The 57,671-nt window shown below is 58.7% G+C and carries 45 protein-coding genes (1 of these 45 running past the window's edge); 27 read left to right on the forward strand and 18 right to left on the reverse strand.

Annotation, left to right across the window (positions count from 1 at the left end):
- Positions 1-56 precede the first annotated feature (56 nt).
- Complete coding sequence (locus G6035_RS06890) at positions 57-1,289, reverse strand: MFS transporter (RefSeq protein ID WP_176616347.1); 1,233 nt, start codon at positions 1,287-1,289, stop codon at positions 57-59.
- A gap of 38 nt (positions 1,290-1,327) precedes the next feature.
- Positions 1,328-1,930, reverse strand: coding sequence for a Chromate resistance protein ChrB (locus G6035_RS06895; RefSeq protein ID WP_371130895.1), 603 nt, complete (start codon positions 1,928-1,930; stop codon positions 1,328-1,330).
- 35 nt (positions 1,931-1,965) lie between these two features.
- On the opposite strand from G6035_RS06895, the gene G6035_RS06900 reads away from it, so the two are divergent.
- Both G6035_RS06900 and G6035_RS06905 read left to right on the forward strand, forming a co-directional pair.
- Positions 1,966-2,598, forward strand: a complete 633-nt coding sequence (locus tag G6035_RS06900; RefSeq protein WP_176616348.1) for a DUF2127 domain-containing protein — start codon at positions 1,966-1,968, stop codon at positions 2,596-2,598.
- Positions 2,599-3,017: 419 nt separating this feature from the next.
- Positions 3,018-3,596 carry a DUF6431 domain-containing protein gene (locus G6035_RS06905; RefSeq protein WP_176616349.1) on the forward strand — a complete coding sequence of 193 codons (579 nt, stop codon included), beginning with the start codon at positions 3,018-3,020 and terminating at the stop codon, positions 3,594-3,596.
- Between the two features lie 66 nt (positions 3,597-3,662).
- Here G6035_RS06905 and G6035_RS06910 read toward each other — a convergent pair whose 3' ends face one another.
- A complete protein-coding gene (locus tag G6035_RS06910) occupies positions 3,663-4,070 on the reverse strand; it encodes a hypothetical protein (RefSeq protein WP_176616350.1) in 408 nt (135 codons plus the stop codon).
- A 426-nt stretch (positions 4,071-4,496) separates the two neighbouring features.
- Here G6035_RS06910 and G6035_RS06915 point away from each other — a divergent pair, with 426 nt between their 5' ends.
- From G6035_RS06915 to G6035_RS06925, 3 genes are all read left to right on the forward strand, one after another.
- Positions 4,497-4,754 (forward strand): hypothetical protein, encoded by a 258-nt coding sequence (locus G6035_RS06915; RefSeq protein ID WP_176616351.1) that lies wholly within the window; start codon positions 4,497-4,499, stop codon positions 4,752-4,754.
- 1,327 nt (positions 4,755-6,081) lie between these two features.
- Positions 6,082-6,597: a DUF1643 domain-containing protein gene (locus tag G6035_RS06920; RefSeq protein WP_176616352.1), complete on the forward strand. Its 516-nt coding sequence runs from the start codon at positions 6,082-6,084 to the stop codon at positions 6,595-6,597.
- 190 nt (positions 6,598-6,787) lie between these two features.
- Positions 6,788-7,318, forward strand: a complete 531-nt coding sequence (locus tag G6035_RS06925) for a hypothetical protein (RefSeq protein ID WP_176616353.1) — start codon at positions 6,788-6,790, stop codon at positions 7,316-7,318.
- A 580-nt stretch (positions 7,319-7,898) separates the two neighbouring features.
- On the opposite strand, the gene G6035_RS06930 is transcribed toward G6035_RS06925, so the two are convergent.
- Positions 7,899-9,326: a hypothetical protein gene (locus G6035_RS06930; RefSeq protein WP_176616354.1), complete on the reverse strand. Its 1,428-nt coding sequence runs from the start codon at positions 9,324-9,326 to the stop codon at positions 7,899-7,901.
- Positions 9,327-9,902: 576 nt separating this feature from the next.
- Between G6035_RS06930 and G6035_RS06935 the strand changes: the two genes are divergently transcribed.
- A complete protein-coding gene (locus tag G6035_RS06935; protein ID WP_176616355.1) occupies positions 9,903-11,699 on the forward strand; it encodes a hypothetical protein in 1,797 nt (598 codons plus the stop codon).
- A 1,453-nt stretch (positions 11,700-13,152) separates the two neighbouring features.
- On the opposite strand, the gene G6035_RS06940 is transcribed toward G6035_RS06935, so the two are convergent.
- Positions 13,153-14,229 (reverse strand): LacI family DNA-binding transcriptional regulator, encoded by a 1,077-nt coding sequence (locus tag G6035_RS06940; protein WP_176616356.1) that lies wholly within the window; start codon positions 14,227-14,229, stop codon positions 13,153-13,155.
- A 204-nt stretch (positions 14,230-14,433) separates the two neighbouring features.
- On the opposite strand from G6035_RS06940, the gene G6035_RS06945 reads away from it, so the two are divergent.
- From G6035_RS06945 to G6035_RS06975, 7 genes are all read left to right on the forward strand, one after another.
- Complete coding sequence (locus G6035_RS06945) at positions 14,434-15,333, forward strand: sugar phosphate isomerase/epimerase (RefSeq protein ID WP_256127805.1); 900 nt, start codon at positions 14,434-14,436, stop codon at positions 15,331-15,333.
- Between the two features lie 130 nt (positions 15,334-15,463).
- Positions 15,464-16,432, forward strand: coding sequence for an autoinducer 2 ABC transporter substrate-binding protein (locus G6035_RS06950; RefSeq protein ID WP_256127807.1), 969 nt, complete (start codon positions 15,464-15,466; stop codon positions 16,430-16,432).
- 78 nt (positions 16,433-16,510) lie between these two features.
- Positions 16,511-18,031, forward strand: coding sequence for a sugar ABC transporter ATP-binding protein (locus G6035_RS06955; protein ID WP_218063023.1), 1,521 nt, complete (start codon positions 16,511-16,513; stop codon positions 18,029-18,031).
- A complete protein-coding gene (locus tag G6035_RS06960; RefSeq protein ID WP_176616359.1) occupies positions 18,028-19,047 on the forward strand; it encodes an ABC transporter permease in 1,020 nt (339 codons plus the stop codon). The genes G6035_RS06955 and G6035_RS06960 overlap by 4 nt, the downstream gene beginning before the upstream one ends.
- On the forward strand, positions 19,044-20,126 hold the full coding sequence (locus G6035_RS06965) for an ABC transporter permease (RefSeq protein WP_176616360.1): 1,083 nt from the start codon (positions 19,044-19,046) through the stop codon (positions 20,124-20,126). The genes G6035_RS06960 and G6035_RS06965 overlap by 4 nt, the downstream gene beginning before the upstream one ends.
- A 163-nt stretch (positions 20,127-20,289) precedes the next feature.
- On the forward strand, positions 20,290-21,222 hold the full coding sequence (locus tag G6035_RS06970; RefSeq protein WP_176616361.1) for a carbohydrate kinase: 933 nt from the start codon (positions 20,290-20,292) through the stop codon (positions 21,220-21,222).
- Between the two features lie 1,517 nt (positions 21,223-22,739).
- Entirely contained in the window at positions 22,740-23,411 is a 672-nt protein-coding gene (locus G6035_RS06975; protein WP_176616362.1) for a hypothetical protein, read from the forward strand.
- Positions 23,412-23,595: 184 nt separating this feature from the next.
- Here the strand turns inward: G6035_RS06975 and G6035_RS06980 are convergent, their stop codons facing one another.
- Entirely contained in the window at positions 23,596-24,639 is a 1,044-nt protein-coding gene (locus G6035_RS06980) for a DUF4238 domain-containing protein (protein ID WP_176616363.1), read from the reverse strand.
- A gap of 276 nt (positions 24,640-24,915) precedes the next feature.
- Between G6035_RS06980 and G6035_RS06985 the strand changes: the two genes are divergently transcribed.
- A complete protein-coding gene (locus G6035_RS06985; protein WP_371130896.1) occupies positions 24,916-25,422 on the forward strand; it encodes a GNAT family N-acetyltransferase in 507 nt (168 codons plus the stop codon).
- Between the two features lie 916 nt (positions 25,423-26,338).
- On the opposite strand, the gene G6035_RS06990 is transcribed toward G6035_RS06985, so the two are convergent.
- From G6035_RS06990 to G6035_RS07005, 4 genes are all read right to left on the reverse strand, one after another.
- Positions 26,339-30,454, reverse strand: coding sequence for an NACHT domain-containing NTPase (locus G6035_RS06990; protein WP_176616364.1), 4,116 nt, complete (start codon positions 30,452-30,454; stop codon positions 26,339-26,341).
- 130 nt (positions 30,455-30,584) lie between these two features.
- Positions 30,585-31,676, reverse strand: coding sequence for a site-specific integrase (locus G6035_RS06995; RefSeq protein WP_176616365.1), 1,092 nt, complete (start codon positions 31,674-31,676; stop codon positions 30,585-30,587).
- A 106-nt stretch (positions 31,677-31,782) separates the two neighbouring features.
- A complete protein-coding gene (locus G6035_RS07000) occupies positions 31,783-32,004 on the reverse strand; it encodes a helix-turn-helix domain-containing protein (protein WP_176616366.1) in 222 nt (73 codons plus the stop codon).
- An 813-nt stretch (positions 32,005-32,817) separates the two neighbouring features.
- Positions 32,818-33,192 carry a helix-turn-helix transcriptional regulator gene (locus G6035_RS07005; protein ID WP_176616367.1) on the reverse strand — a complete coding sequence of 125 codons (375 nt, stop codon included), beginning with the start codon at positions 33,190-33,192 and terminating at the stop codon, positions 32,818-32,820.
- Positions 33,193-33,503: 311 nt separating this feature from the next.
- Between G6035_RS07005 and G6035_RS07010 the strand changes: the two genes are divergently transcribed.
- From G6035_RS07010 to G6035_RS07065, 12 genes are all read left to right on the forward strand, one after another.
- On the forward strand, positions 33,504-34,304 hold the full coding sequence (locus G6035_RS07010; RefSeq protein WP_176616368.1) for a sigma factor: 801 nt from the start codon (positions 33,504-33,506) through the stop codon (positions 34,302-34,304).
- Positions 34,305-34,504: 200 nt separating this feature from the next.
- Positions 34,505-35,218 carry a hypothetical protein gene (locus G6035_RS07015; protein ID WP_176616369.1) on the forward strand — a complete coding sequence of 238 codons (714 nt, stop codon included), beginning with the start codon at positions 34,505-34,507 and terminating at the stop codon, positions 35,216-35,218.
- Positions 35,218-36,378 carry a C40 family peptidase gene (locus G6035_RS20020; RefSeq protein ID WP_176616370.1) on the forward strand — a complete coding sequence of 387 codons (1,161 nt, stop codon included), beginning with the start codon at positions 35,218-35,220 and terminating at the stop codon, positions 36,376-36,378. Before G6035_RS07015 ends, G6035_RS20020 begins: the two co-directional genes overlap by 1 nt.
- A gap of 103 nt (positions 36,379-36,481) precedes the next feature.
- Complete coding sequence (locus tag G6035_RS07025; RefSeq protein ID WP_062004628.1) at positions 36,482-36,769, forward strand: hypothetical protein; 288 nt, start codon at positions 36,482-36,484, stop codon at positions 36,767-36,769.
- A gap of 63 nt (positions 36,770-36,832) precedes the next feature.
- Positions 36,833-38,242, forward strand: a complete 1,410-nt coding sequence (locus tag G6035_RS07030; RefSeq protein WP_176616371.1) for a type IV secretion system protein — start codon at positions 36,833-36,835, stop codon at positions 38,240-38,242.
- Entirely contained in the window at positions 38,235-39,707 is a 1,473-nt protein-coding gene (locus G6035_RS07035; protein WP_176616372.1) for an SCO6880 family protein, read from the forward strand. Before G6035_RS07030 ends, G6035_RS07035 begins: the two co-directional genes overlap by 8 nt.
- Entirely contained in the window at positions 39,704-41,164 is a 1,461-nt protein-coding gene (locus G6035_RS07040; RefSeq protein ID WP_176616373.1) for an ATP-binding protein, read from the forward strand. Before G6035_RS07035 ends, G6035_RS07040 begins: the two co-directional genes overlap by 4 nt.
- Positions 41,161-42,972, forward strand: coding sequence for a type IV secretory system conjugative DNA transfer family protein (locus tag G6035_RS07045; protein WP_176616374.1), 1,812 nt, complete (start codon positions 41,161-41,163; stop codon positions 42,970-42,972). Before G6035_RS07040 ends, G6035_RS07045 begins: the two co-directional genes overlap by 4 nt.
- The gene (locus G6035_RS07050; protein ID WP_176616375.1) at positions 42,956-43,441 is read left to right on the forward strand and encodes a hypothetical protein; all 486 of its coding nucleotides are present in this window, start codon (positions 42,956-42,958) and stop codon (positions 43,439-43,441) included. The genes G6035_RS07045 and G6035_RS07050 overlap by 17 nt, the downstream gene beginning before the upstream one ends.
- Before the next feature lie 98 nt (positions 43,442-43,539).
- On the forward strand, positions 43,540-44,688 hold the full coding sequence (locus G6035_RS07055) for an ArdC-like ssDNA-binding domain-containing protein (protein WP_176616376.1): 1,149 nt from the start codon (positions 43,540-43,542) through the stop codon (positions 44,686-44,688).
- A gap of 59 nt (positions 44,689-44,747) precedes the next feature.
- The gene (locus G6035_RS07060; protein WP_176616377.1) at positions 44,748-45,248 is read left to right on the forward strand and encodes a single-stranded DNA-binding protein; all 501 of its coding nucleotides are present in this window, start codon (positions 44,748-44,750) and stop codon (positions 45,246-45,248) included.
- Between the two features lie 218 nt (positions 45,249-45,466).
- Complete coding sequence (locus tag G6035_RS07065; protein ID WP_176616378.1) at positions 45,467-46,873, forward strand: hypothetical protein; 1,407 nt, start codon at positions 45,467-45,469, stop codon at positions 46,871-46,873.
- A gap of 147 nt (positions 46,874-47,020) precedes the next feature.
- Here G6035_RS07065 and G6035_RS07070 read toward each other — a convergent pair whose 3' ends face one another.
- The 5 genes from G6035_RS07070 to G6035_RS07090 all read right to left on the reverse strand — a co-directional run bounded on the left by G6035_RS07070 (position 47,021) and on the right by G6035_RS07090 (position 53,322).
- Entirely contained in the window at positions 47,021-47,590 is a 570-nt protein-coding gene (locus G6035_RS07070; RefSeq protein WP_176616379.1) for a hypothetical protein, read from the reverse strand.
- A 27-nt stretch (positions 47,591-47,617) separates the two neighbouring features.
- Positions 47,618-51,196, reverse strand: coding sequence for a MobF family relaxase (gene mobF / locus G6035_RS07075; RefSeq protein ID WP_176616380.1), 3,579 nt, complete (start codon positions 51,194-51,196; stop codon positions 47,618-47,620).
- Positions 51,193-51,603, reverse strand: a complete 411-nt coding sequence (locus tag G6035_RS07080) for a hypothetical protein (protein ID WP_176616381.1) — start codon at positions 51,601-51,603, stop codon at positions 51,193-51,195. Before G6035_RS07080 ends, mobF begins: the two co-directional genes overlap by 4 nt.
- A 412-nt stretch (positions 51,604-52,015) precedes the next feature.
- Complete coding sequence (locus tag G6035_RS07085) at positions 52,016-52,252, reverse strand: glutaredoxin family protein (RefSeq protein ID WP_176616421.1); 237 nt, start codon at positions 52,250-52,252, stop codon at positions 52,016-52,018.
- Positions 52,253-52,296: 44 nt separating this feature from the next.
- A complete protein-coding gene (locus tag G6035_RS07090; protein WP_176616382.1) occupies positions 52,297-53,322 on the reverse strand; it encodes a DUF4192 domain-containing protein in 1,026 nt (341 codons plus the stop codon).
- A gap of 549 nt (positions 53,323-53,871) precedes the next feature.
- Between G6035_RS07090 and G6035_RS07095 the strand changes: the two genes are divergently transcribed.
- Positions 53,872-55,497: a DNA cytosine methyltransferase gene (locus G6035_RS07095; protein ID WP_176616383.1), complete on the forward strand. Its 1,626-nt coding sequence runs from the start codon at positions 53,872-53,874 to the stop codon at positions 55,495-55,497.
- A 122-nt stretch (positions 55,498-55,619) separates the two neighbouring features.
- Here the strand turns inward: G6035_RS07095 and G6035_RS07100 are convergent, their stop codons facing one another.
- The 3 genes from G6035_RS07100 to G6035_RS07110 form a co-directional block, all read right to left on the reverse strand.
- The gene (locus tag G6035_RS07100) at positions 55,620-56,189 is read right to left on the reverse strand and encodes a DUF4357 domain-containing protein (RefSeq protein ID WP_176616384.1); all 570 of its coding nucleotides are present in this window, start codon (positions 56,187-56,189) and stop codon (positions 55,620-55,622) included.
- A 115-nt stretch (positions 56,190-56,304) separates the two neighbouring features.
- Entirely contained in the window at positions 56,305-57,303 is a 999-nt protein-coding gene (locus G6035_RS07105) for a PD-(D/E)XK motif protein (RefSeq protein ID WP_176616385.1), read from the reverse strand.
- A protein-coding gene (locus G6035_RS07110; protein WP_176616386.1) for a Z1 domain-containing protein crosses the window boundary here: on the reverse strand, positions 57,296-57,671 show its 3' portion. It continues 2,375 nt past the right edge of the window; only the last 376 of its 2,751 coding nucleotides appear in the window; the start codon falls outside the window, past its right edge — the gene reads right to left on this strand; the stop codon is at positions 57,296-57,298. The genes G6035_RS07105 and G6035_RS07110 overlap by 8 nt, the downstream gene beginning before the upstream one ends.

Raw genomic sequence — 57,671 nt, forward strand, 5'->3', positions numbered from 1 at the left:
GTTTATCTGTAGTTGGGGTCCAGCACCGGCTGTTTGTGCGGGTCAATGATGAGGCGTCATTGGTCATTCGTTTTTTGAGATGCGGGATTCTCAGCGTCTTGATGTGTTGAAGGAGCGTCGCTGATGCCCGGCAACAAAAGTGCTGAAAGTATTGATGCAATTGCTGTGAGCAGTGCGAGGGTTCCGAGGCCGGCAGCGATGCTGACGGTTGTTGCGATGGCCCCGACGATGAGCGGGCCGGCGGCGTCACCAACCTCCCTGCCGATTTCTGCCGATCCCATGGTTCGACCCATGCGTTCCGGCGGGGTGGTTGATGCGAGATGCGCGAATCCCAGGGGTGTGGCGATCCCGATGCCGCACCCTATGACAAGCGCAGCCAGGTAGAGCGTTATTGGTTGAGGGACGACAGCGAGCAGGACGATACCTGCCGCGATGAGGGCCAGTCCCAGGCTCATTCCGACCCTGGAGGAGACGCGTCCTTGGTCCCTCCAGCGGCCAACCAGGGGTTGGGTGATTGTGGAGGATAGCGCCAGGACCGCAACCACGGCCATGCTCGCAATCAAGGGCAGGTGGAGCGTGGTGCCCAGTAGTGGCAGGAATCCGACGGCTACACCGAGGGCGCCGGTTGCGCCGGCCAACACCATGGTGGGAATGAGGAAGGTGCGTTGGGTGCTTTGGCGCACCAGGTCGTTGATGGTGTAACGGGGACGCGGGAGGATCGGGAGAGTGGGCATGGAGATGCTGACCCAGAGGGCGGCCGCAGCGGAAATGACTGCCATGGTCAGAAAGAGGGCGGGGAATCCGCCGATCCAGATCAGGCCGGCTCCCAGCAGCGGGCCGAGTACGTACCCCAGTCCCTTCCAGGAGCCGTATTTGCCGAAGTACCTGCCTGCGGCATCTGGCCCGGACAGCCTTGCCACGGCTGCGGAGGATGCGGGAGAAAAAGCTGAAGCGGCAGCTCCCTGGCCAAGGCGTGCAATACCGATGATGAGCGGGGTGGTTCCCAGGGTGCCGATGAGGGATGCCAGGGCGAATGCGACTAGGCCTGCAATGATGACGGGCTTGGCCCCGATCCGGTCACTGAGTGAGCCAAAGATGGGTTTGAGAATGACTTCGGCCACGTCATAGAGGGCCAGCAGCACACCGAAGGTGAACAGCCCGAGCCCTATTCCTCCGCTCTCCGCGCCCAGGCCGGCGGCGATGCTGTGGGCGCCAAACGCGGTGGTGAATCCCGCAGCATAGAGCGGGGCCAGGCCCCGGATAGGTGGCCTGGTTGCGTCTGTCTGCATCTTGGGTGGACCAAGCGGATTGGGGTGGATTGGCATTTTCATGAGGTCCGCTCGTCCGGAATAACTGTTTTGCCGCCAGGTGCAGTGCCGGTGTCCTCGGATACTCCGTGGACGGCCTGGTAGACCTGCTCGGCGTACCCCTCCAGGAGAGTTGAGCAGGCACGCAATCTTGATTCGGCGGACTTGGCCTCGGGCAGTTCCAGGACGTCGCGTTTTTTCAGGTCGCGGTACCAGCGCCGCAACCGGTCCAGGCTTTGTTCTTCTTCCTCCAGCTCGGCGAAGGTGAATTTCTTCTTCTGGATTTCCCTGGCAATTTCTGCCTCGAACTTGCCACAGTCCGCCGTGAACTCGGTCCATTCATCAACGCGAACGGCCATGAACGCGTCTCGAATCATGGAGGCTGAGGCATCGTCGCGCGGGGATGCGTCGATGATGACAAGGCTGCCGCCGCCGTTGCGGCAGAGCTCCCCGGCCCGGTCAAGATCGGCTTGGAAGGTCGGCCCCGCAGGTAGTGCCCACACGCCGGTGGAGACGGGGACGGCGCCTGACTTGCGCAGCTGACGCCACACGGCCACTCGGTGGCGGGATGGGTCGGACGGAACTTGGGGAAGAATCAGCACCCACTCAATTTTTTGTGTCACACTGGGAATTGTAACATTTGTTACTTTGTGGAGGAATGATGGTTGAGTCAACTATTCGCAGCACATTGCTGGACAAGACATTCAAGGTCAGCCTGGTCCTCAAGGGGCTGGACGGGGTATTGGAACTGGTCGGTGGAATCCTCCTTCTGCTGGTTTCTCCGGCGCAACTGGGCTTCTTGGTTCAGATCCTGACCCAACATGAACTCTCCGAGGACCCCCATGACCTCATCGCCACAGCTCTCGTGCATCTGGCAGGGACCATGACCGTCTCCGCAACCCTGTTTGGGGCCATCTACCTGTTGCTGCACGGGATGGTAAAGATCGTCCTGGTCTGGGCGGTGCTGAAGGACAAGCTCTGGGCGTATCCGTGGATGATTGCCTTCCTTGGCGTCTTCATCCTTTACCAAAGCTACGAGCTGGTGGTTTCCTTTACCTGGGGCATGGTCCTGCTGACCGCCTTTGATATCTTCATTGTTTGGCTCACTGTGCACGAATACCGGGCACACCGTTCAAAAACGAAACCCGCGAGACCGCGGGAACAACCAATCACAGGGGGCATGACGCAGCCCAAGGGACGATCGGAGGGCCAAAACTTGGCAGCCGCCGACCACAGCACACCTGGCCTGGAAAATCCGCAGAATCACGCGGATTCTGCGCCCGCGGATTGAATCTGTGACGATAAACGGAGTCATAATTGGACCCGAACAAGCCAAAAACGTGACCAACTTTTCGATCAAAAACGTGAGCACAACGTGATTTGGCGTCTCAGGGCAAGCGTCCGAAACAGTAAAATGTTACGCGTCGCATAGTTTGGCACGCATTGGTCATCGTGGGTGACGATGCAGCTGCTGCGGTTCGTGCATCGTTGGCGGCGTCAGCGTGACCACCAGATGAGCTATTCCCGCTGACGCCCAAAATTTTGCAGTAGCCAAATTGGCGGCATGATTCTGCCCTCCGGCCGGTGGCGGCCTGAATCATCCGTTCCGGGTGCTGCGGGTTCAACACGAACTGGCCCCTTCCGCGTTGTGGACATGGTAGGCAAGAGTCATTGACATGAGCGTTTTATGGAGGAAGAGGAGCGGGCACGATGATGGTCGTGGGCAGCCCCGAACAGAGCGAGACAGCCCTGCTGGCCGGCGAAGTTGCCTGCCCTCATTGCTCGGCGCCGCTGCGCGCTCACGGGCACGCCAGCACCCGGACCGTGCGCGGCCTGGGCCAGGAGCGGCTCACCGTACGGCCGCGACGGGCCCGGTGCGGCGGCTGTGGGCGCACCCAGGTCCTGTTGCCGGCCGCGTTGGCCCTACGCCGGGCCGACACGGTGGAGGTCATCGGGACCGCGCTGGCGGCCAAGGCGGCCGGCAACGGGTACCGCACGATCGCAGCGGGGATGGGCCGGCCAGTCTCGACGGTGCGGCGCTGGTTCCGGCGGGCACCGGAGAAGCACGTCCACTGGCTGCACGAGCAGGCGGTCAAGCATGCATTCAGCCTCAACCCAGAAATCCTGGCTGATCTCAAACAGTGGCCGAGCCTACTGGGCCGGAGCCTGAACATACTGGCCGGCGCCGCACTGGCCTTCAACCGCTTGGCACGCGCCGAGCTGCCACCGTGGACCGTGATCGGGTACTTCACACGAGGTAACCTACTCAGCCCACCCCTGCGCACCTAAACGAGCGACGAGATCGTGCTTTGCCATGCACTGGAACAAACGCCACCATGACGACGACACTGAAATTCATCCACAAACACCCGGCAGCTTTGACGGCCGCCGCGTCACCATGACGACCAGACCATCATTCCCTTCGTCATTCAAGGTGACGTCGCCATCGTCAAACAAGGCGACGGTCAACAAGTAAAACCGCAGGTCAGAGCAACATTTGGTGCCCCGGGCCGGACTCGAACCGGCGGCCAAGAGAAACTCAGGACCCTCATGCCAACAGGCTCCATTGACCGTCAAAAACCTTGTGTTTCCGGGGGAGTGTGGAACAACAGGGCCCCTTTGACATGCCAAGGATTGCCATGGGTTTTCGTTGAAAAACGTGAGTAAAACGTGACGTGCACCTGCAGCACCGGGATGGAGCTGTTGTTTGATGGCCGTTTGCAGGTTCATCAGAATGGCTGGTGACATGTCGACAGCTGTCATGGGTGGGTGTCATCTGCCAACAAATCTTGTTGTCTAGGGAGTGGTTTCATTTCCCGGGGAAGAGTCTCCGGTTTGGCAGATAATTCAGATTCTTCGTGGCGTTTTCGGGGGTGAGCTGACCATGAATATCAAGGCATCAGCAGCGGTTTTGGCCTATGGCAAGGCACCGATTTGGTTTTCCGGCCGGCCCCGATGAGTAGCATTTACGTGACCTTGCTGCGAACAGTCGGAGGTCTGATGCGAGAAACGATCTGAGACCGAATTCTTGGCGGCGGGTCCGAAAGTCCAACCCGAGGAAATCCTGCGACTTGGTTGTCTGAAGAGTGCAGATGAAGGGGTGTCCCACTTCCATGGAAGTGGGACACCATAGATTCTCAGGAGACAGGTGCGCCCCTCATTGTCTTACCCTCGATGCAGAATGATCGGGTGAACAAATTTGATCCCGATTCCGTGGCAGTGATGTTGGCCCTCGATGCTGCCATTGCCTACCACCCCGACCCCGGAGACGGACCATTGCGCCGATTCTCGGTCTGGGCACAGCCTCACGTGATCATTGGTGATCGCACGGGACGTGTTGTTGCCTACACACGCAACTGCGGCTTGATAAAGATGCCGGATGGCGAGGGAAACACCGCACTCGAATGCTACCCAGCAGTAAGCATCAAGAGAGTGAACCCCACCTAAGAAGGATTACGAGGTCACCTCCGGCAAGTCCTCGGAATCGTTGTGCAGTGTTGACCAAGGGCCAACCAGTGTCCGTTCCGCGCCTATGCCTTTTTTTATCTCGCGTCTTGTGGGGCGTGCTACAACAGTGGCGTACGGGCGACCCTGTAGACCATGCCAGATAGTCCCATGAATATTTATATGCATTTCCCAGTCTTGAGAGTCAAGGCCTTCTAGCTTCATGGGAACAGCGGGTTCCAGCGGTCCCCCCTTGACATTTATCAAACCGCCATCGGCCCTTTTGAGCTGCCAGCCAATATCTTTGACAGATGCAGTCCTATGGCCGGTGTTTGCTAGGTGAACGGTTAATGACCATTTAGGCTCCGTGGGCTGCTCACTCATCCACGTCACACCGCACTGTCCTGAGACAGAGAGGCTTGGACTATCAAGACGAGAGCGGTGATACTGCCAGTAAAGGCTCACCGTTGCCAGGAGGAACGCCAAGGTAGAAACGATGTTTGCGTATACCTTTGAATAGTCTCCGCCTGGATGGGCAGGTTGTTCCGCGGGGTTCATCGACTCAATGGGTACTACAGGTGGGGTTTGTAGCAGATCTGTCACGTCAAATATCCAAGGATTCATGCCATAACTGTCCCATGATCGGCCACCAATCTTTGCCCCTCCACAGGGTGTGCGCCTGTTGAGCGTGCGGGTTGAGCGATAAGACAAGAAGTCCGCCAGCTGCAAAGGCACAGCAAATTGGCAGCGCCCCTGTAACGTCTAAACCGAAGTGGCCAATCGTCCCCCAAGAGTGAACTGCACCCCGAAAGTTGGACTCGGTGAATAGGAGTCTACGGGGTCTGAGGATGATCCATACGGGAATTCACGCTAAGGGGATCGATCGCGCGGAGTGTGCCGTTTGGCTCCCCATCATCGGGCTTTTCTCGGGCAGGGTATACGGCAATCTGACACCTGCAGAAAGACGTAGGTTCGAAAATTCCCGAAACCGTCTGCACTTGCTCCGGTGAAGGACCCGCGTGCGGGCAAACGTTGTCCAGCTTCCGTCGTCAAACTGTGAGCCAGCGGTTACCTCCGTCAGCGAGGCCTTAGCGTACGATTCATTCCGTTTTCTGAAGCGACCCCGATCACGCCGACCACCACATGCGCGTGCTCATGTCCGGAACAGGCCCGTTCGGGGCTTCTAAAGACCGCGCCGAACGCGGCGAGGCGCTATCCCACGTCTAGCCGCCCGAAGGGCCGTTCCCCGACGAGCGCCTGCTGGCCGCCGAATGATCGTGAAGGGCGTTCGGCACCAATTGAGATGAACCCCAGAGGAGACAGACGCACCGTGACCGAGCAGTGGATCTACGAGCGTAACGCCGACAACTCCGCACGTTTCTTACTGGGCACGTTGGGCGTGAACACACTGATCTGCGTCGGCGTGAACCCCAGCACCGCGAGCCCGGGAGATCTGGATACCACCCTGCGCAGGGTCCGGGGCTACGCGGAGAGGAACAAGCACGATAGCTGGGTAATGCTGAACCTTTACCCGCAGCGGTCGACCGATCCCAAGGGCATGCACGTCACCCTCGTTCCGAAGCTGAAGGTCGAGAACGAGCGACACATCGCCGAATTCGTCAATGGTCGCAAGCTCACGCTACTGGCAGCCTGGGGCGAGCCAATCAAGACCAGGGGGTACCTTCGTCAGACGCTCGAGGGGATCGTGAGAATCACGGACGCCTCTGCCTGCGATTGGATATCGATCGGTGGGCTCACAACTAAGGGACATTCGCGCCATCCGTCGCGAGGCATTTACCTCTCATTTGAGAGCTTCGATGTCGGGGCCTATCTGCGCGGTCTGTAGCCAGAGAGATGCAGGGTGCATCGCACACGCACAGAGGTGTAATGCTTGCGCCACCCGACCGGGTCTGACCATTTCGTATGGGGATGCCCGCCGGCCGCACACTGCGTCGCAGCAGGCGGAGCATAGCCGTCGGGATAGGACGTGGAAGTCGAGTGCTACGCTGGCCGAATCAACCGGAAGGCAGTGCGACGTGACCAAGTACGAGCTGGACTACAACCTGCGGCACCACATGTCCGAGGAAACCTGGGCGGAGTACAAGCGGCTCACCGTTGTTGCCAATAAGCCGCCGTGGTCGGAGCTTCCCGCGACTCGGGTGCTCTACATCACTGGGGGCGTCCTGACGGCTTTCCTGCTCGTGCCTATCGGTATCGCCATCGGGAACAGCACGGATGGCGGTAGCAGTGCCCTGCCGTGGATGGTCGCCTTTAACGTCATGCTGTTTCTGACACTTCTCGTACCGCTATTCACGGTCTTCCGGGAGACCCGTGTGGCCCGCGAGAGGGCGCTGGCTCAAAGAGATGCTTTGGCCCGCACGGTGGAGTTGAAGAGCCCCGGAGTTCGTCGCTCATACGATTACGAAGACCCCATGCCGCATTACCCCGTCACCGACGAGTACAACCCCAGCCTCTATATGGCCCGCGGCGGGCCTGCGACGGCGCAGTGGCTTCGAGACACCGGCTACGGCGACTGGGAGACATACGAGGCGAACAAGCCGGACTGAGCGCCCGCGAATCCCCAGCCGGGCTACCGGCCGAGCTGCGCCTCTCGCCCCGGGGTCGAGGATGATCCGTACGGAAATTCACACTAAGGGGATCAAATTGCATGGAATGTACCGGTTAGCCGTTCCCGCGCGGAACACCACGAGCACCGACGACGTAGTCCTTGTTTCGGTGAGTCGTGTGCTGGCAGGCTTACTGGCAGGTGCGCCGAAGTAATGTCGGTGGGCTCGACTAGGCTGGCGGCACGACCCCTATGTCCTTTTTTACGTCGCCAGCCAGCAGGCGGAGCTGATGTCTTGGACACCCTTGCATCTGCTGAACCGAACCCAGATCATGCATGGAAAGCTCTCTCCTTGGTGAATGAGTGGATCCGCCACTCAGACGCCAAAGCCGGAGTAACCTTCGCTTTCACCGGTGTACTTGCAACCATGACGTTTAACCTAGTGAAAGACTTCACGTCTCGTTCACCACTCTTGGATGTCCTCGTGGCAGTAGTCTGCACGCTAATCATGCTGACCGGCGCACTCTGCCGTCACAGAGGACCGTTATTGTGCTAAACCAAGGGCTATTGATCGTTCCTATCTACGGCAAATCAGGGTAGAACTTGTCGTAAGCGTCGACGAGTATTTGGTTAGTTTGCGCTCCCTCTTCAGGTAGGTGCTCATTAATAGCGTTATGAACACTCCATGAAGGACCGTCGATCACCTTCGAAATCACTTGGATCATTTTTTCAGCCCCCAACGCGGTTAATCTTTCAAGCTCACCGAGACTAATCGCCAAGCAAGGAATGCCCGGATTCTGGAGATTCCCAGTGAACATGCTGTCGTTTGCGCAATGGATTGGCTCAGTGGTGACAATAAGACCGAGCTGCTTCAAATGCTTTGGAATCGCTCGGAATTTCTCGTGTTCACCGAGGATCAACTCGCTTGAATTTTTGAGCTGTCCCCGCGCCTTATCAATGGATTTTTCCAATAGTTGGTACGTCTTGTCTGGGTCACCCGAAAGTGCTGGTTGAGAGATTTTGGCGCCCTTGCATTCAATCAACAGAACCGTGTCATCGAAGATGGCAAACCAATCGACCGATAGTTTTGGTGACTTCGTACCGTAGTTAATCTCTGATAAGACCTGTCCGAATTGGGCGTATTCAAGTTGCTTCCCGACATAGGCTTCTACCCTGTGTCCCAGTTCAGAGGAGAAGTTCTTCCACGCCTCAAAACCGCGATAGTACAGATTCCCAACACTTAGCGTGTGCATGAGGTAAAAAGGCTGCGGCGCAACCAGGATGCCTTCTCCGATGTCTACTATCGGATAGCGCGTAAGCGGATTAAGGGCGAACCTCTTGAGGTGTTCCGGAAGTCCAGCAACTTGACTCGCCATCTCACGCGAGCGTTTCACCGTCGTTGTTAGATCTTCGAGGGTTTGCATTAGCTTATCTATGCGAACCTCTGAATAGGCCGGATCATCTTTCAGGATGCTTAGATCGTCTTTTCTGAGTCTTCCACCAACCGCCAGCATAATCGCTTCAATCAAGGCGACAGCCTGCAACCGGTCTTCAAGAGACATGCCAAAAATTTCAGTCCAGTCCCGCTGTGGCGCTTTAATCGGATCAATTTGAAGGTCCGGGTCACAAAACAGGAGATACGTTCGCGCAATTTCACTGGACATCGATAGTTGAAATTTGTACTGTTCGTACTGGTATGACCCGATCATCAAGTACTTTTCTTCCTGTGGCACTCCTTCAATTGAATCCGCGACACCATACAGGTAAAGCATCCGTGCCATTGCTTTGGGCGTTACCTCGTTGCTTCTAAGCTCGGTTCCGTATTGCATAGATTCTCGCGCCAGGCCAGCAAACGCCCACTGGCTATAGTGATTTTTGAGTGGATGGAATGCTTTCTCACCAAGCCTGTACGACTCTTTGGCTAGCGCAGGCAAAAGCTCGGAGGGCTTGTGTCGTCGTACCGCTTGCCTTACTGCTGACCACTTAGGCCATGATGCTTCATTCCCCAAATGCGTGGTTCCTAGTCTCTATACCCACAGGCCCGACCCCATACCAGTCGTGTCCTCTAAATACTTGTTGCCGGCACATAGGCTGTTCTGTTCTTCAGTTTTCCCCTCGCGCATTCACCCATGATTCCATCATTCACAAAGCGATGCTGCATACGTCCACGGGTACAACGATGTGTCCCACTCACGGTTCCCGATACGGACAGGCTCTGGGTAGCTTCCATTGGCAAGTTCTAGTCCCAGGGCTCTGGACATGGCGATTTAATAGATGCAAGGCCATCGTGTCGTTTTGCCGATTTTGAGGAGCGCGAACCGCGAGATGTAGAGGATCATCGCATCCTGCGGGATACATGACCTTTCATCAATTATATCGAGAATCCGCCTTGGAGCGCGGCGCTCCGGTGTCCAAGAGCCCTAGGATTCAACGAACTCAGCCTGCAGTCACCAGAGCGTGTCCAGAGTCCTGAGTCCAGTGACCACCCAGTTCAACTTGTCCGTAGCGTACGATTTGTTTCCCTTTTCTGCGGTGCCGCCATCGTGGCCCACGCTATGTCATATCCATAGTCCACAATTGATGGTATGGATATGGAGCTGCAAGGCGTGACCGCCGTCAATGAAAGAATTCTCAGGTGCCATCGGCTCAGAGCCTACGTTTTGGCAAATGACCGCACACCCCTGACCGACGGACACCTTGACGTCTACGCAGATGCTACAAAGATCTCCAACGCGAACTTCCAGCACCGCGTAAATGTCCAGGTGAAGGCCCGAGGACATAAAGCCGGGAAGAATCCGCCGAAGTCATTCACCGTTAAGTCGAACGACCTTCGAGGATTCTTAGAACTGCGCGGTGTTCTCTACTTCGTTGTATACATCAACAAAAAGACACTTCAAACCAAGTTGATGTACGCACTACTCACGCCGTTCAAAATCGAGAGTCTACTTAAGAAGATTCCGCCCAGTGGAGGAGTCAGCATCCGCCTCGAACCATTCCCTCAAGACCCCGCAGAAATCGAGAAAATCGTTCGATTTGCGGCAAAGGCACAATCAGAGGACCCGCGGGCTCGAATTGATTTCAATCTGCTTCAAGAGCCGGTAAGTATCACCCTGCATTCTGACAAGACGCTTGACCTTTCAGCTCCCCTGACCTTAACGCGAGATAAGGTCAACTACTCCGTCTCCTACCAATTCGCCGACGGCTCCAGAGTTTTCGCTGACCACGAACTAAAGATCATTCCGGAGGACTACTACGGGAGATACACCAACGTGCACGTTGAAGCCGGAGATTTTGAGTACTCGAATCCGCACCTGAGGAAAGTAGACGTCTCCACGGTTGAGCTCACCCTCTCCAAAGGAATAAGGATGACCATGTCTGTGGAAGGACCGACACTCAAATCCCCAGGCAACATCACTGTGTCCATGCGTCCCACACTCGAAGAGCGCCTCCACGACCTCGGCTTCTACTTCACACTCCTCGATGACCAGTCTCTCAAGATCAATGGCACCCTTCACACGATGCTCGTAACTCCCAGTGACGAAACCGGTGATCTTCGTGACCACTTGCACTTCCTAGAAACCATCGCCAACCTATGTGAACGCCTAGGCGTAGACACCCGACTCGTGGACCTCGATTCTCTTGAAGAGTACCGGGGCAAGCAGCTGCTGGCGCTCGAGGGCGTGTTGCTCCACGGTGAAACACTCTCCTCGGAACATCAACACGTAGGAAGAATCTCCCAACCTATCGGAGAGTGGAATGTCCAATTCATCGTGCTCAATGATCCACCCACCAATACATGGCGCTTGTACGGGACATTCGATCCAAACATGCCAGGACACATCGTTTCTCGATCGACGGACACGCACGATGCCCCCGCCATCGTCACTGTCTACGACGTGATCGAATACAAGTACCTTCCATTCACACTGAACCTGCACCTAGAGAATTTGGTCGCCGCATACCAAAAGGTCTCAAGCCATGCAGGAACAGATGATCGAGCCAACGACACGGTTCTAAGGCTCCTTCGCGCTGCCGACGACGTTCCCCGCAGACAAGGAGAATTTCTCACCGCCGCAGCCGAGCTCAACTCCTGGCTCCAAGCCAATTACGGAGAGCAACCCCACTATTTGATCAACGGTTGGCAAATCGCCGCACGCACAGGAGACCTGTCCTCACTCGACAAAGAATCCATTCGAACACTCAAACACCAAGCTGCTCGAGAAGTTGACGAACGCGCCAGAGAAACAGAACTTGCCTGCGCCATCCTGCTCCAAGATGATGAAGAGAGAGATTTCTTCTTGAATCAACTCGACACTCGTCTAGCCAAACGTTTCAAAACATGGCCCATCTGGCGCCTAACGGAAACCAACAGCACTTTCTAAACAACCGAAAACTGACCGACACAAAACAACCATGAACTCACAGTCCGCACTCCTCGCGCATGGCAACGAGCTATCTAAGAGTGCTCCGAAATGGAGAGGAGCCAAAAACCAAGGCCCGGTTTGGGGCGCTGATGACAACGCGGAAGTTTCGTTGACGTCCGTGGCGGTGGGATCCGCCGGAGGTTCCCCTTAGGGGATGAGTTGGCTGTATGGCTGAGCGGAAGAAGGGCAGTTTGGAATGGGCACGCCGTATTCGTGTCGCTGGGCCGTTGGTCCAAGGCATGATTGCAGAATTACGTGAGCTGAGGGCTTGGAGCTGACGCGCCGGCTCGTTCAGGGTGCGACGGGCTAGTTCCTTGCCAGTTGGGCTCGTTCGAATCCGTGATTACGACGAACGGAGGTCCAATACACGGCAGTCACAGTCGTAGGTCGCCCCTGCCTGGGAAAACCCCGAATTTCCGCGGATTTCCCCCGCGACGATTGAAAAACATGACGTCAAATGGAGCCGGAATCGACCCCGAAAAAGTCAAAAACGTGACCAACTTTTCGTTCAAAAACGTGAGTAGAGCGTGATTTGGCACCTCGGCGATCCCCGCTGAAACAGTAAAGCCGCAGGTCAGAGGCCCTTTTCGTGCCCCGGACTGGAATCGAACCAGCGACCAAGAGAATCTCAGGAGTCTCATGTCAACAGCCGCCGTTGACCGTCAAAAACCGCGTGTTTCCGGGGGACCGCGGGGCTACGGGCCCCTTTGATATGCCAAGGATTGGCACTGGTTTTCGTTCAAAAACGTGAGTAAAACGTGACGTGGACCTGCAGCGCAGCGCCGGACCTGCTGTTCGGAGGCTGTTTGCAGGTTCATCGACATGGTTGATGGCATGTCACTGACTGTGGAAAAAGGTCAGTCGCGTCTCAACAACCTGTGCTGTCCTGTCCGCGGTTTCAGTCCGGCCGACGGGGCTGCCGTTGGCGGCCGTGAACCTTGCTTATTTGGTGCATTTTTGTTGGACGCATGAGTGTGAATATCGACAAATCAGGCGATGGGTTGCTTTCGATTTGCCGTTCCGGTGGGTCTGAATTTGGATCATTTTCGTGATTCAAACTGCGAACCGGCAGAACACTGCTGCGCGGAACGATTCGCGATCGGTTGGTTTGCTACGGGCCCAACAAATCCGATGTCAAGCAAACCTTAGTCAGACCCAAGTCGTCCATGCCACGAGATTAATCTGACTCGCAATGGTGCCTCCGTCGCTCATACTGCGTCCGAGTCGTCGATTCTAGGATGAACATGGCGGGGAATGACTGTGTCCAGTAGCAGCATTGAGTAATGCGACTGGGTCCTTGGTTACCGCGAGTAGGCGATATACGGTGCATCTCGTAGGGCGCGGCCAAATCGCCAGTTTGGGTTCCCTAGAGGTCGAGATTGGCAGGACGGATAGAGAGTCGGCGCGGAGATCATCCGTGGGATGTTTCAGGAATGGGCGCCGGCTTGGGTGTGAGGCGTGGCGTCCGGGTGGGCGGGGTCCGCCCTATCGTGGACTCGCGCTGGACGAGCTGTGCTCCAAACATTCTTTGCTGTACTTCCCGGGTGCCTGGTCGTTCGATTTGTTCTAGGAGCAGATGACCGGCTGCCCTGCCCATCTCGTAGGCGGGTTGGCGGATTGTCGTCAGGGGCACGACGGCCTGGCGAGAGTAGGGCACGTCGTCGTAACCAACAATTGCGATGTCCTCCGGAATCCTGAGACCGGTTCGCAGGAATACTGTCTGGGCGCCGACGGCCACCATGTCGTTGGCGGCGAAGATTGCGTCGGGCCGTTCTGATTCGGGCATTGACAGGATTTGCTCGGCCGCTTCGATGCCGTCCTGGACAGTGAGGTTCGTGACGGTCACTGTCATGACTGTCGCCTCCGTGCCGGATGCTTCCACTGCCAGCATCATGCCCTTCAATCGGTCTGCCGATTGAACAACGTTATGTGGATTACCGAGGAAGGCAAGGTGGCGGCGGCCAATCTCCAGGATGTGGGATCCCGCGAGCCTGCCACCGCCGACATCATCAAACGTCACGGCAGAGATGAGGTCGGACGTCTCAGTCGGACCTACTACCACACATTCAATGCCACGGCTTTGAAGTTGCTCCAAACGGTCTTTGACCCGGCCTTGGGGGATGATCACCAGACCTTGGACCCGGTGGGCCTCAAACATGTCCAGGTTGGCCAATTCGCGCTCAGGATCTCGGTTGCTGTTGCTAAAGAATAGCGACCACCCACAGTCCCTGACAGCGTCCTCCACCCCTCGGGATAGATCGCTAAAATATGGGAGCCAGGCGTCAAGCAGGATCAGGGCCAAGGTCTTACTGGAACCTGCCCTCAACTGGCGCGCTGATTCGTTGGGGACGAATCCGAGCTCAGCTATTGCCGCCTCAACATTCTTGCGACTACGTTCACCCAGGAGTTGGGGACGATTGAGATAGTTGGACACCGTGGATGCGGAAACGCCCGCCAATGCGGCAACGTCCTTGACACTCGCGGCCATACCTCTCCTTCATGTAGCAATAGCTGTACTAGGGCCAGCATAGGCCCAGAGTTGTTACGTTGCAACAATCCGCTCATCAATCCGGGATGGAGGCGGACTTGGGGATGTGTAACGTTGCAAGTGACATTTGACACGTTGCAAGTGATCTCCTAGTCTAGTTTTCATCCACAAGTTGCAACGTTGCAGAATTCCTGTTGCACTCCAATGAATCCCAAAATTTTAGGTAGGAATCCGATGAAAATTGGTTGCCACGGTCTGGTCTGGACCGGACGTTTCGATGCTGAAGGCATCCGCCATTCTGTCCGGAAGACTCAGGAAGCAGGGTTCGACCTGATTGAGTTCCCCCTGATGGACCCTTTTTCTTTTGATGTGGCGACAGCCAAGTCGGCTCTGGCTGAGCATGGTCTGGCCGTTTCGGCGTCGTTGGGTCTCTCGGAAGCGACAGATGTCAGCAGCGACGATCCCGCGATCGTGAAGGCGGGGGAGGAGCTGTTGAACCGTGCAGTGGATATCGTTGCGGAGCTTGGCGGCACGGATTTTTGCGGTGTTATCTACAGCGCCATGAAGAAGTACATGGAGCCGGCAACGGAGCGGGGGCTGGATAACAGCAAGGCCGTCGTTGGGCGGATCGCCGACCGTGCCGCGGGTCTGGGTATCAATGTCTCGCTTGAGGTCGTGAATAGGTACGAGACGAATGTGCTCAATACCGGGCGGCAGGCACTTGGGTACCTCAACGATGTTAATCGAGGGAACCTCGGCATCCACTTGGATACGTACCACATGAACATTGAAGAGTCGGATATGTTCTCACCAGTTCTGGATACCGCTGAGGCTCTTCGCTATGTGCACATTGGCGAGAGCCACCGTGGCTACCTCGGCACCGGCAATGTTGACTTTGACAACTTCTTCAAGGCCCTGGGCCGTATCGGCTATGACGGCCCCGTCGTTTTCGAGTCCTTCTCTTCCGCCGTTGTGGCACCGGATTTGAGCCGCATGCTCGGGATCTGGCGCAACCTGTGGGCAGATAACGAGGAACTTGGCTCCCACGCGAATGCCTACATCCGCGACAAGCTGACGGCCATCAAAACCATCGAACTGCACTAAGACATCTAGATCCGGGCATTATGGGCCGCGGCGCCGCCGTTCCCACAACAAATACGTATCAAAGGAGATAACCATGCTGAAAAAGAGACTGCTTCAATCGGCTGCAGTACTGGCAATCGGAGCGTTGGCCATGACCGGCTGCACCAACAAGAACGCAACCAACAGCGGCAACGACGCCGGCAACTCAGGGACCACCACGATCGCTTTTGTGCCCAAGCTACAGGGCATTCCCTACTTTGAGGCGATGAACGCCGGCGGCAAGGAGGCGGCTGAAGACCTGGGTATTAACTGGCTCTACCAAGGCCCCACCACGGCAGATGCTGCCGCGCAGGCCGACATTGTCCGCTCCTTCATTCAGCAGAAGGTAGACACGCTGATTGTGGCCCCGAACGATCCGGACTCGATGGCCCCGCTGCTCAAGCAGGCACAGGAAGCCGGCATTAAGGTTGCCACCGCTGACACCGACGCGCCAAACTCGGTACGCCAGGTGTTCGTTAACCAGACCACTGAAGAAAACCATGGCAAGGCCCTCAGCGAGAGCCTGATGAAGGCCATGGGCGGCAGCGGCGAATTCGCCATTGTCTCCTGTTCAGAGACCGCCGCGAACCTAAACGCCTACATTGACGTGATCAAGAAGGACGTTGCGGCCAACTACCCGCAGGGCGAGCTGGTTGACCTGGTCTATGCCGGTGAGGACCAGGCCAAGGCTGCGGCCATGGCGACGGACCTGATGAATGCCCACCCGAACTTGAAGGGCATTGTCGGACTGTGCTCCGCAGCAGCCCCGGGCGTCGCGCAGGCCGTGAAGGATGCCGGAAAGATCGGCCAGGTCTTCACCGTGGGTGGCGGCACCCCGATGGCGATGGCACCGTACCTGAAGGACGGCTCATCCAGCGCTTCAGTGTTGTGGGACGTGCAGAATCTGGGTTACCTGACCGCTTGGACGGGCAAGGAGCTGGCCGACGACAAGCAGCTGCAGCCTTCCTTCGACGTCGATGACAAGATCAAGGGCGTCACTTTCGACGCGGCGACCAAGATCGAGCTGCTCGGCCCGCCGCTGATCTTCACCAAAGACAACGTCGACCAGTTCAAATACTGACATGATCCGGGTGTTGCCGCGATGCGGCACCACCCGGCCTTCAGCCCTCGACCATATCCCGACCAAGGACAGTGCCAAGTGAGTGAACAATCAACCACGCCCCGCATCGCCATGCGCGGCATCTCCAAGAATTACGGAGGCGTACGAGCCATCCGGCAGGCGGAACTGACAGTTCAGCCGGGCACCGTGCATGCTCTGGTCGGCGAAAATGGTGCCGGCAAGTCCACCCTGATCAAGATCCTCGCCGGCGCCGAACAGCCCGACACCGGCACCATCGAGTTCGACGGCAAAGCCGTATCGATCACGTCGACCACCGATGCCATCAAGCTCGGAGTCCAGACGGTGTACCAGGAACCGCAGCTCTTCCCGGAGCTGAGCATCACAGAAAACATCTTTATTGGACGCGAAATCAAGCGCGGGCCACGAGTTGACTGGGCTGCACAGGCGGCCCAGATCCACGAGTTGCTAGACATGATCGGCCTACCTCACAAATTGGCGACCGCTCCGGTCGGGGACCTTTCCATTGCACAGCAGCAGCAGGTGTCTATCGCCAAGGCAGTGGCGGGGGAGGCGAGCATCCTGATTCTCGATGAACCGTCGGCGATCCTTACAGACACTGAAATTAGCGTCTTGTTCTCCATTGTGCGGCGGCTGACAGAGCGCGGCGTTGCTGTCATCTACATCACGCACCGGCTCGATGAGCTCTTCGAGATCGCAGACACCGTCACTGTCATGCGGGATGGGGAAACACTGGACACGTATGCCATCCAGGATCTCACCGTGACCAAAATAGCCGAGCTCATGGTGGGTGGGATCGTCACCGAAAAGCGCGAAGTGCGTTCGTTTGACGATGTTGTCCCGACGCTTGAGTTGCACAATGTCGACGTTGGACAGCTTCTGCGGGGCATCGACCTCCAGATTCGTCCCGGTGAAATCCTGGGTCTCTACGGTCTGCTGGGGTCCGGTGTCGCCGAGATTGCCGAGGCCGTTTACGGCATGAAGCAGCCCACTGGCGGCCACATGCTGTATCAGGGAAAACGCATGGTGAACAAGGGGCCGGCAGCGGCCAGGCGGCGGGGCATCACGTTGGTGCCGGCCAATCGCTCGGCTCAGGGCGTTTTTTCCTTCCAAAGCATCCGGTTCAACATCTCCATTGGCGATCTGGCCAAACTCAGCCCGCTGAAAGGCTGGATCAACAGGCGCCGTGAACGCGAGATCGCACTGGACCTGATCAAGCGACTGGGCGTCAAAACTCCCAATGAAAACCAGCCAATCAGTGCCATGTCCGGCGGCAACGCCCAGAAGGTGGTCATCGCCCGCCAGCTGCTGTCCACGCCGAAGCTGCTGATCCTGGCCGAACCCACCCAAGGGGTGGATGTTGGAGCCAAAGAAGAAATACACCGCCTGATCGGCCACCTTGCCGAATCCGGCACCGCCGTTCTTGTCGTCACCACCGACCTTGCCGAGGTGTTGCGGATTTCCGACCGTGTTCTCGTGGTCAGGGAAGGCAAAATTGCAGCCGAATTTGGCACGGACGCGACCCAGGTCGACATCCTTGCCGCAGCCTCCGGCGCCATCTCCACTAGGAATGAATCATGAGTACCAATCTGGAATCCCGCTCTCCGGCCACGGACGGGACCCCCGCGCCGCGGAAAATACTGCCCAGCCTGGTCACCGGACAGGAAGGTGTCCTTATCGGCATCATCGCCGTCCTTTGGATCCTGCTGGGCTTGCTGACTCCTGCCTTTTTGACTTCCGGTTCCATTCTGCCGCTACTGGTAGCAGTCGCCCCGATTGCCTTGATCGGGGTCGGGATGACGTTCATTATCATCACCGCTGGTATCGACGTGTCCGTGGCGGCCGCGATCATGGTCACCGCAGTCATCACCTCCCAGACCATGGTGGCCACAGGCATCCCACTGATCCCTGCCGTCCTGCTTTCCATCGGGGTGGGGGCGTTGCTCGGTTTGGTCAACGGCCTCCTTGTTGCCTACGGCAAGATTCACGCCATCATCATCACTTTCGGCACAGCAAATGTCTTCCAGTTCATCGGCCTGCGCTTCTTCGGGTCATCCACGGTCAACGGACTGCCCGATACTTTCGATGTCTTCGGACGTGGCGAAGCGGGACGGACGCTGGGCATCCCGCACAGCTTCGCCATCACCCTACTCGTGGTGGCCGTCGCATGGTGGTACCTGCGGCATGCCGCCAGCGGACGGCATCTCTTTGCCATCGGCGGAAACGAGAACGCCGCCCGGCTGGCGGGCATCAAGGTCAAACCATTGGTGCTCATGACCTACGTGATCACCGGTGCCCTGGTCGGACTGGCAGCCTGCTTCTTCATCGGCCAGGGCACATCGACCCTTGAGCAGTCCGTCGGTGCCGGCCGCGAACTATTGGTGATCGCCGCCGTCGTCATCGGTGGAACATCGATTCTCGGTGGCCGAGGCACTGTGTTTGGAACTCTCCTTGGCGCCATTCTTGTTCAGACGGTCACCTCAGGTGTCACCCAATTGGGTTGGCCCTCTCAGCTCTCGGACCTCTTTGTCGGAGTGGCCATTATTGCAGCAGTCGGAACGGATATTCTCCGTGAACGCTCCAGGAGGAAGTCATGACTACCACAGCACTCAAAAACAACGAAGTTGGACACCGGCAAGAGAACCTCGGCTACAGGGCGGTGAGAATGCTGCTCACGCAGCGGATCGCCCTCCTGGGTTTGCTGATCGTGGTGGTCCTGGCGATCATGACATCATTGGACTTCGCCGGAGCGCTGAGCGGTTCCTACGACGCGGACTATCTGGCCGCGGCCTTGATCAGCGCCGTGCCCCTGGCAATGCTTGGTCTGGCCCAACTGATGGTCATCCTCTCCGGCCGTGGCGGCATCGATTTGTCTGTCGGTGCCATGGTGTCATTGTGTGGCATCGTTTTCGGGTACTCCTACGGGATTTGGGACCTGGGACTCTTCCCCGCCATCCTGATCACTGCAGTTGCAGGCGTCCTCTGCGGAGCGCTCAACGGATTCCTTGTCGCCTACATGGGTTTCCCTCCGTTGATTGCGACACTGGCGACGTTCTATGCATTGAAGTCCCTGGCCCTGATCGTCAGCGGACAAAAACCCATTAGCACGCTGCAGATCCAGGACTTCTTCTCGGCAGCACAATCAGTGGAAATTCCGGTCATCGGCCACAGCCTGCCGGACGTCCCTTTGGGCATCTTCACCTTCCTGATACCTACCGCCTTGCTTGCCTGGGTGCTCCTGAACCGAACCACCTTCGGCCGGCGGCTGTACGCGCTGGGAACCAACGACGTCGCCGCAATTTGGGCCGGTGTCGACACCCGCGCCAACAGAATGCTGGCCTACGTGCTCTCGGGCCTGATTTCTGGTCTGGTTGCCATCGTCATCGTCGCCCAGTTTGCCTCCGCCCGGCCCGACGCCGGCGTATCCGGCAACGGACTGGCCTTGCCGGCAATCACCATCGCCGTACTCGGCGGCGTAGCGATCACCGGCGGAATCGGCAGAGTGTCAGGGATCCTGCTCGCCACCCTGCTCATAGTCTGGCTCAACGCCGGCATCCTGCTGGCATTCGCAGGCAACGAAGGCACCCAGCTCCAGCTGCTGGCCCTTGGCCTGCTGCTCATTGGCGCCTCACTCCTGAACAACGTGACGCGCAAGAAGTTCGGCGTACTTCACTGACCGGCCGCCTTGCTCCGGATGCCCCCAGGGGCATCCGGATCAAGACAGCGCCACGGGAATCCTCCTGGCGCAGCGGCCGAGGAATCGCCGGCCCACCCTTAGTCTTTAGAACGAACTCCGCACAGACCCGATGCTGGCGGACCATCATCCTGAAAGTATCCCGATGAATCCTTCTGTTGCGCCAGCTGTCTCTCCCGACGTGATAGTTGTCGGTGAAGCCCTTATCGACGTAGTCCACGCCCGAGGTACCGCCTCTGAGCATCCCGGCGGTTCACCCGCCAACGTAGCCTACGGCCTCGCACGCCTTGGTGTTTCAACCGGATTCCTCACCGCCATCGGTAACGACGCCCGCGGCCATGCCATTCACGCCCATCTGACAGGCGCTGGCGTTGAACTTCTCCCCGGTTCCCAGTCCATGCCCACCACATCAACAGCAACGGCAACACTGGCCGACGACGGGTCCGCCAGTTACACATTCGACCTCACCTGGGACTTGGCCTCCGCTACACCCACACACCAGCCAAAGATCCTCCACACCGGGTCAATCGCCAGCTTTCTCGCCCCCGGCTCCGGCAAGGTCAGATCCATCCTGCAACACTATGCCGGGACCAGCACCATCACCTATGACCCAAACATCCGGCCCGACCTGCTCGGCAGCCACCACGAAGCCCTAGCCATCTTCGAAGACCTCGTACCGCTGACCAATGTGGTCAAACTCAGCAATGAAGACGCCGCCTGGCTCTACCCGAACAAATCGCCCAAGGACGCTGGCCGACACATAATCAACCTGGGCACCGACCTAGTGGCAGTCACACTAGGAGCAGAAGGATCCCAGCTCCTGACCGCCGTAACGGACGTCAACATCCCGGCGGCCCCGTCAATAGTGGCAGACACCATAGGCGCCGGGGATTCCTACATGGCAGCATTTATCTCCGGCCTCCTCACCAGAAACACCCACGGCTGGACAACCTCCGTTCTAGAACCAATCGGCAGAATGGCTGCCATGGCAGCCGCCATCACCGTCCGACGACCAGGGGCGAACCCTCCCACCACCGATGAACTGCAGGCCCACTTGGAACAACCAACAGCCTGCTAGTCCGTGCCTCATTCCGTGATGGCCGCCCTCCAAACGGCAACGGTCTGGGTGATCAGGAAGATCGAAGAAGACGGTCCTGACGCCTTCATACGCGTGAGTTTTGTTCTGTTCCAAGTCGCTGAGTCCCGGAAGTACGGCGATCGAAGGCCCAAGTAGTGATTGGACCTGCTCGTCGCTGTCCGGCCGATTTCAGGAAATTCAGAATCGCGGAATCTAGCCATTTTTTGTGACTGAACGGTGAAAATGATGACCATCAGGTGCTGAAAGAGATGACCAGAAACTCAGGAAAACTCTGTTGAATTAGATGAATAAAAGATGACCGGGGCCATTTTTGCCTCTTAAAGGGGCTCTGACCTGTGGGGTATAACTGCAGGTCAGAGGCCCTTTATGTGCCCCGGGCCGGACTCGAACCGGCGGCCAAGAGAAACTCAGGAGTCTCATGCCAACAGTCATCGTTTCACGTCAAAAACTGCGTGTTTCCGGGGGAGTGCGGGGCTACGGGGTCCCTTTGATATGCCAAGGATTGCCATGGGTTTTCGTTCAAAAACGTGAGTAAAACGTGACGAGGCCTCGTAACGTAGCGCCGAAGCTGCTTGTTGAAGGCCGTTTGTAGGTTCATCGACACGGTGGACGGTATGTCACCGGTTGTCGAGATCAGGATATTGCGTGCCAACAAGCTGTGTTGTTCGGAATGCTGATTTGGACAAAGCTCGAACCCGTCCCAGCGGGGCCAAAAGGCTACTTGGAGGTGCCGATTTCACAGCAAGAATGGACGTGAATTGTGTCGTTCCTAGATGGAAAGCACTCATTCAGTCATCGATTTGCGGTTCTGGTTGGCCTGAAATGGGATCAGTTTCGTGAGTCAAAATACGAACGGATAGTAGACCGTGTGCAGAATAAGTTGCGATCGCCCAGCCGGATGCAGGCTCGATTTTTGGTATGAAGCCTGCTTGATCTTGCCCTCGAGTTGCAGATCCGGCATGTTCCGCTCCGATAGTGGTGAGGGGGTGTTTGCAAAGTCGTCCAGCTGACTGTGAGACCAGCTCGCTTGTGGGCTCGTGCCGAGTATATTCGGGCCGGGGTAGCTTTGGCAAGGATTCGCTCGCCTTTCAAGCGCAGGACCGTGATCTAGCTATTTCGTAGGGATGCCAGGACTCGAGGTGCAGTGCCTCGCCTGATCTGACATTTCTACCGTCGTCCCGTCATGTCCCTTTCCAGGGCAAGCCGTATTAGACGCTTCAACAGCCGCGCCACTTGGAAGCTATGAGAACCTGTTTCCTCAGCGTGGAGGCCAGTGAGGTGACGATTTACATGGTCTGCGGTGAAGAACCGTTTCACGGGCGTTGAACTCATGTGTGCTGTTACCGATTGAATCGGAAATTACGACGATAATTTCCAGTATGACTATTGAAACCTCACTTCGATCAATACGCGCCACGTACGCCGATCTAGACGGGTGGCAGGAGCGAGCTCGACGAATGCCGCCTGAGCAACCTGAGCGTGGTAGCCCACTCGCAGTGGACGACACCGTGTACCCGTGGCACGCCATTAGCGAGGCGGCCCGACTTTCATTGATGACATCGGGCGAGCATCTGCGACTAGCCCGAACGTCGATCGAGGCTGGTCAGGTCTATCCCAGCGCGCACTTCACCGTGCTTCGTGGTGCACTGGTGGGGGCAGCGCCAGCAGTATGGATTCTGGCAGCGGAAGAACCGGCGAAGCGTCAAGAACGCGGACTCACATTGATTGATGAGATGTATCGGCAACTGCAGACGTACTATGGGGAGCTGGCGGCCTCTCAGTTGACCGCGGAAGAACGAGCAGCTCTCAAGGGCCAGGTCGATTGGTGCATGGAGCGGCGGGGGCAAGTCGCGAAGGTTCGTCGAACGAATACAAAGCTCATTCAAACCGACGTCATCAAGTGGGCCCTGCATCATCGCTTCCCAGATGATCAACGACGCAGTGCGGGGAGATTACTCTGGCGGCAGGTGAGTGCTGACGCACACGTCTTAGGGTGGTCCATGTTCCAGCGCGGGAATGTGGTGACTTCGGACCGTCGCTCCGGCTTGGGAGTGAGCGAGTCCGGCGGGGACCTGTCACATATCGCCGAACCGTTCGTGGCTATTCATCTCCTCCTAAAGGAGGGCTGGTCTTTATTTGACCGCCTCTGTGAGTCCCCAGCACTATGATTTCCTGACGAAGGGACCGACGCTCGGTGAGGATCCTTTGCTGAAACTGCAAGGGGTGAAAGTCGTGACTCACGCTAATGCCGATGCTGAGGACGGGAGTGCATTCCGAATCCGGGTTCGCAGCGGCCGGCCGAAACTCGTATTGCCTTGCCAAGAAGCAGCCCTCCGCTTCGCCATGTAGCGGCTAGCGGCTGTCATAGGTACGTTTGGCATGCTCCAAGTGCTCTGACATTTGGCGCACCGCATCGAGAGGATTGACGACCGGGTTTGGTTCCGCAGTCAGGTCCTCATGTTCCCACGAATGGAGGTCCAGCCATCGTCGTTCAATCCCCATATTTGGCGGCATCGCGTCGTAATACATGATCGACTGGGAGGCCGTGGAGTCTCGGCGTTTCGCCGTGTCCTGAATGATGGACTCGTGCATCTTCAACCGTGGATCATGTTCCGGGTGGAAGAAGATGTGGCGATGGGCGGTCGCAATAATGAGATCGTTGAGCGCCATCGCCAGCCCACCGGGGAGATTGATCCTGTGGTCTCGTCTCAGTCGAGGCTGGTCATTGTGCAACGCGCCGGGCAGGTATAGGAACCGGTGCGGGTCGAGTGGGACATAGATGTCCCAGTAGCTTGCAGCGCGCAGTTGGTCCTCATCGTCCTGCCCATTGATGATTTGAACGGGAACGTCGGAAGTGAACAGACACAGGTTCGTAAACCCAATGCCCCATGGTCGTCGCGCCAGAAGAAAGGCGAGCGGTCCGATCTCTCGCGCAATGTACTCCAGGTGGGGATTGTTGCTAGCTAGCCGTGAGGGAAACGGCAGCGACTCGCCATCCAGTTTCCTTAGTCGTTCTCTTTGACGGGCTGTTCTGAGGATCTGTGCAGCGATCCACCATGCAATGGCATGCCGGGTTTCGTCCCGTGTCGGCCATTTTCCAGGCAGGGCACTATCAGCCGGTAGGCGCCCTTTATCGAGCACGAAACGAAATGCGGTGGCCGCCTCACCCTCTATGATCCCCAAGAATTGCTCCATATGGTGATGGGGCACCCCTTCAGGATCGGTCCCCCAGTAGAAGCCCTTGGCGGACCCCACATTGCGGATTCCTTGCGTGAAGTCGGTTTGGGGCCTATCTGCAAGGGCCGCTTGGATAACCTGGGTGGTTGCCGCCTGCTTGGCAAAGCGTTTGAGGTACATCACCGGCACGATGTGGTCGTTCGTGCTACCTGGCTTCATCTTCCCTGCCCCTCCTTGAATTTCTCGCAGCTGTCCGGCGCAAGAGCGCAATACTGAATTGAATATATCCTTCCCGTCACTCTAGGCGCGTCTTCCCGCTATACACGGTGCACTGACGCTGGACGTCTAGGCAGATCTGATCCAAAACTTTGGGTGCCACTGGCTCCGGTAGAGGATTCGCTTTCGGAACTCCTTGGCGGTCCTGTTGGACGTTCCGTTCGCGGGACATGGCCGGTGCTAACTGATCTAGAACTGCCGAAGTGGGATGCTAGTTCCGTGGACTTGAAAACAATCACCAATGCGCCAGCAATTGTCATTCGCCCGTATCGTCCCGCTGATGCTGCAGACACCATGGCGATATTCCTCGCCGCCGTGACCGATACCGCTGCCGCCGACTACTCACCGGAGCAGATTCAGGCGTGGGCACGCCCAGAAACGCGCGAACTATCCACCTGGCACGCCGCGATGCACGCGAGGAACAGTTACGTCGCGATCGTCGATGGAGAGCCAGCAGGCTTCTCAGACGTAGACCGGTTTGGGTATATAGACATGATGTTCGTGGACCCTCGTTTCCTAGGACTTGGGGTAGCACGGCAACTGCTTGCCCATGTGGAGGCCTACGCACGTGCAGGGCGCCTGACAGAGTTGACGGCCAATGTCAGCATCACGGCCAGACCCTTCTTCGAGCGATACGGATTCACCGTCGAGGCGAAACAACATCCTGTGATGATCGGCGTACAACTAACCAACTACGCAATGAAGAAGAACCTACTGAGCAACTGATCCACATCAAGAACGAAGTAGTTCCCAGCGGCAACAGTCCCGCTAAAAGGTTCCCTATTACTGGATAGTGAGTCGACACTTGGCCGATTGAATGAGCATCGCGTCGGAAATCTCTTGTCCCAAACCACCGTTAGGCTAGTGGTTCGAAGCTTACCGTCCGAGTCAGCGACGGGATCAGGACGATCGGAGGCCCAATAGTTAGCAGCCGCCGGCTGAAATAACGCTGATTCGGAAAAACCGCGGATTCCCGCGGTTTTTCTGCCCCGTAGGTTGAAAAACGTGACAACAGGCGCGGATTAATCGGATCTCAAGGGTCAAAAACGTGATCAACTTTTCGTTCAAAAACGTGAGTTGAACGTGATTTGTCCTTTCCGAGCGGCCGTCGAAAACAGTATAACCGCAGGTCAGAGGCCCTTTTTGTGCCCCGGACTGGAATCGAACCAGCGACCAAGAGAAACTCAGGAGTCTCATGCCAAAGGCCTCCATTGACCGCCAAAAACAGCGTGTTTCCCGGGGAGTGCGGAACAACACGGTCCCTTTGATATCCCAAGGACTGCCGTGGGTTGTCGTTCAAAAACGTGAGTAAAACGTGACGAGACCCTGCAACGTAGCGCCGGGCCATCTGTCTGATGGCCATTAGCAGGTTCATCGACATCGTGGACAGCATGCCACCGGTTGTCGAAATCAGGATATTACGTGCCAACTGTGTTGTCCGGAGCGCTGATTCGGGCAGAGCCACAAAACCGTCCTAGCATGGCCAAAAAGGCTACGTGGCGGTGCCGATTTCACAGCTGAAATGGACGTGAGTGGTGTCGTTCCTAGCTGGAAAGCACTCATTCGGTAATCGACTTACGGCTCTGGCTGGCCTGAAATGCGATCGGTTTCGTAGGTCAAAATGTGAGCGCCATCAGCATCGCTAGTCTTCTTGAGCGAGCCATTCCAGCCAAAGTGGAAGTTGCGAAAACGACCTTAAAGCTTTGGTCATCTCGCGACTGGTTGGTACATTACTATTGGGCAGACACCTGAGGAGTTGAGTGCGTACCTGATTCCGATCGTTCTCGCTGGGGTCAAGCATGGTGAACATCTTCACTAGTTGGCTGACTGCATTCGATTTGGCGCTCGGCAATGATTCCACGACCGCTGCTCGTGCCTGAGATTTCTCAACGTCATTGGGCTTAAGCGTTCCCAAGATATTACCCAAAGTATAAACCGCTGGCGGACTTGCGCCGGAGAGTGCTGCGAGAATGGTTGTTCTTGCCCAATCAATCTCGACAGACTTTGTCGCTATTGCTGCAACTACCTTGATCAGGATTTCAGTAGTCCCAGGTTCAGCACGGGGGAGAGCAGTGAGAAGAGCGGCAGTTGCGTCATGTCGGTCCGGCTCGTCTGCCACGAGAGGTAGGAATATTGAGGGAAATTCGTTCAAGTACCAACTCCTCTCGTTTGACAACATTGCCACCAGAATTGTTCGAGCTTGCTTCCGTTCATCGGTAGATGGATCCAAAGCGGGAAGATTCGACAACAGTTTTAGCTGACGACTCGGATTGGTGGCAAGGGCAGCGTCGAGTATAGCGGGGCGGGTTTTTGCCTTCTCCTCATTGCTGGGGTCTAGCTTCGGGAGGACCAACAGGAGCTGGATCAGGAGGTCAGGGTCGGCATCTGGAAGTGCAGTCAATACAAAAGTACGTGCCCAGGCCTTTTGCTTGTTGCCGAGGCCCAATATCGGAAGGGCCGCCAGGAGCTGAATCAGGAGGCCATGGTCGGCATCTGGCAGTGCAGTCAATACGAAAGTGCGGGCCCGCGCCCTATCCTTCTTAGTGGGTTCCAGTAAAGCGAGCACTCGGATGAGTTCGACGAATGAGCTGGCATCACTCTTGGATAGGGCATCAACTAGAGCATTGCACGCCTGGGTCCGCTCGTCATCGTTCCAAATTAGTGCAGAAAGTGACTTGGCCGCGTCGCCGGGGTCCGAATATTGTTTTCTGTAAGAGCTAGTCAGTGATACTATGAACGATTCACGCGCCTGACATCGGTCGTCGTCACCTGGTTTCAGTGTGAGCAGCTCGTCGACCAACTTTCGAATTGTCCAGTCTGCCGTGCCGTGCATTGCATTTATCACGGCGATGCGCGCGATGCTGCGTTCCTCATCGCTTTCCGCCAACTTCGACAGTATGCGGGCTCGATTGGCATAGCCATCCTCGCTGGAACTCGAGGCGGTAAAAGCGCGTAGAACTGAGGAAAATGCGTGCTGCCGATCAACTTTATCTTTCGTAAGAGCCAATAGAGCACTCGCCGCATTGTCGACTAACCACTTGTCGAGCCCGGGCAGCGCGTCGAGCACAATCTTGCGTGACTCTTTCAGATCATCATCGTCAGGATCTAGCGCAAGCAGCGAAGCAGTTAGAACGTCGATATTTTGCGAATTCTCGCGTCGCATTTCGGCCAGTATTACGCCTCGAGTCTGCATGCGCTCCTCGCTGCCTCCTACAAGTGACAGTAAAGCTACTGCGAATCCGCTTGGGGACCACAGTGTGGAATGCGACAATGTCTCCATTGCAGCCGCGCGTGCCCGCTCACGTTCCAAAGGACTGCGGACTAGTCTTGGGAGAACTCCGAGCAATTCCGGTTTGCCATACAGCCCTTCCTTGGAAAGGGCTGCATGTACCATCGTTCGTGCGTCCCACCTGTCGTCAGCATCTTGCAATAAGGTGGGGATTACGGCTGCAATGTCGGCAACGGCCCAAAAGTCGTCACTCTCATCGGCGCCATCGATTAACTTGGACATTGCCGCTATCGCTGCCCTGCAAGCCATACCGTTTGACAACGACCAATGCGCGGACCTCGCTATCCGCTTGGGGGCCTTGGGCGCGCACCTAATTCGGCATTCGTGGATAAGCACTTGTTGCTCCGGTGACCAATCGTTGGGTTCAGACTCTTCGGCCAGCGACAGTAATAGTCGGTCAACTTCATTCCGTGCAATTTGCCTTGCCGTATCCGGAGCCGGTTTGAGGGCCTGGTTCAGGATGAGGTCGAGAAGCACACCTTTTTGTGTCTCATTGTGCGCTGTGATCGATGCGGGTACCGATACCAGCCAGTCCGGATCAAACCATAAGTGTGGGAGAAGTATGAGAGCAGCTTCTTTCGCGTCCTTAAGACTAGCAACATATTCAGCTACAAAGTGTTCCAAAAAAGTCCGGTGTACGAAACGGCGGGTGATGTTGCCATCGAAGTCGACACTGATTTTCGGTGCGATATTATCTATGGCTCGGCGGTCAGCCAGCCTGACGCTGGAGGGTTGAACGAAGGTATCACCCCAGTCGCCCAAGCCCCCGGAGGTATTTCGAGTGCGAACTGCATCCCAGGCCCACTTCCTGAGGAGCACTTCACAGTAGTCGTGATCAGGTTCTCCATCTACTCCCGGGACGATTGTCGCCCACCCGCCCCTTAGTAACTGGCGTACCAATTTACGATAGAGGTCACGGCGCCTCGTGGGTAGCGGAGGGGCCTCTGCACTTGGCCTTTCGGCCAACAAGCAATAGAAAGTCAGCATCAATGGGACTACGGAGGCTCTGACCAAATCTGCGTGGGCATCAATCTGATCAATGAGTGACTCGCCGCGGGTGGGATCCAAAGCGGTTGAGAACCAGTTGCGGATGAACGAAAATACGTCTTTTGGGTAGCTTAGGTCACACAGCTCCACAACTTTGCGCGACGGGACTTGGACCGAATCACTCCGACAAGTTGCCTCCCACGCTGCTGGACGGCTTGTGATCACGACCCGCCACTGTTCAGTCAAATCTTCTAGCTCCCGAAGCCTATTCGACTGACCCGTAATGTCCGCAGCCTCATCCAAGGAATCTACAACCAAAAGAACGCGAGTTAGTGGATCTCGGAACGTGCGTTGAAGTCGATCTACGATGGCGGCTTCTCCGAAGTCTGCGTGGCCTTGTCCGGACGCGAATGAGGCGGCAATCAAAGAGGCGCGGAGGGGTCCGCCAGTCTTCGCCCATTGGTCCCAAGTTGTCAGAAGAGGGAGTTCCACATCGCTCAGACTTGCTCCTTCCTGTAAGCGGGATAGCGCTATTTGCGCAGCTTCTCTGGCGTATCGGCGGGCCTGCCACGTTTTGCCTGATCCCGGACCACCCAACACGACTAGCATTTGCTGGTTCTCCAGAGCGTCTTCGGCAGTCAGCGCTTGGCCGTCAGTGGCTGATTTTGATATGACACGTACGTGAAGACGACGCGATAGAGCGGAGGCTGAATGATTTTCAGGGTGCCATGATGATGTATCCCAGTTTTCGATTCTAGTCCGCAAATACGTCATTACATCTGAAGAAGTACCAGTTGAAACTAAGGCCTCACTGATCGTATTTAGCTGTAATTTATTCTCCTGTATCAGTGCTTCAGCTTGAGCTGCATAGGACTCAATCCCACTCCACAGCGCTCGTACTGCGGGGAGCAGCATGCCTTGGCGGATCTCATACTGCTCGACTAGCGCCTCATATGTCACTTCTATTCCTCGAACCGCGACGTAATAATGATCTTCTAATCCCCAGGATTCGTCTTTCGATTTTGCTGCATTTACAACTTTGCTAGCTGCGTACTTTGGGTCAAAGTTAACTGCGGCGAGGGCTTGAGCGTCGAGCCCAAAACTGGCTATGGACGCGGCTGCCAATTTCAAACCTCGATCAATTACTTCAGTATCGAAGTGCTCGCTGGCTGCCCACGCCGAAATAGCTCGCACAACTTGTTTGTGGACTTCACGGGTTTGTTCATTGCCCTCATGTTTGTTTTGCCCGTACTTGATTGCTTCATTCAGTACAGCCCGGAAGATAGATAAGGGGCCACCGAGGGAGGCTATCCCCACGGACGCTAGCGCCAGCACCAATTCTCTGGATTTTGACCTAGCCATGAGTTCCCCTGTCGTTGGAGTGATCATATCCCTAGTCGGGTCTTGTCGTGGTTTACCTGATATGAGTTGAGGTTGGGTACACCAGCGTCTTTGGCCTTCGTTGTAGCCGGGTCGATCCATTGCCTATGCTTTCCAGAATGGAGGCACCTCGAGTCGCTGTCATGACGCGATGGATGGACTGGTGGCCTTAGGCCACATTTTTCTTGCCTTGTCGGTGCCTGGAGCAGCGACGCAAGAGTAATGCCCAATGCTATTTATCGTCGTCGGTCGGCCAAGCTCCTTCAGACATATCTGAACCAAACGCCTGAAGCGTTTCAGAATTATCGGGAGCTTCGTGCGTCTTCTGGACGTAGTGCTTGCTGGTGATCTGCTCGCTGGAGTGCCCCAACTGTGCGGTTGCGGCTGACATGCCCTGGGTGTTGGCCAGGATGGTTCCGACGGACTTTCGGAACGTGTGGGGTGTAACCCAGTCAAAACCGACGGCCTTCCTGGCGTCGCGCCATTGCTTCCGGAACCCGTTGGGATCCCTAATGGTCAAGACACTGGAGGGGAACACCAAGTCAAGATCATTCTGGCGAACCGGATCAGCCTGGCGCCGGCGCAGCATTTCCACAGCAAAGGGCGGCAGGAAGTAGCGTTGCCGTGAATTGGCGCTCTTCGGGTGATCCTGGATCTGGAGTCCGTTCTTGCCCCGAACGTCGATGATGGTCCCGCGAACAGTGACCGTTGGCTTCTCGGCGGAAAGGTCGACGTCGGACCATCGAATGGCCAGTGCCTCGCCGATCCTGACGCCGGTGGCCAGCATGATGTCTACAACGTCGAGGATGTCCTTTTCGTGCAAACCGTTCTGCCGCCCTGTTGGTTGCTGCCAGACGTAGACGCCGCGACGAAGTTCGGCCACCTCGTCGATGGTCAATGCTCTAACTTCCTTGCTGGTGGTGGGGATGCGGGCGACCTCACGGAGTGGATTAGCGGGGGCTGCACCATGGCGGGTTGCCAGGGATAGCATGCCGGTCAGCAGCGTTTTCGACATTTTGGCCGTGGCATTGCCGTGTTTGGTTCGCACACCCTTGAGGAACTTATCCAGGGTGGATACATTGGCTTCACGGATGGTGAGGTTGCCAACGCCGGGCAGGATGTACGTGTCTATGATTTCCCGGTAGCGTCGGCGTGTATTGGCGGCTCTGTCGAGGTCTTCGAATTCCAGCCACCAGAATTTGGAGAGTTCACTCATGGCCATGTCGGGGCTGATCACGTCATCGCTGGGTGGCATCATCGCGTTGAGCTTCGCCAGAAGGGTGGCTTCGGCTTGTGCCCCTGTTGGCCCGGTTGATTGGTACATGCGAGGCTTCCCGTCGTAGCCGCGCATGGTTGCCCGGGCCCTCCATGTGGTTGGCCCGAGCTTCCGGCGGGTTACTTTTCCCCACGTCCCGAGTGGTGTTTTTGCTCTAGCCAAGAGGGTCTTCCGTGGTGGCGAGCCACGCGTTGAAGTCCGTGCGGCTGATGCGAAGGTGGCGTCCTATCCTGTGAGCCCTCGGACCCGCGTGCTTGACGCGCCACTGATAGAAAGTTTGCTCGGGAATCTGCAGCTCATGGCAGATCTCCTTCGGAGTCATCCATTCGTCCACGAAAGCAGGGACGGACTGTGCATGGTTTGGCTGCTCGGTCATCGGATTCTCCTAATCGATGTCGGTGTTTCTCTTCCATGGCGCCAAAGCGACGAAACTACATGACCTACGTTGATCTGCCGACTGGACGACGGCGATTCACTTGTCTGTCGAGGACTTAGGCAATGCCACACCCGTTCCTGCAAGGATTGCCGCCGTCGGATCCACTTCCCATTTCTACGGCGGAAGGGGCCTGGTTCATTGGCTCATCCATTGGACTCTCCTGTTCAACGTGGCCTACCTCAGTTCATAGTGGAAAAGCGTCGGAACCACGTGACCACCTTTGCCATATCGAAAGAACGACGGCGGCAACCTAACCCAATACCGCGGCTCGGCACGGGAGTTCGGCCCCTTGTAGCGCTCGATGTCCGAGACGATACTTGAGACAATCACGGGACACAGAAGGGAGGGCCATGGCTGATAAGGAATCAGCTGAGGGGGCCAGGTACACGCCGCAGGGTGAACTTGCTCGGAGGCTTCGGCTCTTGCTTGACGCCGCTGTTGCGGAGCGGGGCGGGCCGGTGCTGTTTCCGGACATTCGTGCTGCGATGACCGTCCGTGGGGTGAAACTGTCCAGGGCCCGGTGGTTCTACATGAAGGACGGTAATGGTGCCTTGGTCCGAGACCGGCCCCTGCTGACCGCACTGGCTGACTTTTTCAATGTGGATCCTGAGTACTTGCTCAGTGTCGAGAACGTTGAGGCTCCTGCCCTCACGGACGAGCAGCTAGAGTTCGTGAAGACGTTGCGGGCGGCGAAGGTGAAGTCCTTTGCGGCCAAAACCCTTGGCGATGTCTCGCCGGAAGCGTTGGAAGCGATTATTGATTACCTGGATCGGGATTTTGCTCGGCAGCCTCGGGGAGAGAAAGCTGGCGATTCAGTAGATAGTCCTGTTGCGCGCCCAGAAGTTCCTTGATGCGGGCCTCATCCAAGGTATAACGTGGTGACCTGCCGTGCCGGCGCCCTTGGACGATGTCCACGACGACGGCACCGGTTTTTTCCAATGCGATCAGGTGTTCGGCGACGCTTGCCTCACTGGAGCTCACGGCTTCAACGATGTCCCCACGAGGTACCGGCCTATTTCCTTCCAGGTACCGGATGATTTCGCTGCGTCCGCGATTGCCAAACGTCTCAAAGGCTGCTTCCACATTGGAAGTCCAAGCCATGTCTACGGGATGCATGATTCTAGGCATGATCCCATTTTGCTCCACTTATCCACAGATTGACATAGCAGGGGTTGACATTGGCAAATGCTGAACAGACACTGGTTTATACAGTCTTTGGGATTCTGGTGAGCAGCTGGGATCCCTGCCAGGGCCGGAACGCCGCCTCTTCACTCGAGCAGCGTAGGGACTCATCCCCATAGTGTGCAGTTTCTCTTTGAACGAAGACGACGATGGTCCGTTACACGTCAGCTCGATTGCCCCACCGCAAAGACCAGCTTCCGGCGAATTTCCGGCCGGAACCCGGGACCAATGGCCCGGCCATCCGCGGGGAGGATGTCATGACCGCCGTGGATGATATTTCCCAGTTTGTTCGTTCACGCTTGGCCCGGGCAGGATGCCTGCGTGAGCTGGAAGACGTACTCCAGGACATTCGCATCGCAGTGTGGTCCGGGGTGCAGCGGGGTCGGTACCAGCAACTGCCCAGCGTCCGATTCGGGGCTTGGGTCCAGGGCATTGCCAATCACATATGCGCGGCTCACATCGCCAAGGCATCTGCCCACTACACAGTTCCACTGTTTACTCCGGAATCTGGCGACCATCCCACCTGTGACCGGCCGCAGGAAGCCGGGGCGGAACCTGCCGGTATTGCAGATCGCGAGTGGGCCCTGAACGTCCTGAAACTGACACGGATGTGCGCTGGCGAAGAAGCCTGGGGATCAGCCATGTTCCTCCTCTTGGATGACTACGACGACAACGACCGCACGACTACCGACGTTACTGCGCGGGCCGACACCCCGGCCTACCGCAGGGCGCAAAGGGACTTGAGATTCGTGCGCCAAGTGGCCATCACGGTCAGGAACGCGCTGGCCGTGGTGGAATCCGAGAGCAGAATGCACAATGCCCTGGCCGTGAGCGCCTCGAACTGCCTGCCTACCGAGTTGCACCGCGCCATTGCAGCCACGATCGTTGTTCCCCAGTTGAGCGGATCGGAACGGCTTGCCGCCCTCCCTGTCATAGCGGCCAAGACCAACGTCACGCCCCGGTATGTCGCCGTGCAGACTGGGCGCGCCAGGGCGCTGTATCTGGCGGCACTGAGAGTCATCCGCATGTCGCAACCGGCGCAGGTCATGCCCCAGTAGTCCCAATTACCGGGGACATGGCGTGGCCCGGTGCTCTTGCACACGGGGGCGATCCGGTTCGGACCCTGACGGCTTGCGCCCCTGTCGTTGGGACGTGCACGACGGCGTGGCCGAGCTTGGATGGGCCTCTTCAGATCCGTAACGGCTGGGTCATACGCCAATGCCGCCTTGGCTGCATGGAGGGGCAAAGGAGGTCTTCAATGCGCGGCTCATCAGCATGGAAAAACTACGTGCCCCGTTCCCGGCGGCAGTGGTTGCTGATCGCGCTGCTGGGAGTTCTGGCGGCCGTGGTCATCGCACTGTTTTTGCCATCGGGCACTGATACGTCCAAACGTTCGGCGGATGTTCCGACATTCCTGCCACTGGCGAGCCAGGCGGCAGCCGGGCCGGGGCCTGAAGCCACGGAACCGGCTGATGTGGCGGTGTCGCCGGGGGAGCCGCAGACCCTCGATTTCAAGGCGTATGCCGAAGACACCGCCCGTGCGCTGTACACCTGGGACACACGGGCCTCAAGCTATACGCAGGTTTATGCGCATGTGCGCAGTTGGTGGTTAGTCCTGCCTGACGGGTCGAACCCACTCACCATGTACACGCAGGAATTCGAGGGAACCGGCATCAACTCCGCGGCCTTCGCCCAGCTCTCCGCCTACGGGGCCCACCGGACGGCCACAGTCATCCAGACGAGCTGCGATGGCCAGCTGGCGCAATTCCGGGATCACCCGGCCCCGTGGGTCGGGCTGCATGTGTGCACCATGACGGTCAGCGTCACCGACCGCTCCACGGTGGAGCCGAACGCGACGGCCTACCGTGTTCCGGTCAGTGTCATTGTGAACTGCCCACCGGCGGCAACGGCCCCCGCACAGCGTTGCGCCCTGGCCGGCTTCTACACCTCGGCCAGCAGAATCGTCTACTGATGCCCGCGGCAGCCCTGGCCACGATCGCGAAAGCTCGACTCATCCAGCGAGCACTTGCCGCGCTGGTCGTGGTGGTCCCCGTGGGGATGGCCGCCCTGCTCGGCGGGACCAGCATCCTTGTCGCCCAGATAGCGGGTACCAGCACATCGTGCACGTCGGCACCCCAGGAATCAGCGACGACGAGCAACACTTCGCAACCAGCAGCGCAGCTGAGTGAAGGTGTTGGCAGCCTGACTGTTCCGGGACCCAACGGCGCGGCACTGACACTTGACTCCCAACAGCAGGTCGTCGCAGGAAACTACATCTCCGTGGGCCAGTCTCTGGGCGTATCGGCGAAGGGCATCCAGATTGCCATCATGGTCGCCCTCCAGGAGTCCGGGCTCAGAATGCTCGCCAACCCTGCAGTCCCCGAGTCGCTGGGCATGCCCCATGACGGACTGGGCTACGACCATGATTCCCTCGGATCAGCCCAACAACGCTCCAGCGCAGGGTGGGGGACCGTCCTGCAACTGATGACTCCCGCCTACGACGCCGAAGCTTTCTTTGGCGGCCCCCGCGGTCCCAACAACGGCTCGCCTCCCGGGCTCCTGGACATCCCAGGCTGGGAGTCGATGGGTCTGGGGCAGGCGGCCCAGGCCGTGCAGGTGTCCGCGTTTCCGGAGCTCTACGACCGTTGGGCACCAGCGGCCCTGGCCATCATGGACTCCGTTAACGGAACGGACCTCCCTCAAAACTGCTCGCAAGCGGGACCGACGGAGGACCCATCCGCGTCGCAGATTCCGGCCAACCTGAGCGCAACCCGGCAAGCCGTTCTCCGCTATGCCCAAGAAGGCGTGGGCGGCAGTTACGTGTGGGGTGGGACCGCGTTCAAGGCGTGGGATTGCTCCGGCTACGTGCAATGGATCTACGCGCAGGTGGGGATTGTGCTGCCTCGCACGGAACAGTGGCTGGCCGGGCGCCCCACAGCCGCGCCGCAGCCGGGAGATTTGGTGGTCCAGGGCCCGGATGGGCCGAACCACTGGGGCCATGTCGGTATATACGCGGGGGCAGGGATGATGTACAGCGCCTTGAACCCCTCGGCCGGCACGCTGCTCCACCCCGTGAGCTGGAACCCCGGCGCACAATACTTCGACCTTCTCGGCCCGGCACCGACCAACTGATGATCGGCAGCGAACTCAGGTCATACGGTTTGATGCTGGGTCGTGCATGGAAGTGGAGAAGCAAACGCACGGTCTGCCTCGAATATCCGGATGGAGTAGTGTCATGAATTTCGCGCCCGTGGACCCCGGAATCGTCCCCAACAGCAGCTTTCCCTTCCTGGACTCCCTCAAGCAGATCGGTGGGGGAATCCTGGTTGGTGCCTTCATCGTCATCGCCATTGTTGCGATCATCGGTGCCGCCATGTTGCTGGCCGGCAAACTCAGCCAATCGTCCCGGCTTGCCTCCGGCGGTGGGATGATCTTGCTGTGGACCGGCCCCATCGCGGCGATCCTGGGCGGGATCAACGGCTACATCCTGTGGTCGCAGACCGCCTTCCACCTCGGGTTCTGAGCCTTCGTCATGCCACCGCTGGAGTGCACCTTCGGAGGATGGTGGCCCCTTGGCTGCGGCATTGTGTCTGCGGCCAAAGACACCGTCAACTCAAGCATTAGCGGCTTCTTTGCCGGAATCCTGGAGAGCATCGCCTCCTGGCTGTGGTCCTTCATCTCCGGGGCGTTCGGAGTCTCCGACGTCGATGATTCCCAGTGGACGGCGGTCCAAGGACTGACGAGCTGGTGGGTCGTTGTCATGATGACGCCGCTGGTGGCCGTCATGATCCTGCAACTAATCTCGGGCCTGATCTCGCAACAACCACGCAGGATCTGGCGGGCACTGATCGGCGGCGCCGTTGCCGTGCCGGTCGTCGGTGGGGCCGTGTATCTGATGCAGGCCCTGACCCATGTCAGCGACAGCGCCTCAACGGCCCTTTTGAACACCATGGGGCCGGACCCGTACGTAGTTTTCATGCGCCTCTTCGGGTTCGAACATGGCCCGGCCGGTTCCGGCCAGGCCTGGATAGTCAGCCCGATCGGCGGGCAGGCTTCGACAGGGGACCAAGTCACGGGCACCATCGTCATCACCGTCTTGGCAACGCTCATTGTCTGGGTGCTGGCGTTCATCCTGATGTGTTCGATGATCTTCCGCTCCTTCGCCCTGATCGTGCTGGCTGCTGTTGCCCCGGTGGCACTGATGTTGATGCCGTGGGAGAAGACCAAGTCCTGGGCGGGGCGGTGGTGCGAGATCGTCGTTGCCCTGCTGCTCGCGAAACCGCTGGCGGCGACTGTTCTGGCCGTGGCCGTGAAGCTATACGCCCATTCCACCTCTTTTGCCGGGATGGCTGCCGGCGCCGTGGGCATGACCCTTGCCTGTGCGGCACCGCTGATGGCCCTGAAACTTGTCGGGTTCGCCGGCGGTGAACTGGCTGCGGCCGCCCAAACAGCCGGCGGAGGCCATCTTGCCCACACGGGGGCAAGCTTTGCCGGACGGCAGCTTGGGCAACAGATCCGCGGGCACCACATGCTCACCACGGGCAGCAGCCTGAAAAGCCCCAAAGTAGTGCCATCAAGTGAGAAGCCCGAAACGCTCCCCGTCAAAGATTCTGCCGACTCCGGCTCGACGTCCGCGCCCAAGAAACCCAAGATCCAACAACGCCCCGGGGCTGCGGCGAGTTCGCAACCTCCCACGGCTGCGTCGAGTCCGCAGGCCCCCGCGGCTGGACACCCGGGCGCACCAGCTTCAAGTGCAGGGCGGAAACCCGGCCCGCCCCCCGCACCCCAGACACAACCAACAGCAGGTGCTCCCGCAGCCGGGCAGAAGCCGCCACCCGCGACGCCGAGCGCCAGTGTCCCGCGCCCAAAGGCTGCCGCGACGAATCGTGAACCAACCCCTCCGAGCTCTTCAGCTGCGCCGAAACCGCGGCCCCCGGCCTCCCGGCCTAACAACCCACCCATTAGACCGCCCCACACTGGAGGAAATCATGACTGAGGACAGCAACGCCCTGCAACCGGTGAGTTTCCCCCGGCACGAACGCCGCGGCATCATCGTGGGATTGCAGTGGTACCAACTCGCCATCACCGGCGGAGGGGTCCTCATCGCCGGTATTTCCTCGGCAATCGGCGGGCCAGCCGGATTCCTGGGCTCCAGCCCGGTGTGGGTCTTCCTGCTGCTCTTTGGGGTCCTGCAATATGCGAGAACCCCGTATCCCCTCTGGGCGCTGACCGGGACGCGGTTCCTGGTCCGGAAGATGACTGGGCAAACCACCTATTTCCTGCCCACAGAGGACCCCGTCCCGGTCGGCACACTGGTCCTTCCCGGAGGGCTCGCCTCCCTGGACATCCACCGCACCGTCCTGGGCGAGTGCTTTGTCGTGGATGCACAATCCCACGAGGCCTTCGCCGTTCTGCGCTGCCGGGCTGGCGCTTTTGCCCTGCTCGATGATGGCGACAAGGCATATTCCGTCCAGGGGTGGTCCCGGGTACAGGCCGCCTTGGCCAAACGGCCCGTCGTGGCCAGGATTGCCATCCAAGACCACACAGTCCAGTTTCCGGCAACGGCCCTCCAGGACTATTACGACCAGCAAATCACCTCCCGTGGCGGGGAGACCCCCGCCACGGGCTGGGGCGACAGCTCCTACCAGGACCTCATCGCTGCGGCAGGGACAGCATCAAGCCATGACATTCTCCTGACACTGGTGCTGGACACCTCCAAGGCGAGGCGCCGGATCCACGACGCCGGCGGCGGGGCAATCGGCCTAGAGCACACGCTCCGATCAGAAATCCAGGCCCTGCGCACCGGGCTGAAAACCCATGGGGTGATCGTGGAGGAATGGCTCGGCGACAGGAGCTTCGCCGCGGTCCTGCGCGGCGCGTTCGACCCCGCATCGGTCATGCGAATCTCCCAACGGACCGGTGACTTCAAGGGCGTGGACCCCAGCCAGGGCGGCCCCACGGCCCTGGAGGAACACTGGTCCTACATCCGCACCGACAGCGGCTTCCACCAAACCTTCTGGATCGCGGAATGGCCACGCCAAAAAGTCTTCCCAGGATTCCTGCACCCGCTGATCTACGTCGGCGGGTTCCGGCACACCGTCACCCAGGTCATCAAGGCAATCCCCACCGACCAGGCACTCAAGGACATCCGCTCAGCCCAGGAAGCCCATGAAACCAGGCGGCGAATCAACTCAAAGTTTGACCGTCCCTCCACGCGTGAACAACGCGCCGAGGAAGAAGAAGTCCAACAGCGCGAGGAAGAAATCGTCGCCGGCCATGGCGACGTCCGCCCCGCCGCGTACGTCACCATCACCGGAGACTCGTTGGAAGAACTCTCCAGCCACCGGCAGGAACTCGAATCAGCGGCCGCCAGCGCCTTCGTTGATCTCCGGCTGCTCGTCGGTGAGCAATGGCCGGCCTTCATCGCCGGGGGACTGCCCCTGGGAAGAGGACTGAAATGAAAACCACCCAGCAAGCCGTCACCTTCATCCCAAGCCACGAGTCCCGCAGCGCCAGGCGAGAACGCCAGGCACTGCAGGAGAAGGCCGTCGCCGGCGGGCAGGAGCCCTTCTTGAAGAAGTTGGGACTGTTGGCCGGCGACGAAGAAGGAGCCGACACAAGAATTCGGCAGCAGCCGTTCGGTCCGCATTCCCTCAGGGGCCCGCACCGGCTGCACCCGGCCCCTCACAGGGCCTCCACCATGACCTTCGCCGCCGCCTATCCGTTCATCACTGAATCCGGGCTCGGCCACGAAGGCACCTACATCGGCAGCGACGTGTTCGGCTCCGGAGCCTTCTCCTACGATCCCTGGGTCCTCTACGACAAGGGCGTCATCAGCGGCCCCTCCATCGTCATCATCGGCACCGTGGGCACCGGCAAATCCATGTGCGCCAAATCCCTCGTGGCCCGCTCCATCACTCTGGGACGCAAGGCAGCCGTCGCCTCCGACCCCAAAGGGGAATGGGTCCCCGTCGCCAACCCCGTCGGCGGGAAGGTTATTTCTGTTGGACCTGGCCGGGCCACCAGGGTCAACCCGCTGGACGCGGGTCCCCGCTCCCGGGATCTGTCGAACGCGCAATGGCAGGCCGTGGTCCGGCAACGACGCCGGCAACTGCTGGTGGCGCTGGTATCCCTCATGCGCCAGGGTGTGCCGATGCATCCGGTCGAACACACCGCCCTCGACATGGCCCTGACCGAGGCCGTTGCCGCCAACGAGACACCGACACTGCCCATGGTCCTGGGGTACCTGCTGAACCCTTCGAAGGAGACGAGGGAACTCGTCGGCCCTGATGGTGGCCGTGCCGTCGCCCATTCCCTGCGCCGCACCGTCTCAGGGGACCTGGAGGGCATGTTTGACGCACCCTCCACCGTTTCGTTTGACGCGGACGTGCCGATGATGGTCATGGACACCTCGGCCCTGATCGGCGCCTCCGAACAGGCCCTATCCCTGGCGGCCGCCTGCGGAGCCACGTGGCTTGAGGCGGCCATCACCAACCCCGACGGCGGCAAGCGCATCGTGGTCTACGACGAGGGCTGGCGCATGCTGGCCGACCCTTACATGCTGGTCAAGATGAGCGAACAGTGGCGGCTCGCCCGTACCTATGGCATCGCGAACCTGCTGATCATGCACAAGGTCGCGGACCTGAACGAGATTGGCGACAGCACCAGCGGCCACCGCCAAAAGGCCCTCGGACTGCTCACCGAGGCCGACACCCGGATCATTTACCGGCAAAAGCACGACTCCATGCGCCTGACCAAGGACGCGCTCGGGCTCACCGAGGCCGAATGCGGCCAGGTTGAGGAACTCCCCAAGGGTGTCGGGTTGTGGAAGGTCGGCAACCGTTCCTTCATCGTTGCCAACCAGGTCACCAGCAATGAACTTACCGTCTTCAGCACCGACCACCGGATGATGCCATGAGCATCGTGCACGCAGACTCCACCCCGATGATCACGGTTGGCCTGTTCTGCGCGGCGGGGTATGTCGGGTTCAGCGGGCTCACAGTGGCGGCCGCCAACGTCGCCTCCCAATGGAAGTGCGGGCATGGGCTGGAGGGCCCACCCAGCCCGGTGGCCACAGTCGGACTGTTTACCGGCAACTTTTCCGCCATCGGCCAACCACCGCCAGGATGCTCGATAGGCATAGGAGCAGTCTGGGTCCTCCTTGGCCCGGTGCTGGTCCTGCTGCTGGTTGCCGTCCTGTTCACCTTCTTCCTGTGGCGGAGCTGGCGTCAATCCGGGGCGTGGCTGCGCCAAGACATCCTCGGCCGCGACGGCATGGCCCAGCGGGCCGAAGTGGTGCGCGAATACGGCCGTCGGGCCGCCCGCAAGCGGGGCAGGATCACCCGCCCCGGACTGAGACACCCGTCATTGGCTGACGTGTCCTGGACCCTGGGCACCTCACGCGGCACGAAGGTACACGTCTCGACCGAGGAATCCATGGTCATCCAAGGCGCTCCACGTTCCGGCAAAGGCCTCTTCGTCGTCATCAACGCCATCCTCGACGCGCCGGGAGCGGTGGTGACAACCTCGACCCGAGCCGACAACCTGGCCGTCACCATGAAAGCCAGGGCCACCGGCGGGCGCCCCGTGACGGTCTTTGACCCGCAAGGCATGTCCGGACTGACATCCACCCTGCGCTGGTCCCCGGTGCGGGGATGCGAAGACCCGGACGTGGCCGTCCGGCGCGCCTTGGTCATTTCAGCGGACTCGAAAATGAGCGGCGAAAACGCTGCCTGGCAGAAGCGGGCACAAATTGTCCTGCAATGCCTCCTGCACGCCGCAGCCCTATCCGGTGAAGGCATTCAGGCCTTCCGCCGCTGGTCATCGAACCCCACCCTGGCCACCGAGGCACTGGACATCCTGAACGGGCCACGGGCAGCCCTGGGCTGGCATTCAGACCTGATGGGCATCCTCGAAGACGACCCCCGCAACACCTCAAACTCCTGGATCGGTGTTTCGGCGGCTGTCGCACCCCTGTCCTCACCCCGCGTCCTGGCCGCCCTGGACCCGGTGAACCGTGAGGACGAATTTGATCCCCAGGCCTTCATCCGTGACCGCGGGACCCTTTATCTGATCGGCACAAAGTCCGGGGCAGCAGCGGCTGGACCCTACCTGTCGGCGCTAATTGACGACATCGAGGCGGCGGCCAGGGACATGGCCTTCACCGCCCCGGGCGGCAGGCTGGATCCGCCCCTGTCCCTGATCTTGGATGAAATCGCGAACCTCTCGCCCTGGCCCGGACTGCCCATTGTGCTCTCCGACGGTGGCGGCATCGGGATCTCCACCATGGTCGTGCTCCAATCCCTCTCTCAAGCCCGTTCGGGCTGGTCGATCGAAGAGGCCTCCACCATTTGGGAATCGGCCATCATCAAGGTCATTTTCGGTGGCGGCTCGGACGAGAGGGATCTGCGTGACCTGGCCTCCTTGTTGGGGGAGCGTCGCCACACCTACAGGACCCACTCCTGGTCATCCCAGGGCCGGCAGGAAGGTGAACAAATTCGGGATCTGCCTGTCATTGCTCTGCATGAAATTCGGCGCCTGCCCGCAGGGACCGCGCTGATGCTGGGCCGGCGTACCCGCCCCATCCTGTTGGACCTGCGCGGTTGGCACCAACGCCGCGACGCGGCTGCACTGGGCCGCTCTAAGATCGAGGCCGAGGACGCCCTCGCTCAGGGCCACATCCACCAACAAGTCGTGGAGGCCGAGGTCCGTGATGAATCCCTTTGATGACGACGAAGCCGCCGACAAGCTCTTCGGCAACCTCGCCACGGGCGAGCTCCTTGAAGGGCCACCTGATGGTTTGGTGGAGCCCACCTACAGGTGGCGGGACCTCGATGAGATCAGCGCACCCAAGGCTTGGAGGGCGTTGAGCGGGTGGGTGTCCTGGTTTGTGGCCATCTATCGACTGACGACCTCGGTCGTTCCTGACTGCTGGTGGCGGCACCCGGAGATCGTCGCCGAACTCTACGCCCTGCAAAAAGCCGAACTCGCCTCCTACACGCCAACCGATCCTGGCTTCGGCCCGCTCGGGTTCCACGAACGCCTGCCCCTGGCCATCGAACGCCTGAGGCTGGAGACCAGAACCATTGGCTGCGTGGGACTGCAAGTCCACCGCGAGACCAGCCTCCGGCAACTGCCCACCGATGACCCGGAGTTCCTGGCCTGGACCACAGAACCACACCAGCCTGGAAACTAATTTGGGCGCTGGTCATGTCGTTGAGGGCAATTCGCACTATGGATAAGTATCACCGCAAAAACGGGGAGAAATTCTTAGAAGTAAGGGAGGCGGCCGCCGTGGCCCCTGCAACCAGCAACCACCCGGAAGGCAAGGAGGAAGTGGGTCGGCACCCCGCTGGCCCACGTCCGAGCAGCGAGGACCGGCTGGCCTGGCTGACCCAGCAACTGGAGGCCCTGCTGGAGAACGCCATTTCCACACCGGGCCGCTGGCACATGCTCCTGGACACCTCAGCGACCCTGTGGCGGTACTCCGGAGGGAACATCGCCCTGCTGATGGCGCAAATGGAAGAACGCGGCCAGCAGCAACCCCTGCTCGTGGCAGGGTTTCGTGAGTGGGAACGCCACGGCCGCAACGTGCTCGAAGGCGAGCACGCCCTGTGGGTCCTCGCTCCACGGACAGCGGCCAAAAACACGGAGACCAACCCGGAAACTGACGCCAAGACAAAACCCGTTGTTGCCGATCAGAACAGTGGCAGCACCAAGGAAGCTGAACACCGCAGGATTGTTGGGTGGCGGGCCCAAGCAGTCTTCGACGTGTCCCAAACCGAGGGGCAACCCCTTTACATTCCACGCCCCATGGTGGAAGTTGGATCCTCGCCCATGGGGTTGTGGCCATCCCTGGTGAAATTCGCCCAGAACCAGGGTTTCACTGTTGAGCAATCCATGAGCCAGTACGGGCTCACGAGCGGATACACGGACTTCGCCGGCCGCAAGATCCAGATCGGCGCTTGGTTGGGCCAGGAAGAACGCGTTGCCGTGCTGGCCCACGAACTCGGCCACGTCTGCCTCCACGGGCCCGACGACAAACTCGGAAAACTCTACGGCAGCGGACTGGACCACCGCGGCCTGGCCGAAGTCGAAGCAGAATCCGTCGCCTACACGGTGCTGCGCGCCCACGGCATCGACCGCAGCGCCCAATCCGGGAGCTACCTCGCAGGATGGGCCAACCAAGTAGTCGCCGTCGAGCAATCCAAGCTGTCCGATTCACCAGTCGGGAAGGATCCGACCAACAGGCTCGAGATCGCCCGCTCCACCCTGGCCCGGGTGACGTCCGCCAGTCGCTCCATCCTGGAAGTCACCCAGCCACACAACCTGGGCGGCAAACCAGCCACTGGCGGAGCAGCCGCCTTCGAACGCGGCGACCTCACCGGGCCAGTGACTGGTCACCAAACAGTCAATACCTCGCCCAAGATCGACGCGTCATAAACCAAACAAGCCACCCGGCCGGGCAAACCGACCGGGACCAAGAAAGGTAGGGAAAGAAAATGGGCACCAGAATCCCAGTCAGTATCAACGGCAACCTTGTTGCCGATCCGGAACTCTCCTATGGGGAGTCCGGTATCGCCCACGCGAAGCTGCGCGTCGCCGTCAACCAACGCTTCCAGGCAGCCGACGGCACCTGGCGCGACGGCATCCCCGTCTTCCACAACGTCTCCGCATTCAGGGGACTGGCCGAGAACGTGACAGCATCCCTCAAGAAGGGCGACCCCGTCCTAGTCATGGGGGAACTGGAATTCAGGTCCTACGAGAAGGACGGCGCCCAGCACGAAGCCCGCCGCATCGTCGCCGAAATCGTCGGTCCGGACTTGCGGTTCGGGACAAGTTCCTACGAACGGGCACCCAAGGCACACATCGTGGCTTCAGTCGCGGCACACGGCCCGGAGCAATCTGAGCCCGGGGTGGCCAGTAGTTGGGGAACGTCGCCGGCGCGGCCGTTGTCAGCACCTTCTGTGGCTGGAGCGTCTTCCAACGGGATGCAACTGTAACCGAACGATGTTGCGGCAAAGTGCATACACTCAAGCCTGAAGTCCGGAGGCCGAACATGTTCCCAACCTCTGTAGCAGATACATCTCGTCAGCAGTCACAGGATCACCCCCAAGCTGAAAATCAAAAAACCGGTTCGGTCGAGAACCAATTCCCAGCCTGACCGACAGCCCGACCATCATGAAAAGCCGGGTTACCGCACCTTCTTGCTGGCGACCAAATGACACGCCTGCTGCAACTTCCCTGGCTTCTACGGCAGAATGAATCCATGTCGCAGCCAAATACTGACTTCTACCTCATCGTGGGTAAGTCCACCGAGTCGATCACAAGCAAGATAACGACTATGGGTGGTGTGTATGCTGTCAAGCGGCTCGAATCCAAGCCTGAGAACTGGGAGTCTATCGTCGAGCTTATGCAATCCACTCACTTGCGAGGCGTCGTCTTGACATTGAATGAATCCACGTACGCCCGAATGGCATCGGGCGACTATCAAGTTGTATCTACCGCTCTCCTTGATAAACTAGCCGTCGTTCCTCATATTGCTTTAGTTCATGAAGCAGTTTTCGGCGGTTCGACGACTTCCGCACCCTCCAACAACTCGAATGGCGATGAGGAAGAATGGGATGGTTACACATGGAATGATTTTGCTGCCCGTGAACATTTCGGTGACATAGATGAACATCTTCGAATCCGTGTAAACGGAATGCTCAAAGCCGCAGAAATTAATCCAGTAACATACAAGCGAAACGCTGAACTATCCATTCTCGCTTTGGCGTTCATTGATGACCATCAAAACAATCTATTGTTTCGTATATATATTCCCTCTGGTCGGCTCTATGAAAATGAGTCTGCTCAGCTACTAACTCTCTTCAGCGAATGGTTACGTACCGTTCGAGGCCACAACGTACGACAGGGTGGCTATCAGACAAATCATGGGAGGGTCATCGAATTCTTTTCAGAAAACCAAAATGATAATCAAGAATTTACTGCAGATCTTCAGCAATTTAGCGAGTTTGTAGCTTCGATCGAGGACCGTGAGTCATCCACGATGATTTTGCAGGGACTAGGACTTTCTGAAAATAGGGCAGAGGAAATTGTGAGTCGGTACGCAAGACTCCTTAGGCGCGTCCAAGTGGATGCGAAACATGAGCGGCAAAAGCGAATCCTACTGATTAACCAAGAGCTTGAATCTGAGCTTATCGAAACCGACTTATCGATTCCCCTAGAAGCAATATCCACTCTTGTAAATCAGCTTGTTCCAACTGAACCGTCCCTTAGTTCTGGAAATCCGATACTGCAACTACGCCAGACGCCATCCGCTTCGATCGTGATAAATAATCAATTTATTAACAAGGTGAAAGGTACGGTCGCACACCATATCAATGGAGACGTATCATATGGCTCGCAACCAATCGAGCTCCTTGAACTTATTTCCCAGTTGGGCGGAAGCGAACAAGATGGCCTGATGTCGGCAATCGGGATGGTCTCTGACTCTAACGCACCTACGGTTACTCGATTGAATGCAAAGCAGAAACTAAAAACTTTCCTTATCAATTTGGGGGGCAGCGCTTCATCCGCAGCGATCGGAGTTGGTCAAGCTTGGGTGGAAAAGCAAATGGGACTGTGATGAAACTCCTTGGATTGCTTCGAAAATCCCAATTTATGATTCCTCTGCAATTGCCCCGTTTGCTCATCTCGGCGCAACCGAGCGGGATGATGGGCAAACGGGCGCACCGTGCTCGTCCTGACTCAGAAACTGCTATTCAGGTCGTTGTTAGTTGGTGCTAATTGGGGCCTGAAACCTGCGATTTGTGAAATAGGGAATTGCTGCAACTGATGCAAAGGTATGGTAGTCAGTCGCCATCAGGTAGTAAGTCTCGGGCCAAGGTCCGTGCACGTGGATTTGGGCAGGATCAGGGGAGATCAGGAGCACGGATCCTCGCCATATTTCATCGGGTAGAGCTTCCACCCAGGCCCTCTGGATGTGTCCGAACTTGTTCCAGCGGATGGTGGCCCACGCGCCAAGCGGATCTGTGGAGTGGATGTCCAAGATAGTGATTTCGGTGGAGACGCGGAGCTTGCTCTTGACGGCGGAGAGGTGCTCCCATTGTTGAACGGCATTGGTGATCCAAGCCTTGGCACGGCGGATTTTTACGAACCAGATGGCAGTTGCAATGGCGGCCAATACGACAGCGGCAGCCACCAAAACCCAGCCGACTAAGGCGGGCGCCGGCTGGGCCAGGAGCAGACGAATGGCGGTGGCGAGGCAGACGCAGCTGATCACGGTGAGTGTGACTGCCCAGCCCGAGGAGGTCTGGGGCTTAACCATCGGATTCGTTCGCATGACTCAACCTCTGCCTATGTACCGATTTTACAGCGAGGGGCCGACAACGGGGGCTGTTGAGTGGATGTTGGCCGTCGGTCCGGGCGCCTGCTTTGCAGCAAAGGTGTTGGTCGTGATGGCGGTGATGCGGGCCTCGAGCCGGGCCCGCTGATCGGAATGGTCCCAGTCCGTGGCGCTGGGTGGTGCCCCGAGCGGCAGTGCGGGGTTGTCGATGTCCCAGCGGTCGCGGAAGCCGGCGACGTCCCGCACTAGGGACTTCCACGCCTCGTCACTGGGTTTCAGGCCGGTTTGTGCCCGCAGGGCACCCATCCAGGGCTCTTCATTGGCGAAGGCGTGGACGGCCACCGCGGACAGCCGTTTGGTGATCCGCTGTTGAACGTCGTCTAGCAGTACACGGAGGTCTTCCCGGTCCGTGGGCACTGATACTGGCGCCATCGTCAAGGACGACGCGGCGGCTAGGTGCTGCTGGAGAGGTTGCAGGCGGGAGTGCACGACGGCGGCAACGTCGCGGGCGCCTGCTGTTGGCCCCAGGCCGTCGACCAAGACCCGTTCAGCCTCTGGCCGGTTGGTGCCGGCGGTGCGCCGCCACGCAGCCACCATGGCGCCCCAGGATGGGGACGCTTGCATTTGGGCCACCAGGGCGGGGGACTGGGTGTTGAGGAGTCGGGTGATGTCGTCGGACGCGGCGATCTGTGCCAGGTAGTCATGCTCGGCCAGTAGGCGGGACAGGGAGTTGGCCTGGTTGCGTTGTTCCTCGCGGGCCTCGTGGGCGGTGTGCTCGGCACCCTCGATGGAGAGTATGGCGCTGAGGATTTCCCGCCAGTCCGGCAGGGATGACGGGTCCACGCCGTGGTGGTCGCGGGGGTCGGGTTCGCTGATGTAGGCGTGATTGCCGGCCTTCCCGCGGGTCATGGAGACGTAGAAGAGTTCGCGGGTGAGCCTGCCTTCACTGACTAGGGTGTGACCGGTGTCCACGGTGATGCCCTGGGAGCGGTGGGCTGTGGTGGCGTAGCCGAGTTCCACGGACTCGGCGAGATAGCCGGCGCCCAGGACGATTCGTGCACCGTTGTCCTGGCGGATCCCTGCGATGGAGCCGTCCGGATTGGGCGAACCAGACACAGTGATGAGGGTGCCGTTGCGAATGAAGTCGCCCGTGTCATCGAGGAGACGGCGGTCGTTGCGCCTGGCCAGGATCGTGTCGCCTCGTCCGGCGTGGAGCCCGTCGCTGAGATCCACGGTGGCTTCCGCATCGACGGCGCCGGAGCCGACGCGGTCGGCCTGGGCGCGTTCGTTGAGCATGGCGACGGTGTCGTTGTCGGGGGCTATCAGGATCGAGGTCTTCCCGGTGCGGATGTCGGCGTCCCAGCGGTTGTAGGCGTCATCGACCATGGCGTCGTAGGTGCCGCTGCTGATGCGCTCGTGGGCTGTGTACTCGGTGATGACATTGATGTCGCCTGTGCGCAGTTTCAGGGAGGCGGTGCGTTCCCACTCATGGGTGAATCGCCAGACCGTGCTGAGCCGTTGCGCGCAGCCCGACCTCTCCAGCCAGCCCAGGACCCCGCCGGCGTCGATGGAATCGAGCTGTGCCGGGTCGCCGACCAACAGGATCTTGGCCCCAGCACCGGTGGCCTGGTCCAGGAGTGCGGCGAGCTGGTAGGTGGAGACCATGGATGCTTCGTCGATGATGACCAGCTGGTTGGGCCGGAACTGCCACTTTGTCTGGGTCGCTGTCAGGGCACTCATGCGCTGCGCTAGGCGTTCCAAGGATTTCCGGGCCTGAGTGTCCTGGCGTGGGGATTGACAGGCTGCTTGGTACCTTTGTGCGGCTTCTGCGTAGTGTCCTGCCCGTACGGCGGCGCCGGGGCCGGTGGATTCGTAGAGCCATTTGCTCACGTTGTTTGTGGCCAGTCCGAGCTCGCGGCCCAGGACGTCGGCAGAGGCCGCTGCCGGGGCCAGCCCCACTACGGTCCCCGCACCGAAGCAGTCTTCCCAGAGGGTTCTGACGGCGCTCATCGTGGTGGTCTTGCCCGTCCCGGCCGGGCCGACGACGGCGTCCAGCCGCCTCCCGCTGGCCAGAACAGCCTCGGCCGTCCTGCACTGCTCTTCCTGCAGGGGCTCGCCGCGGGTGGTGAGGAACTGTTGGAGAGCGTCCTGGACTGTCGTGTGCTCGAGGTGGGGGCCGGCGTCGTGCGTGTGGGCTCCCATAATGGCTTCCTCGTTCGCCAGGGTGGAGACATCGGTGAACAGGTGGGCGCTGGCCAGGTCAAAGACACTGCGGCCGTTGAATGCTAGGTCCGGGGCTGTGGTGATGGGGATGGAGTAGCGGAACTCGTTGAGCGCCACGGACTGCTCCTCGGCGGAGGTGGCGATGGCGTCCATGAGGCGGATCCGGTCGGCGGCGGTGGCGCAGCGGATCTCAAGACAGACCCGTTCTGCCTCGGCGATCAGGTTCCAGCGGTTCCAGGTGGCCCGGCGCCTGGCGACCAGGTCCTTCACCAGCCCGGCCGTGCTGTCGATCCAGGCAGTGTCCGTGTCGGCTGCGTTGAGCGGGTGGGTGTGGGAGCGGTTGATGGTTGCCGCCAGCACCGCCTCGGTGTCGAAGCCCTTGGCCTGGGCGCGTTCGCGCCACTGCCGGGTGCGGGTGTTGAGGGGGATCACGTCGTGGTTCTTGGCGGTCCGGGTGGACAAGGTGGCCTGTTGCCGCAGCTTGAGTTTTACCGCGTTGCTGGGTTCCCGCCCGTGGGTTTCCAACCAGTCGTGGATGAGCCTGTCTGCCTCGATGTCGATCAACCGGGACCTGCTGGAGAACTCGCGGATCAGCGCATCGTCGACACCGGAGAGTTCGAAACTGTAATTGTGGACGGCACTGGTGGGTATGCGGACCTCGGCCTCTGTCCCCAGATCCCGGCCGAGCTGGTCATAAAGCAGCCCGTTGTAGTGCTCGCTGGCGGCCACGGTGGCCTTGTAAAGGGTGCGCGAGTCAAGGGTGGTCCAGACACCGTCGCTGACACGTTGGGCGCGGTTTGCGATGACGACGTGGGTGTGCAGCTGGGGGTCTCCGGAGCGGGACTCCCAGTGGTCGAAGGCGGCCGCGATGGCGCCGTGGACGCCAACGTGGGCCACGCCGCCGTGTCCGGCGCGGGTGTGGATGGCGGAGCTCTCCAGCCAGGCCAGGGTGGCTTCCATGGCCGCGTGGTGGGCTGCCATGACCCTGTCCTTGTACTCGGCGTCACTCAGGGCCCAGAGCACGGAGACGGACTTGGGCACACTGAAGGTCAGGTCAAAGCCGGCCACCGCTGCCCGGCGCACGGTTTGGCCGTTGGTGCCGGTGACGGTGGAGGCCTGGTTGGGTGTCCGGCCGAGGGATGCTCCCGTGGAGGGGTGTTCACCTCGTTCAAAGAGGGCTTTCGCGGCCGCGTCGGTGACGGTGTCGTGGAGGTTCATGCCGATGCCGGCAAGTCCAGCGCCGAGCCATTGCCCGGGCGGGTTGCTGGCCGCGGTGTAGTAGCCGGTGAGGTCGCGGGTTTCAACGTCGGCGTGGCTGGTGGTCTTGAGCAGGTAGGAGACGCCGGCCTCGGTGGAGAGGCGGGCTATGGAGACGGTCATGACCGGCCCATTTCCGTGTTCCAGCCGCGGCGTGCAAAGATCGCGGCCGTCGACGGGTCAAGGTGCGTGTTCGCGTTCGAGTGCAATGCCAGGACCCGGGCGGCGAGGTGTTGCATGTCCTTGACAGCCTGCCGTTCGCTGAGCTCGTGCTGCTTGTTTTCGTGATGCAGGCGCAGCACCAGGCGCTGCAGGTCATCGGCCTTCGACTGAGCCCGGGACACTGCCTGGGCGCTTTCGTTGAGCTTTTCGTAGGCTTCGGCCAGCCTGCCCTCAAATGACCGTGTCAGGTTGGAGAGCTTTCGCCGCTCCGTGAGTCGCAGGTTCCGGATGGTCGCCTCATAGAGTGCGGTGAGCGCCGCCAACGACTCCTGGGTTTCGGTCCTGGGCTGGCCTGCTCGACCGGTCATCCGCAGCTCTTCATCCTGGAGGCTCTGCCGGTACTTTCGTTGCCGCTGGCGGTGGGCACACGCCGGTCGGCAGAAGAGCTGCCGGGGGCTGGCGGGTGTGAAAGTGGTGTTGCATTCGGGGCAGGTTCGCGTAGTCATACCTATCCATGGTGATTCGGCCGGTTTACACCATGACCAAACGTCACATTGGCGTCACGCGGCCGTGACGGGCACCGCTTCGGTGCCAAAGGTGTGAAGGGCTTTTTGGTACCAGTTGGAGCAGGGTATTTAGGGGTTAATTTGCTCAGGAAATTGACTTGGCGAAGGGATCTGGGCGGCGGTGATATGGAGGGGAAATTGGCCGGTTGGTGGTGCCGCAGGGGAGTGCCGCATGAGGATTTCATACAGCACTGGATCTCCAGTTGGAGGGTGATTATTGGATCGCTTGCTTGAGCCGTTCGATCTCGGTGGGGTTGAATCCGGACCAGTGGTGGTGGTCGTTGACGACGACGACAGGCGCTTGTGAGTACCCGAGGTCCTGGACGTACTCGAGGGCGGCCGCGTTCGTGGTCAGGTCGACGACACTGTAGGGGATCCCGGCGTGGTCCAGGGACAGGCAGGTGAACTTGCATTGCTGGCAGCCTAGCTTGCTGTAGACCGTGACATTCATTGCTCTCACCTCACTTCCCTTTTCTGGTGCTGGGCGGCGTGGAATCACTGGTGGTGGTTCCGGTACGCGGTGTTCTTGTGTTGCGCCCAGCCGGACACGACCCCGGCGCCGAGCATCTGGTCTAGCAGCCTGGCCAGGTGGTAGCCGGGGTCAAATGTCAGGGCGACGTGCATGTAGTTCGCGGCCGCCGTTCCCCTGCCCTTCCACCAGCAGATGTGGCCGAGCATCGTCAACGGCGCTGCCGCATGGGTGGGGGCGGCGATGGTGAGCAGCTGGCGCAGCAGCTTTTCGGAGCTGTCGATCCGGTCCCATTGAGGTGCTTCGTCCGTGGCGCCGAAGAGGGTGGCTGCCATGGGTTCGTTGATGCCGGGCATGTCGGCCAGGATCTGGTCGCGGAATCCGACGTGCTGCAGCCCGGCCAGGACCTCGGCCAACTGCTCATGTGTGGGGTCGCCACCATGGTCGATGAGCTCCATCCACAACTGGTAGGCGGCGGCCAGGCTCTGGGACGGGTTGGTGGACATGGCGCTCACGGCTGTTTCGACCGCGTCGGGGTCGACGGCGGTGAACAACTCGGGGATGGCGGGCAAATCGTTGTGTCCGACGGTGCTGCCTTGGTAGACCAGCTCGGCGTTCATGAGGCAGGATTCAATGGCAGCCAGCGGGGTCTCGTTGCCACAGGAGGCGGGGTTGGCACCGTCGTAGGTGGCGAAGGATTCGGGGCCGACGATCCACACATCATGGACGAGAAGCCCGGCAGCCAGGAGCCGTCGCTCGAGTCCCTGGATCATGGCGGCGAAGGGCTTGGGGTGTCCCTGGCCCCAGGGCTGGTGGGTGAACAGGGCGATGAGGACGGCGGTGGCTTCGCGGTCGAAACCAACGGCGTGGGCGACCCGCTCGGCGTAGGACTCACTGGGGTCCGTTGTGCCCGGCAGGTTCACGCGGAGGGTGGGGCCCAGTGTCTTGCCCTCGAGGGCGACGCAGACGAGGCTTTCCTTCGGCCAGTAGCCGAGGCTGTGGCCCATGTAGCTGATGGCGTCTGCCGGGCTGCTGATTCTGATCGGTTCCATTGTCCTGCTCCTCTTGTGTGAACGGTGGCTGGTTGTTCGCGGCCGCCTGCTCTGTTGGTGCCTTCTGGTAAGAGGAATCACCGCTGGGTGTTAGGGGCCGGAGGGCAACTTGGGGTACCGGGCACGGGGCAAAAATTGTTTCGAGGAAATAAGCGACGCAGGAGCGCCGAGGAAGAATTTTTGGAGGAGGGTCCGGCGCGCAGCGCCCTGGTTGCGTGGAGGGCCCGCCCAGCGATGATGGGGTACCAGAAGGCACAACGTGGTTCGGCATGTGTTCATAGAGGTCCATCGACGATGATGCCCGTCTAAGCTGACCGTTGGTTTGGTGGGCGCTGTCCATAGAAGCGTCCCTTGTTCTCATCACGACTGTTCATGGGCGTAACCGCCTTTTACGACATGACCGCACGCCTTGGAACGTCACGGGGAGACCGTGCGCTGGACAACCGCGAGAGGATAATCACCGTTGCCGCACGTCTGAGCCGGTTGGGGCGTGTTGGGTGGAGCACCAATGCAGGGGTCCCCTGCATAACCTGGTAACTTAGAGCTACTATGACATCCGAAATTCCCGCCGCTGATCCGGTCTCCATCCCCGTAGTCGACTTACCTGCCGCTGGTTCGGTCTCCATCCCCGTAGTCGACTTGTTCGCCGGGCCAGGCGGGCTGAACGAGGGATTTTCTAGCATCGGAGAAGACGAAGGAGCCCCCCTGTTTCAAACGGTCGCTTCGTTTGAGATGGAGGCTAATGCCGTCAAGACTCTAAAGCTTCGCTCGATCTACCGTCATCTCAAGCGTAACGGTGGGGTACCTCAGTCTTACTACGACTACATAACGGGCGTAATGGACTGGGACGAGTTCACAACTGAACCGAGAGTAGATGCGGCAGTTGAGGCAGCCGATGAGCACGTACACGAAATTGAATTGGGCCAAGCAACGCGCAATGACGTAGGGGATCGGATAAAGAAGGCACTGGCTGCTTCACCGAAGAATGCCTCGGGGGACTGGGTTTTGATTGGGGGTCCACCATGTCAGGCGTACTCCCTAGCGGGACGATCACGCCGAACGAACGACATCAAATTTGCGTTTGATAAGAAGCATTTCCTTTATGAAGAGTACCTAGACATCCTCAGGCGATTCAAACCCACGGTATTTGTCATGGAGAATGTAAAAGGGTTACTTTCTTCAAAGAATCACGGTGTCAGTATGGTCGACCAGATACTAAACGATTTGCGTCGACCGAGTGATTCGGTTAGTTACGACGTCAGGTCACTTGTTGTTGATCCAAAAAACGGCAAAATACTGCCTAAAGAGTACGTCATACGAGCTGAAGATTACGGCATTCCACAGAAGCGTCATCGAATAATTCTCCTTGGTGTTAGAACAGACGTGGTAAAGCGAACTGACTACGCAGTCCTGAAGGAGACACCGAAGGTCACCGTGCGGGACGCCATAGCGGACCTCCCGATTCTGCGTTCACGGATTTCACCGATGCGCTTTGACAGTGACGAGAACTGGGAAATACTCAGGCAGCGAGCGGTTGCCCGACGAGGCGCACTTGAGATTGACGAAGCTGACGATTCACTGGTGCAGGATTTCACGGAGCCTGAAACAACCGTCGACGGTTCCGGGATTGAAGCTCTCATCGATGATTCCGGGTCCGATGACCCCAAAATAAGATACCAAAAATGGATCCACGACGATTACCTTGAGAAGTCTCTTCAGCACCAATCAAGAAGCCATATGGAATCGGATATTGAACGTTATGCGCATCTCGCGTGGAAGGCTGGCGAATTAGGAAAGAGCCCTAAGTTCTCCGATCTGCCCGCCGGCCTAGAGCCCAACCACAAGAACATTGGCCAGATAAACACGCCGTTTCTCGATCGGTTTAGGGTTCAAATTTGGGACGAACCAGCGACGACTATAGTCTCCCATATTTCCAAGGATGGTCACTATTACATTCACCCAGATGAATCACAAATGAGGAGTCTCACCGTTCGCGAAGCGGCGCGGCTCCAGACTTTTCCAGACAACTACTTCTTTGAGGGAACGCGAACCATGCAATACCACCAAGTCGGGAATGCCGTACCGCCATTGCTGGCTCGCCTCATCGCAGAAAAAGTTGTGGAGACCCTTCGTTTGGATGGAAAGAGCGAAAAGCGGATAGCTAAAACTGGCTAAAGCACTTCGTTGGCCAAGCTTCTTCCGGAATAGGCGGGCTCAGCGGTAAACGGATTCCAGGATAATCCATCCGACCAACTGATCGCGATTGGCCCATTGCATACTCACTCGATCGCCGGCTGCTAGTCGTCATATCCGGGAAGGCGGGCAATCGGATCCCCGTTGAAGGTCTTCCAGAGCTGGCGGCCATTAGACGTCGCCCCAGTGAGAATACAGGCCGCCTTTGAAGGTGAATCAAATAACATATGCTCTATAAGCACCAGCTTGTCCTCTGAATATGACAGGACCCCTTGATCGATCAATTGCCGACGGGCCTTCTGATAATATTCTGGGAGGGAAGGGGCTTCTGAACTTGCGGCCACTGCACCCGCGATGACAAATACGCCACCTCCAACTGCGTATCCTTTTGCTTGCGAATCTCGTGATTCCAAATAGACCGCTGGATTGAGACTATATTCATAATAGTCTTCGTCTCCCGAAGCGTCCAAAGGGGCCCAATATATTGCACTTGCAATGCCGTCGATAATAGTAGAGACAATCCAGAATCTCTCGTCAGTCACCACATCGCGTTCCTCAACGCGCCATTCGTGATCGCCTTGGGTCATGATTAGTGACTGTGTGGCTGTTCGTTTTCTCGAAGATTCCAATCCAAGGACTTTGGCCGCCTTTGTGAGCCAGTCGTACTGTTCCACACTTATTCTTGACTGCCATGTGCCAGGGCGATAGTGGGGCGACCCGGTGAATTGACAGAATCCATTTGACCAAATTGTCATCATAGACTGATCCACGCGAAGAAGTGTAATTGAATCAATCAACTCTGATCAGGTCCTTGACATAGATCTTTCCGCTTTCGACCGAAGACGCGACAAGATTATTCGTGCAGCCGGACATATCGAGAGCGTAGTTAACGGAGGTGACTGTATCTGGTATTCCATTAGAAAACGATTTGAGCGTAAGGGCAGGGAAAGTGTCATCAATTTTATATAGCTGTTCTGAGACTATTCTAAATGAAAATCCCGGTTGGTGATTGAAGTACGACACCCAACCAGCTTGAGCCAATTTCTGGAGGAATTGATCTTGACGGCTTGGATCATCTTGCAATATATTCAATCCAGTGGTGACCAGTTTGCCCAATGAGTTCCCGGCGGCCTCATCTGCTGATATGACCAAACTAAACAGGTACAAGGAGCCGTTTTCTAGGGGCGTCAGTTGTTGGAGACTGGCAATTTGATGGACCGGCCCTTTGAGGGCTGTTGAACGTGAAGTCTTGACTTCGACAGATACCCCTTTCCCTGCGAAATCATGCAAATTGCCTTCCGGTCCCAGCCAAGTATCTAAAGATTCAGAAATTCCGGCCCACCGGAGCAGGAACCATAGTTCGCCAATGAGGCCCAAAGCCCGGTCTTCGGTTAGTTCCGCTGTATCAGAGGTCCAAAGCCAACGCCAAGTTCGCAGTACGCGGAGCGTGAGTGCGACATGATCCTGGCTTCGCGTGTCGAGTTCTTCTTGGAGTGATTCGGCGAAGGCTAGAAAAGGTTCCCAATACCGTGAGTCACGACAAACAACCACGATCCACTTAGCAGCCGGTCCATGGGACATCTGAAGTTCCTCAATGGAGGCGGAAACGCCCTTGGTCTCGAATAGGACCGTGCCAATCGTCGTGGTCGTGTTGTCGCAGAGAACCACACAACGTCGGCCAGTGCTGTCAACGGCAAGCCACAGTCCGCTTCCGGTTTCCAATTCAAACCCCTGAATATTTTCCGGCGGGATATGCAGGTTATTCCAACGATCGAGAATGCTAGTCATTAGAGGCAACCTCCGCATCGGAAATTGGACGTTTTCGGCCACGAACGTAAGGGACTGACGTTATGGTTTGAGAAGGCGGTAGAGAAATGCCAACGCCTATAACAGCCGGTTTTCCATCCGGTTCATCAAACAGATCGTGGCGGTTCTTAGTCGTAGCTGTGGAGTAGGGGCTGATTGGATAAATAAGTAGCAGTCCTTCACTGACATCTCTTACGGATCTCAGGGCCAGGCCAGGAGTGATCCCGCTGCGTTCGGCTGGATCCAACGATTGGTCCTTTTTGTATGCGAGTTCGGCAGCAGCAATCTGCTCACCGCTCAGGCCGATGGATTCATCCCCGGCACGGAAGTCTTCGCCCGTCGAGGGATTC

It is taken from the genome of Arthrobacter sp. SDTb3-6, from assembly GCF_013376095.1.
Classification (GTDB): Bacteria; Actinomycetota; Actinomycetes; order Actinomycetales; family Micrococcaceae; genus Specibacter.

Bases quoted from the DNA above. Each gene is read 5' to 3' on its own strand.
- G6035_RS06940 (WP_176616356.1), bottom strand. From the start codon at position 14,229: ATGGCCGCGAGTGTCAAGGACGTTGCCGCATTGGCGGGCGTTTCCGCA.
- G6035_RS20020 (WP_176616370.1), top strand. From the start codon at position 35,218: ATGCCCGCGGCAGCCCTGGCCACGATCGCGAAAGCTCGACTCATCCAG.
- G6035_RS07095 (WP_176616383.1), top strand. From the start codon at position 53,872: ATGACATCCGAAATTCCCGCCGCTGATCCGGTCTCCATCCCCGTAGTC.
- G6035_RS07060 (WP_176616377.1), top strand. From the start codon at position 44,748: ATGGGCACCAGAATCCCAGTCAGTATCAACGGCAACCTTGTTGCCGAT.
- G6035_RS06995 (WP_176616365.1), bottom strand. From the start codon at position 31,676: ATGTACCAATCAACCGGGCCAACAGGGGCACAAGCCGAAGCCACCCTT.
- mobF (WP_176616380.1), bottom strand. From the start codon at position 51,196: ATGACCGTCTCCATAGCCCGCCTCTCCACCGAGGCCGGCGTCTCCTAC.
- G6035_RS07035 (WP_176616372.1), top strand. From the start codon at position 38,235: ATGACTGAGGACAGCAACGCCCTGCAACCGGTGAGTTTCCCCCGGCAC.
- G6035_RS07025 (WP_062004628.1), top strand. From the start codon at position 36,482: ATGAATTTCGCGCCCGTGGACCCCGGAATCGTCCCCAACAGCAGCTTT.
- G6035_RS06960 (WP_176616359.1), top strand. From the start codon at position 18,028: ATGAGTACCAATCTGGAATCCCGCTCTCCGGCCACGGACGGGACCCCC.
- G6035_RS06945 (WP_256127805.1), top strand. From the start codon at position 14,434: ATGAATCCCAAAATTTTAGGTAGGAATCCGATGAAAATTGGTTGCCAC.
- G6035_RS06965 (WP_176616360.1), top strand. From the start codon at position 19,044: ATGACTACCACAGCACTCAAAAACAACGAAGTTGGACACCGGCAAGAG.
- G6035_RS06900 (WP_176616348.1), top strand. From the start codon at position 1,966: ATGATGGTTGAGTCAACTATTCGCAGCACATTGCTGGACAAGACATTC.
- G6035_RS07080 (WP_176616381.1), bottom strand. From the start codon at position 51,603: ATGACCGGTCGAGCAGGCCAGCCCAGGACCGAAACCCAGGAGTCGTTG.
- G6035_RS07045 (WP_176616374.1), top strand. From the start codon at position 41,161: ATGAGCATCGTGCACGCAGACTCCACCCCGATGATCACGGTTGGCCTG.
- G6035_RS07015 (WP_176616369.1), top strand. From the start codon at position 34,505: ATGCGCGGCTCATCAGCATGGAAAAACTACGTGCCCCGTTCCCGGCGG.
- G6035_RS06905 (WP_176616349.1), top strand. From the start codon at position 3,018: ATGATGGTCGTGGGCAGCCCCGAACAGAGCGAGACAGCCCTGCTGGCC.
- G6035_RS07070 (WP_176616379.1), bottom strand. From the start codon at position 47,590: ATGCGAACGAATCCGATGGTTAAGCCCCAGACCTCCTCGGGCTGGGCA.
- G6035_RS07040 (WP_176616373.1), top strand. From the start codon at position 39,704: ATGAAAACCACCCAGCAAGCCGTCACCTTCATCCCAAGCCACGAGTCC.
- G6035_RS07005 (WP_176616367.1), bottom strand. From the start codon at position 33,192: ATGCCTAGAATCATGCATCCCGTAGACATGGCTTGGACTTCCAATGTG.
- G6035_RS06950 (WP_256127807.1), top strand. From the start codon at position 15,464: ATGACCGGCTGCACCAACAAGAACGCAACCAACAGCGGCAACGACGCC.
- G6035_RS06910 (WP_176616350.1), bottom strand. From the start codon at position 4,070: ATGACAGCTGTCGACATGTCACCAGCCATTCTGATGAACCTGCAAACG.
- G6035_RS07105 (WP_176616385.1), bottom strand. From the start codon at position 57,303: ATGACTAGCATTCTCGATCGTTGGAATAACCTGCATATCCCGCCGGAA.
- G6035_RS06990 (WP_176616364.1), bottom strand. From the start codon at position 30,454: ATGGATCGACCCGGCTACAACGAAGGCCAAAGACGCTGGTGTACCCAA.
- G6035_RS06980 (WP_176616363.1), bottom strand. From the start codon at position 24,639: ATGAAGCCAGGTAGCACGAACGACCACATCGTGCCGGTGATGTACCTC.
- G6035_RS07090 (WP_176616382.1), bottom strand. From the start codon at position 53,322: ATGGAACCGATCAGAATCAGCAGCCCGGCAGACGCCATCAGCTACATG.
- G6035_RS06935 (WP_176616355.1), top strand. From the start codon at position 9,903: ATGGATATGGAGCTGCAAGGCGTGACCGCCGTCAATGAAAGAATTCTC.
- G6035_RS06890 (WP_176616347.1), bottom strand. From the start codon at position 1,289: ATGCAGACAGACGCAACCAGGCCACCTATCCGGGGCCTGGCCCCGCTC.
- G6035_RS07000 (WP_176616366.1), bottom strand. From the start codon at position 32,004: ATGACCGAGCAGCCAAACCATGCACAGTCCGTCCCTGCTTTCGTGGAC.
- G6035_RS07085 (WP_176616421.1), bottom strand. From the start codon at position 52,252: ATGAATGTCACGGTCTACAGCAAGCTAGGCTGCCAGCAATGCAAGTTC.
- G6035_RS06970 (WP_176616361.1), top strand. From the start codon at position 20,290: ATGAATCCTTCTGTTGCGCCAGCTGTCTCTCCCGACGTGATAGTTGTC.
- G6035_RS07010 (WP_176616368.1), top strand. From the start codon at position 33,504: ATGACCGCCGTGGATGATATTTCCCAGTTTGTTCGTTCACGCTTGGCC.
- G6035_RS07065 (WP_176616378.1), top strand. From the start codon at position 45,467: ATGACACGCCTGCTGCAACTTCCCTGGCTTCTACGGCAGAATGAATCC.